The sequence below is a fragment of the Dietzia timorensis genome, assembly GCF_001659785.1.
In the GTDB taxonomy this organism is placed as follows: domain Bacteria; phylum Actinomycetota; class Actinomycetes; order Mycobacteriales; family Mycobacteriaceae; genus Dietzia; species Dietzia timorensis.
The window spans coordinates 979348-1035663 of record NZ_CP015961.1 but is presented as its reverse complement, the minus strand read 5'-3'; the positions used below and the strand labels follow the sequence as shown (position 1 = coordinate 1035663).

The window sequence follows — 56316 nt, the reverse complement described above, 5'->3', positions numbered from 1 at the left end:
GACTGAGAACAACATCACGCAGTATGCAGAGGACGGGAAAACGGAAAATGCTGAAGTAGCATGGGTGCCTGTGGCCATGGTGGCCGCGCGTGCAATTGTCGCTGCTGCTCGCGCTGTCCCGGGGGCGTACCGTGCACTTTCGAGTGCAGTTCGAGCGGGGTACGGGACCTTCAATTCTTGGTGCATCAATAACCCTGCCATTTGTGCGATCCCGGGCGGGTTGGGAACGGCGGCTCTATACGATGCGCTGACGAGCCTGGTTTAACGAGGAGCGGCGAGTGAACATCAGTTCAGAGGTGAACGCGAAACCACAGAATAGTGTTTTCGGGGCGATAGCTATTCTCGGATTGCTTTTGACGTTCACGATTCTCGTTCCAGATGGTGGTAGCTCCATCCAAAAGGCGCTTCTGGCGGCTATTGCACTTGGTTTTGCCATTTCCTTGTATGTTGCCGTAATTAAGGACAGAAATATTATGTTCGGGATAATATGCGCAACGCTTCTAGCGGGGACCGGCGCGGTAGCTATTCTAAGCTGATATTGGCTACCACCATGAGGTGCCGCCCGCCAGCGTAGGCGGCACCTTCTTTGTCTCTGAAGCCGAGACCGCGATAACGGGTTTCTGTCTTTCTGACGAAAGGTCCATGGAGCAGTCCCGTGCCATTCTCATGGATCTGTTTTGAACTTTCGCAACCCAAAGCGGCACCTTTCCCAAATCCCACACTCAACACAGGCCCAAAGCCGTGAGAATTGAGGCTGGCCGCGCGCTGCCTACACGCGGCAATTTAGAAACCAGCGCCCGGGCGTAGCACTATTTACCTATGGCGAACGGCAAGATCCTTCTGTACTACTGCTTCACTCCCCTGGCGGATCCGCACGCGATCATGCTGTGGCAGCAGGCGTTGTGCGAGAAACTCGGCCTCCGCGGCCGCATCATCGTCTCGCCCGACGGGATCAACGGCACGGTCGGCGGAGAGCTCGCCGACTGCAAGGCCTATCGCAAGGCCACCCGCGCGTACCTGCCGTTTCGCGATATGCCGTTCAAGTGGTCCGAGGGGTCGGCCGCGGATTTCCCGCGCCTGTCGGTCAAGGTCCGCGACGAGGTCGTCTCCTTCGGCGTCCCGGAGGAACTCGAAGTCGACTCGGGCGGGGTCGTCGGCGGTGGCACGCACCTATCGCCCGAGGAGGTCAACGCGCTCGCCGAGTCCCGCGACGACGTGGTGTTCTTCGATGGCCGCAACGCCTACGAGGCCAAAATCGGGAAGTTCAAGAATGCGATCGTGCCCGACGTCACGACGACCCACGATTTCATCTCCGAGCTCGAATCGGGCAAGTACGACGAGCTCAAGGACAAGCCGATCGTCACCTATTGCACCGGCGGCATCCGCTGCGAGGTGCTGTCCTCGCTCATGACCTCCCGCGGCTTTTCCGAGGTGTATCAGATCGACGGCGGCATCGCCCGCTACGGCGAGAAGTACGCCAACCGCGGCCTGTGGGAGGGCTCGATGTACGTCTTCGACCGGCGGATGCACATGGAGTTCGGGCCGAAGAACGATCCGGACTACCGCCAGCTCGGCGAGTGCGAGGACTGCGGCGCCCCCACCAACGAGTTCGTCAACCGCGACCGCGGCGGCGAGCGCGTCCTCGTGCTTCTGTGCGACGACTGCGCGGCCGCGTCCACGGACCCCACCGCCAAGAATTCCGATGACGTCGGACGCCGCGATTCCCAGGCCGCGGGGTAGCCACCGTGCCTTCACCATTTCCCGCCCATGACGCCCCCGGCGAGTCCGCCGGTCCGGTGCGCGTGCTGTTCCATTCGCCGCGTATCCCGCCGAACACGGGCAACGCCATCCGCATGGCGGCCGGCACCGGCTGCGAGCTGCACCTCGCCGGCCCGCTCGGCTTCGACCTGTCCGAGCCTCATCTGCGCCGGGCGGGCCTCGACTACCATGACCTCGCCCACGTCGTCGTCCACGACGACATCGAGGCCGCGTTCGCCCGCCTCCTCCCGGCGCGCGTGTTCGCGTTCACCGCGCACGCCACCACCCACCACACCGACGTCGCCTTCGAGCCCTCCGACGTGCTGCTCTTCGGCCCCGAGCCCACCGGCCTCGACGAGGCGGTGCTCGCCGATTCGCGCATCACCGCGCAGCTGCGCATCCCGATGCTCCCCGGACGCCGCTCGATGAACCTGTCGAACGCGGCGGCGGTCGCCGTGTACGAGGCATGGCGCCAGCAGGGATTCCGCGGCGGCTGCTGACCCATGTCCTACACGCGCCTCGACGCCCGCCACGGCCCGTGGTCGGCGCCCCTCCCCGCTCCGGGTCCGGTGTGGTTCGGGGCCGTCATGGGCACCACCATGTTCCCGATCCTGCTATTCGTCTATTTCGGCCCCGGCTTGCAGACCGAACACTCCGCCGTCGCGCACGCGCTCGCCGTTCCTTCGCTGGTCTTCTGGATCGCGACGTTGCTGTTGTGTGGCTTCCTGACGGCGCACTTTCTTGTCCGCTCGGCCCAGGAACGCACCGTGTGGCGACGATCGTGGGGCGCCGGCGCCGAGGTTCTCGTGTGGGGCCAGGTCGCCATGGGCCTCCTCTCGCTCGGGGTGTGTTCGAGCCTGCTCGTGGCGGCATTTTTCCCGTCCGGTCTCGTCCCGGCCCGGCTGATCATTTGGGTGTGCCTGCTCGTCGGGGCCGGCCTCGCGCTCGTCGTTCCGGTCGTCTTTGCCCACCGCGTGCGCGCCGGCCGCGCCGGCACTCCCACCTTCGGCTGGGGCGGCGCCGTCATGCCGCTGGTCATCGCCTCGAACTCGAGCGCCTGGCTCGGTGTCCTGCACGGCCATGCGGTCGTGTCCTTCGCCCTCGCCATGCTCAGCGCCGCGTTCTTCCTGTGCGGCGTCGTGTCCGCCGCGGTGATTTTCGTGGTGGGCTACGCCCATCATTGGTGGCGCACGCCGCTCCCCCTGGCGGCGGTGCCGACCGCCGCCGTCCCGCTCGGTCTCGTCGGGCAGTGCGCGACCGCCTCGCAGATGCAGGCACACAACGTCGAGGGCTTCGCCTCCGTCGAGGCCGGGCGGTGGATGTGGGCGGCCGCCTCGGTCCAGGGCGTCGTCCTGCTTCCGCTCGGGGCTCTCGCTTTCGCGTGGGCGCTGGTCAAGATGTTTTCCGGGTTTCGCCGCGCGATGCCGTTCACGCCCGCGTGGTGGGCGCCGGTGTATCCGCTGACCTCGGTGGCTCCGGGCCTGCTCATCCTCGGCCGGCTTTGGGATATGCCCGCGCTGGGCGCCGCCGCGTGGGTGTTCGGCGCGTTGTTCGTCGTGTCCTGGATCCTCGCTGCCGGAGGCACCGTAGTCGCGCTCTTCGTCCACCGCGAGTCCTGGCTCGGTATGTTCCGGATGGCCAACCTCGGCCCGTACCTGGCCGAGCGCTGGACTGCCCTGCGGCACCCGGCACGCACGCCCGACGACCGGGACCGGGGTCCTGGCGATCGCGAGACCGGAGTCGCCGAGAGGGAGGTTCGGCTCGGCGACCTGTGACTCCCTGGGCATTCGTCTCGGTCCGCCGGCGTGCTACCGCTACTGGAAATCGCGGCTGCGGCCGATGGCCATGCCCAGGTGTAGCCGTTCGATCTTGTCGGCCACCACGTTGACGGCGCCGGAGGCGTTCTCGACGATGCCGCGGACCACGACCGACGGCGCCGAGGACACGATCGGCCGGTACCGGGACCACAGTCCTCGCGAGCACACGACATTTGCCATCCCCGTTTCGTCCTCGAGAGACAGGAACGTGACGCCCTCGGCCGAGGCCGGCCGCTGGCGGTGGGTGATCGCCCCGGCGACGCGGATCCTGGTGCCGTCGGGCACCGCGGCGAGTCCGGAAACCTGCAGCACTCCGGCGTCATCCAGAAAGGTGCGCGCGAACTCCGTGGGATAGCAGTCGGGAGTGATCCCGGTGATCGCGAGATCCGCGGTGGCGAGTTCCACGAGGCTCATCCCGGGCAACGACGGCGCCTCGACCTGGCTGAGCCCGGGCAGCATGCCCTCCTTATGGCGCGCCGCGGTCGCCGCCGACCACAGCGCGGCGCGGCGGCTGGAGCGCGCATCGGCGACGGCGACGAGCGCGTCGAGCGCCCCCGCGGTGGCCAGGGACTCCATGTGTTTGACCGACAGGTCCGCGCGGGCGGACAGGTCGGCGGCATCGCGGAACGGGCCGTGCCGGTCGCGGGCATCGGCGATGCGCTCGGCGACATCTTTGCCGAGCCCCCGCACCGACGCGAGACCGAGGCGGACCTCGGTGCCCCCGGCCTCGCAGTCGGCCAGCGCCTGCGAGCGGTTGACGCAGGGTCGGTGCACCGTGACCCCGTGCCGACGGGCGTCGGCGACGAGGGACTGCGGGGAGTAGAAGCCCATCGGTTGGGCGCGGAGCAGGGCGGCGCAGAAGATCGCCGGGTGGTAGCGCTTGAACCACGCGGAGTAGTACACGATCGAGGCGAAGGACTGGGAGTGCGATTCGGGGAAGCCATAGGCGGCGAACGCGACGATCTTCTCCCACACCTTCTGCCCGACCTCGATCGATTCGGGCGTGCCGGGCGGGCCGTCGCCGATGCCGTGGAGCTCGCGCATTCCGTCGAAGAAGCGGCGGCGTAGGCGTTCCATTTTCTCCGGCGAGCGTTTGGATCCCATCGCACGGCGAAGCTGGTCGGCCTCGGCACCGGTGAATCCGGCGAGGTCGGTCGCGATCTGCATGAGCTGCTCCTGGAACAGCGGGATGCCGAGCGTACGCCCGAGCGACTTCTCAAGCGCCGGGTGGTCGTAGGTCACCTTCTCCCGCCCGTTCCTTCTACGGATGTAGGGGTGCACGGATCCGCCCTGGATGGGGCCCGGGCGGATAAGCGCCACCTCGACGACGAGGTCGTAGAACGTGCGCGGTCGCAGGCGCGGCAGTGTGGACATCTGCGCGCGCGACTCGACCTGGAACACCCCGACGGTGTCGGCGCGGCACAGCATCTCGTAGATCTCCGGGTCGGAGAGGTCGAGGTCGGCGAGGTCGACGTCGAGGTCCTTGTGCGCGAGGGCGAGATCCATCGCCTCGTGGATGGCGGTGAGCATGCCGAGCCCCAGGAGATCGAATTTGACCAGGCCGACGGCTGCGCAGTCGTCCTTGTCCCACTGCAGCACGCTGCGATTTTCCATGCGCGCCCATTCGGTGGGCACGACCTCGGCGACGGGCCGGTCGCACATCACCATGCCGCCGGAGTGGATGCCTAGGTGCCTGGGCAACCCGACGAATTGCCGCGCGAGGTGCAGCACATCCTCTGGCACGGTGCCCTCGGATTTCTCCCGGCTCTCGGCGCCTAGCCCGGACCACCTGTCCACCCCCTTGGACCACGCGTCCTGCTGGCCCGGCGAGTAACCGAGCGCCTTCGCCGCATCGCGGACCGCCGAACGCCCGCGGTAGGTGATGACGTTGGCGACCTGCGCGGCATGCCGGCGCCCGTATGCGTTGTAGACGTGCTGGATGACTTCCTCACGCCGCCCTGACTCGATGTCGATATCGATATCGGGCGGCCCGTCGCGTTCGGGCGAGAGGAACCGCTCGAACAGTAGGCCCGCACCGACGGGGTCGATCGCCGTGATCCCGAGCGCGAAGCACACCGCCGAGTTCGCCGCGGACCCGCGCCCCTGGCACAGGATCGCCTCCGCTCGGCAGAACTCGACGATGTCGTGCACGACCAGGAAGTAGCCGGGGAACCCGAGCTGGCAGATCACCTCCAGTTCCTTCTCGATCTGCGCGAACCCCTCGCGTTCGTGCTTCTTGCCGAGGAACCTACGCTTTCCGCCCCTGCGCGCGAGCTCGCAGAGCCAGCTCGCCTCGTCGTGGCCTTCGGGCACATCGAAGGGCGGTAGGTTCGGGGCCACGAGTCGCAGGTCGAATGCGGCTTCCTTCGCGATCTTCTGGGTGTTGGTAACGGCGTCCGGCCACCTCCGGAAAAGCTGCTCCATCTCCTGCGCAGAACGCAGGAAGTGTCCCCCGGCCGGTGCCAGCCGGGCCGCGTGATCGTCGAGCGAATCGCGGGCGGCGAGCGCGGCCATCGCAGAGGAGAGCCGGGCATCTGCGGGGGTGGCGCAGTGCGCCGCGGTCGTCGCGACGATCGGCATGCCTTCTTCTTCTGCGAGCCGGGCGAGCGCGTCGCAGCGTTCGGTGTCCTCGGGTTCGCCGTGCAGGGTCAGTTCGACCGCGATGTTGCCGTGCCCGAAGAGCGCGGCGAGCCGGCGCAGTTCGGTGCGCGCCGCCTCGGTTCCGCCTCCGGCGAGCGCCCGCCGTACTGCGCCCTTTCGGCATCCGGTGAGGATCTGCCATTGCCCCTCGGATGCCTCGGCAAGTGCGTCGATGTCGTAGGAGAGGACCCCCTTCTCCCCTCCCCGCATATGTGCCTCCGCGATGCTCGCAGACAGGCGCCGATAGCCTTCGTTGCCGCGGGCGAGGACAAGGAGGTGTTCGTCGCCGGGGAGGGTGAGTTCGGAGCCGAAGACGGTCGCGATGCCGTGTTCTGCGGCTGCCTCGGCGAAGCGCACGACTCCGTAGAAGCCGTTGTGGTCGGTGAGCGCGATGTGGCTGAGCCCGAGGTCGACGGCCGCGGCCACCATCGCCTCCGGCGAAGAGGCCCCGTCGAGGAAGCTGTACGCGCTGTGGGCATGGAGTTCGGCGTAGGTACTGTTCGGCGGTGCTTCGTCGGGAGTGTGGCGAACCGGCGGGAGAAACGTTCCGGTCCGCTTGACCCGCTTCCCCGATTCGGTGGGCTCCGGCCGTTTCGGAGCGCTTCGCCCGGACAGGATGCGCTCGACCTCGGACCATTCGGCCGGGCCGTGGAACCAGCCCATTACCGCAGCCCCCGGGCTTCGGCCGACTGCCGGGGTCGGTCAGCCGACGCGCGGGTTGGGTTCCTCGACGAACAGCACGTCCCACGTTCCGGCCTTCTTCGGTGCGGCGCCGCAGCTCGCGGGCCGTTCGGGCAGCGCCCGTCGCTGCATTTCGACATGCCAGTGTCTGCCGTCGGAATGCCGCACATCGGCGCGGGCGCGCTCGGGATCAGCAGGGTCGGTGCTCCCGACGACGAACAGCGCATCGAGATCGACGTCGCCGGTCGCGCTACGTACGGCGATATCGGCGACCTGCTCGACCGGCGATAACGCGCTCTGGCCGCGCAGACCGGTGAGCGAGATGCGCCCTTCTCGTGCCGCCCTGACCGCGGCGACGTAACTGTCGACGTCGTCGGAGCCGTAGGTGAGCCCGCCGGGCATGGTGATGAGTACCGGGGCGAAACGGTGCCCTCCGGTGTGCGAGCACTCCCACACCCCTGCGGCCGGGTCGATGTCCGCGAGCTCGGCTCCGAGGCGTCTTTCGAGAGCGTCCGCGACAGGGCGTCCGCGCACTGCGCAGCATTGATCGCGTTTGCCGTGCGTGCAGATGAGCGCCAGCGGACCGTCGACCCGGCGGAGCGTGGCGCCTGGTTCCCCGCCGCCGACCGGAGTGCCGTCGTGCAGATCGATGGCGAGCAGGTCCGCAGGTCCTGACACCTCGAGCGTGAGCATGTCGCGTTGTCCCGGGGCGGTGTCGACGAGGTACGCGCGCCTGGCGCCATCGTGTTGTCCCGCTCGGCCGGGATGCCTGATGAGTAGCAGACGAGCGTTCGCCCGATCGAGGTGCTCCTGCAGCGCGGCGGTGAGTTCGGCACCGAAGACGTTGCCGTCCAGAATGTCCCTGCTCCACGCGCCGGGATGCTCGAGAAGGACCCATCTGCGCTGATGAGAGGCCGTGCCCGCGAGCGGTTCGTCGGCGGACTGTTCCGAGCAGCGCGCTCCGAACGGGCGGGGCGGGATGTGGTGTTCTCCAGGCTGTGAATGCACGTCCTTATCGTGTCCTGAGCCCGGTGCAGACGCACGTTTCCCCTTCGATAGGGTGTAAACGCCTGAGTTGCGAATGTGAACGCAATTAATCGATGGTACTGAAATGATCTTGTGAGCTTTTTGTTATACCGAGTGATTATGGTTGAACTATGAAATTTAAGAGTCAGTACGTGTCGCTGTTGGCGGGCACCGCGTGTGTCGCGCTCGCACTGTCGGCGTGTGGCACCGACGAGTCCTCCGAGGAAGCGCTGAACGTGAGCGGCACCTCGGGCAGCTCGACGTCGGTCACCACATCCGCCCCTACTGATCAGATGGGGCTCGCGCAGGGCCTCAAGGAAGACGAGAGCGACAGCTCGGGCGCGGCACAGACCAGCCAGAACTCGAGTTCGGGACAGTCCTCTTCCGCCGATTCCCGCGCGGACGCCGCCCCGAATTCCGCACTGGTTCTCACCGAGATCCGTATGGGCGAGCACGACGGCAAGGACCGCGTGGTCTACGAGTTCACCGGAGAGGGCGCTCCTGGCTACGCCATTTCTTACGTCTCTGCGCCCGCCCAGCAGGGCAGCGGCGACGCCATCGAGATGCCGGGATCGAACTACCTGCAGGTGATGCTCACCGGCCAGATCATTCCCACGATGGTCGAGGGTGTCGATGAGGTGGAGAAGGGATTGGTCACCCCGCAGGGCGACTCCGGCGTCCGGGGCGTGTACTTCGCCGGCCAGTTCGAAGGCCAGGGCCAGACGGTGATCGGCCTGGATTCCCAGCGCAGCTACACGGCGTTCACCCTGGAGAACCCGCCCCGGCTGGTCGTAGACATAGATCGCTAGGCCCCTCACTCGTAGACCCCTTCCACGCTCCACATCGAAGCCCCGGCGGCCGCGGACAGCAATAACGCTGCCGCGCCGACCGGGGCTATCTGCATTCGCACGCGTAGTTCCCCGCCGTGCCACCAGCCGCCGTCGTCCGGCCAGGGCGCCGACCAGCCCCGGATCCCGAGCCCCAGCGTTCCCAGGCGGACGCGCACGGGTTCCCCTGTGAGAAGCCCCCGCTCCCCCGCGACGATCGCGCGATCCTGCCGGTCGAGAAGTTCGACCCCCTCGCCCAACGGGACGAGCCGCCGTTCGCCGCCCTCCGCGACGAGGAACCTGTAGGACTTCGGCGGAGACACCACCGAGGGCGCCGGGCCCGTGATCTGGCCGGGCCAGGTGATGTCGACCCTCACGGGAGCGAAGTCCTCCCCGTAGGGGACCGTCTCCACCTGGCGGGCCGGTTCGCGGCCGCCTGCCGCAGCGGCCACCCGAACCGATTCCGTGCCCAGCAGGCCCTGGACACGCTGGAGCGCGCGGCGCGCTCTCGCGCCGGCGAGACCGGCCGAGCCCCACAGCCCTTCCTGTAGTTTTCCCGCGGCGACGACCTCCAAAGGTTCGAGCACGAGGGAGACGATCGCCGCCTCGGAGCGCTGCTCCACGCCGTCGTCATCGCGGGCGGCCCCACTTCCGGCGCCGGTGATCCATCCGTCGAGCTGCCAGCGCACGCGGTCCGCCGTCGCCTCTGCCGAGAGCGGCTCCGCGCAGCGCCATACTCGGCGAACCTCTCGCCCGTCCTCGAGGCGGGCGACCACGGCGAGTCGGATGCACGCGACTCCCGCCGCGGCGAGCTGGTCGTGCATCCGTACGGCGAGACGCCGCCCGACGAAGGCTGCCTGGTCGATGCGCTCGAGCGGAGGATCGCACGTTTCGGTGACCTCCAGCCCCGGCGGCGGAGACGTGACCGAAGGCAGCCGCCAGCGCTCGCCGCGGCAGATCCGATGGGCGGCGGTACCGAAAGAGCCGAAGCGGGTGGCGACGTCGCGCGGAGCGATCTCGGCGAATGCGCCCAGGGTGCGTACGCCGAGCCGGCGCAGCAGGTCGAGCAGCTCATCGAGCTCGGGTCCCGCGAGGAGTGCCTGCTCGGCGGCGAGCAGGCCAAGCGGCAAAGGGGCCAGGTAACCCGCATCCGCCCCGGGCTCCAGGCAGGCGCCCTCGCGTGCGGCCAGGATCGCCGTGGGCATCTCGTCGGCGATACCGACCAGGCACTCCACGTCGACCTCCGCCACCGCGGCAACCAGCACCTCGACGAGTTCGTCGACGCCGCCGTAGTAGCGCAGCGCCCCCGGCGCGGACAGGACGACGAGCCCGGGGCGCAGGAGTTCCGTGCCCGCGACGACGCCGTCCAGCGCACGGGCGACCGGTTCGAATTCCGCGGTGTCCCGGCCTGGATCGACCTCACGGACGATGAGTTCGGGGCAACGAAACTGCGCGTCCCTACGCCGCACGCCCCGCCTGACCCCCGCGGCGCGGGCCGGGGCATTGCACGCCATGACGGCGCCGCCACGCAGCACCGCCAGCGGCTGCTCCACTCCGATGGACTCGGCGCGCGCCGCCGCGATGGCAGGCCAGTCCGGACACCACACCGCGACCACGCGGATGTTCTCGTGGTGCCGGCCCACAGCGCTCACCCCACCCTCCTCTCGGCGGCGGGCGCGGCGACGTCCACTCCGTCGCGCAGCGGGAGGCCGCGCATGGGCGCCGCCGATTCGGCCGAGCCCGCCACGCTGCGCGAGGGGCACCCGTGCAGCGTGAGCTCGCCGCGTGCGCCGGCGCCTCCGAGCAATTTTCCCCGCGCGAGAACCGGGGCGCAGGCAGAGAAGATGCGCCCGTATCCGCGGTCGAGCCCCGCGCAACGGGAAGGGGTGGCCTCCAGGTGCAGCTCCGCCCCCGGCCAGTCCCTGGCCCCGGCGACCAGGACCGTGCCAGCCGAGCGGGCACGCCCGGCGAGAACCCGTGCCCGCGCGGGCGGAATACGTCCGCAGGCCGGGTCCAGGACCACCATGTCCATCCCATCGAGCAGCACGGAGGTCACCACCCCGGGGTCGGCACCGGCGGAGGGGACGAGAGCCACCTGGGAGAGGTCCCCTCCCTCCGCGGCCACTGCGGCGAGGCCGAGCGCGGGGTAGCCGACGATCGCGCAGCGCTTCCCCGCCGCCGTCGCTGCGGCGACGAGCGCCACGACCAACGAGTGACCTCCGGCCAGCGCGACGACCTGCCCCGGGGCGACGGCGCCGGACGGCACGACCGAACGCAGATCCCTGGGCAGCGGGACCACGTCGGCGGGTACGCCGCGATCGAACGTTCCCGCGCCCTCCGCGGGAGCGGACGCCGGCAACGCGGGCGCGGTGGGATTCTGCACGGCGGCAGAGTCGGCGCCTGCACCTATGCCGGCGTCCGCCGGGAACTGCGACACGGTCGCGGCGACAGCGCCGCGGGACGGCATCCGCGACGTGGCCGCCCCGGAGCCGCCGGAGACCGCCGCCACCTTCTTGCGTAGCTCCGCAACGGTGAGTGCACGCGGGTTACCGGCGCCGGAATCGTCCCTGTCGGGAGTGTCTTCCGCGCTGCCGGATTCCACGGACATGCGGTCCACAGTGGCCGTGCTGACCATTTGAGGCTCCACCTCCCCATAGCGCGACATAGGCGAACATCTGCGAAATAATCGAAAATATTTTCGCTACAGGAAGTAGTGAACACTACGGCTCGGACATTTTTCAATAGCGCAGTTCAAGGCGCAATAAAGCCGCTGGTAACGCCGTTACAGCCTTTGTAGCCAACCCCTATTCGAATGGATTCGAACGGCTTGCGTATCGAATATCATGCAGGCGGCGAGGCGCCGTGGCGCTCGGCGAGATCGCGGGCCACGGCCTCCATGACCTCGCGGGCGGGCGCCGGTTCAAGGACCTCGATGTTCTCGCCGAACTGGAGAAGGTGGCGTACGGCGTCATACTCGCGATAACGCACGGTGACGAGGGACCAGCCGGGCCCGGCGGAGTCGGGGACGCCGACGAAGTCCAGGCGGCCGCCGAGGATGCGGGTCGCCATGTCGATGCGGGAGGTGCGCACCCGCGCGGTGACGACCACGTCGCCCGAGGCCTCCGTTCGCCTGCGCAGCGCGTCCCATTCGGAGGCCAGGGTCGCGCCCGCGCGGCGGCGCGCAGGCGCGTCGCCGACCGAGTAGCGCAGCATTCGGCGCAGGTTGAATAGGCGCGGTTCGCCGCCGCTATCGGCGACGAGGTACCACTGCCCCGCCTTCGCGACGAGACCGCAGGGGTCCACGGTCCGGCGGCGCGCGCGGGACTGGCCGCTGCTGCGGTAGGTGATTGCGAGGCGACGACCGGCGAGGAGGTCCACGGCCAGCGCCGCCACGTCGACGGACTCTGGCTCTACTTTTGTCTCGGAGTCCGGCGCGAACCACGGGGCGTTGTCGACGAGGACGACCGCGGCCAGCGAACGATCCGGGCCCGGACCAGTGGCGCGACGGGCGTCGACCTTCGAGGTCGCGCGGCCGAACGCTGCGGCGAGGCCGATCCGGGCGCGCTGGGTCTCGTCGAGCCCCGCGACACCGAGGGCGTCGAGTTCGGCGGGGTCGAGGTGGGAGAGGTTGAGACGGGCCGAACGCAGGAGGATGACGCCGCCGTTCCTGCCCTGCTGGGTGAACACGGGCACGCCTGCCGCCGACAGCGCCTCGACGTCGCGCAGCACGGTGCGGGTGGAGACCTCGAGGCGCGCTGCGATCTCGCCGGTGGTCATGTGCGGGCGCACCTGGAGCAGCAAGAGCAGGGAAAGTAGCCGCGAGGACTTCATGGGGAAAGTATTCCAAAAAACACGACAGGTTTTGTCATGTATTGGAAGCAAAGTCGGCAGTGTCCGAGAGACGGACGCAGGTACGACACCAATTCGAAAGAAGGAGGCCCGACATGGGCGCACCGAATCTCTTCCTCATCTACGTACGCGACGCCGCCGCGTCCGCACGCTTCTACGGGGATCTTTTCGACATGAAACCGGCGTTCACGAGCCCGTTCTTCATCTCATTCGATATCGCAGGCGGGGTCTCATTCGCCGTGTGGAGCGGCGAGGATGCAGATGCCGACGCTCGCGCCGCGGATGCAGGCGACGCGCCGAGGCACGAGATCGGGCTCACACTGCCCGGCGGAGCCGCCGAGATCGATGCGCGCTTCGAGCAGTGGCGCGCGAAGGGCCTACAGGTGGTGAGCGAACCCCACGACGCGGTGTTCGGGCGGACGTTCGTCGTCGCCGACCCGGACGGGCACCTCATCCGCGTCTCCCCCGTGGACTAGGAGGCGCCGCTAGTCCAGCCGCCGCGAGGCCGCCCACCGCGACAGCGCGTGGCGGTTGGACTGCTGGGTCTTGCGCAGCACGTTGGAGGCATGGGTCTCGACGGTCTTCACCGAGATGAACAACTCCTCGGCGATTTCCTTGTACGTGTAGCCACGGGCAAGCAGGCGCAGGACCTCTTTCTCGCGCGGGGTGAGCGACTCGACCTCGGGGTCGATCTGCGCCGGCTCCACCGCGCCGGGCCGGGCCGCGGGCTCGGCGGCGTCGGGCGACGGGGCGGGCGGCTGCCCGGCGAATGCGTCGAGCACGAAACCGGCCAGACGCGGGGAGAACACCGCGTCCCCGTCTGCGACGCGAAGAACGGCCTCGGCGAGCTCGGGACCGGAAATGGTCTTGGTCACATAGCCGCGCGCTCCCCCGCGGATCACCGAGATCACGTCCTCGGCAGCGTCGGAGACCGACAGCGCGAGGAACTTCGGCGAGGAATCACCCAGCTTCTCGACGACCTGGCGGAGCACCGCGGGCCCGCCGCCATCGGGCATGTGCACGTCGAGAAGGACGACGTCGGGCCGCGTCCGGGTAATCGCCTCGACCGCCTCGGCCACAGTTCCCGCCCCGCCCGCAACGCGCAGGCCGGCCTCATCGGCAAGTTCGGCGGTGACTCCGGCACGGAACACCGCGTGGTCGTCGACTAGGAAAACAGTGCATTCACCGGCGGCGTCTGGCGCGGACAACGGTTACTCCTCGAAGGGGTGGGCGCGCCGTACCAGCGGGAAGGAGCGCGCAGGCGGGCTGTTCTAGCCGACCTTCTCCTCCGACTTCGTGCACGGCATGCGGATGGCGATCTCGGTACCGGTTGCCATAGTACTGCGTACGCGCACCGAGCCCCCGCGACTTTCGACGCGCTGACGAATGGACATCGCCAGACCCTTGCGATCGCCGGGCACCGCGTCCGGATCGAAGCCGATGCCACGGTCCCGTACGAAGATCTCCAGCACTCCGCCGTCATCGGAGTCGACTTCGCAGAACACATCGGCGCGGTCGACCTGGGCGTGTTTGGCCACGTTGACCAGCGCTTCCCGGGCCGCGGCGAGGGCCGCGTTCTCCTTGTCGGCGAGCGGCGCATCGCCACCGACAACCACCTGCGACACCGCGATCTCGTAGTTGTCCTCGATCTCCTCGCAGATCCGCTCGACGCCGGCCGCCACCGACGACGGATCGTTTCGGCTCTTCTCACCGGCCTCGAACAGCCACTGCCGCAACTCCCGCTCCTGACGCCGGGCGAGCCTGGTCACCTGGGCGGGATCGTCTGCACGTTTCTGGATCAGCGCGAGCGTCTGCAGCACGGAATCGTGCAGGTGGGAGGCCATGTTCGCACGCTCGCGTTCGCGGGCTTTCTCGGCGCGCTCGGTCTCGACCGTGCGGATCATCCGCATCCACAGCGGCACCGTGAGCAGCGCGATTCCACCGAGCGTGACTACCACGGCGAGAACCGCCGAGCCCATCTCGGCAATCGAGACCTCGCGCAGCAGAATCACCGCGAGGCCGAGGAACACCAGCGCGCCGCCACCGCCGAGACGGAACAGCGCGAAGCGGTCCGACAGCAGCCCCGACAAGACGGAAGTAGAGCCGGACTCCGACTCATCGGCCGCATCCCCGGCGGAGTCGAGCGCCTGCCACACCACGGCCGCACCGGCCGCGACCACGACCAGCGGTATCGCGACCATGAACAGCGCGGACACCAGCATCGACCCTGCGAACAGCGAGGCGACGATACCCGCGAAAATCAACCAGTGCCCGGTGCGACGCTCGGAATCGAGCTCCTCCTTCGAAAGCTGCGGCGGGAGCGGGCGCGAGGGCAGGAACATCCACAGGCCCGCGTACAGAAGCCCACCGAAGAAGCCGAGCATCGCCAGCACGACGAACGCCACGCGCACCTGTGTGGGCGACAGACGGAGATACTCGGCGATCCCGGCGGTGACGCCACCGAGGATCCCGCGGCGCGGATTGCGGTAGAGCTTGTGCGGCCCCGGGTATCCGCGCCGTGCCACCGCATTGTCCGGCGCCGGAGCCGGCTGCTGCGGCTGGGCGTCGACGCGGTCGCGGGGTTCGGGCGCGCGGGACACAGATGACATGTCTCCATCCAAGCAAACTTCGTCCCGCAGAAGCATCGGGGACAACCCTGGAATCCGCCGGCCCCGTGCCCCGCTGGGTGGGTTCCCCCTCCGGGCCCCGGGGTAAAAGTTCAGGGTCTTCCCCAATAGCGCGCCGGAGTCCGGGCGACCACGATAGAAGACATGAACGACACACGCACCCAGGAACCGACTCCCGGCATGGCACGGGATTTCGGCGCCCAGCTCAAGGAACTGTGGGCGACGCGCCCGGTTCGCCCCGCAGGGGACAAGAAGCTCGCCGGGGTCGCCACCGCCGTCGGCCACCGCTTCGACGTCGACCCCGTGCTCGTCCGAGTCGTCTTCGTCGTCGCGGCCCTCATGGGTGGCGCCGGCGTCGCCGTGTACCTGTTGTGCGCGCTGCTGTTCAAGTATCAGGACGACGCGCTGCGGGTCCACGAGACCATGTTCCACCGCAAGGACGAGGGGAAGTCCCTGTTCCTTCCCATCATTCTCACGATCGCGGCGATCCTCGTCGGCCCGTGGGCGATCGGCGGTTCCGATGTCGACGTGCTCGCCTGGGTCATCATCTTCGTGATGTTCGCCGGCCTATATGGCCTCTACCGACACCGGCCCCAGCCGCCCGAGTACATGCTGTGGGCGTACACGAGGGTTCCGCGCGATGGCCTCCACCCGGCCTCGCCGGCGTACATGATGACCAAGCCGCAGATGACCCAGTGGGAGCGCCAGGGACGCCCCGGACGCCCCGCCGATTACGGTCGCAGCGGCGCCACCACGGAGGCAGACGAAGGCTTCTCCGCGTATGACGGCGAAGGCACTCCGCCGTCATGGGATCCGCTTGGAGCGGCCCGCTTCGCCTGGGACCTCCCCGATCCACCGGCCCCGGAGAACGGCGATGGCGCCGGCGGCGACAAGGAAAGATCCTGCGGCCCGGGATTGACCTGGCTTTTCATCACCTTCGCCGGATTCGCGGGGCTCGGCGCGTTCGTTCTCGGCAGGTTCCTCGGGTTCCCCTCGGTGACGCAGTCGCTCGCCATCGCGCTCGCCATCGTCGCGCTGGGGATGATGATCGGGGCGTTCCGCAAACGCGGGCTCGGCCTGCTACCGATCGCGATGCTGCTCGGCGCGGCCATGGCCGTGACCTCGTTCAACGGCCAATACATCGGGCCGACGAACTTCAACCCGGAGGCCGAGGATTCCTTCATCGGCACGACCGAGAACGTCGCGGCCACCGATGCCCTGCTGGACGAGGGGATCAACGCGCTCGGGTCCAGCGTCATCCTCGACCTGTCGGATGTTGCCGATGAAAGCGCCAGCACGGAAGTCAACGCGATCGGCTCGACCATCGTCTTCGAACGGCCGGCGAACCACACTCTGCACATCGACTGCGAGGCCGCGGCCATGTCCGACTGCGAGACCCGCACCTACCCGGCCACCGAGCCACCCGCCGAGGGCGAGGCCCCGACCATCACCGTCACCGCCAATCTGCTCGCCGCCGCAATGGAGGTCCAGTAATCATGAACGACGATCGCCGCACGAACCAGCAACCGTCCTTCGGCGGACCCGACTTCGGCGCGCCGGCGCACCAGATATACGAGGTCGAACAAGACCCCATCGTTCCCCCTGGGATCCCGGCCCACGCCGGGGCCGGCGGCCCCGACTTCCGCGGCCCGATCGCCACCGGACAGATGTCGATCCCGACGTTCGCACCGGTCGCGCCTGCCTCTATGGTCCAATCGCCGCAGCGCCGCCGAGGATCGGTGATGTACTTTCTCCTCGGTCTGCTCATCTTCGCGCTCGCCGTCGTAACCGTGGTGATCGGCCAATCCGCGGCGGGGATGTTGCTCGCCGCGGCCCCATTCATCGTCATCGGGTCCATCGTCGTGTTGTTCACGATGAGACGCTGACTCGGAATGTAACGTTTCGGCAACTACAGGCAATGACCCTGTGAGGGAACAAAATATCTGCTAACGCCCTCTCAATAAAAGACTCAGAAGTTCACGGCTCGAACGCACGTTGACACGAAAGGCGAATCATGACCATCACCAGCGCCGTCTCTCCGGGCGGACTCCTACAGGCGGAGCTCGCGGCCCGTGGCTGGACGGTCGACGAATTCGCCTCGAAGCTCGGCGTCTCCCCTGCCCACACCTCCGAACTCCTCCACGACCGCCGCCCCTTATCCGAAGACGATTCCGTCCGGATCGGCGAAGCCATGGGTTCGAGTCCGCACCTGTGGCTCAAACTCCAGAGCCGCTACCAGAGCTGGCAACAGATGGTCGGACAGGCGAGCTAGTCTGCTACTGCGGCTCTTCGATCGGAACGTCGCTTGCGCAACATTTAACACGTGTTGTTAGATCTACTCATGGCGCCCTCGACCAAGACGTTCGACCCGTTCGATCCAGCGTTCCTGCGCGATCCCTATCCCGCGTATTCGGTACTGCGTGATTCCGACCCGGTGCATTTCCACCCCGCGGACCCCGATCACGACCGCCCCGAATTCTGGGCGCTGAGCCGCTACGCGGACATCGTCGCCGCGGTCCGCGAGCCGGAGTCGTTCTCCTCCGCACACGGGCTCACGTTCTACGCCGATGAGATCGCCGCGCTCGGCCTGGCACCGACGCTGGTGATGATGGACCCGCCGGAGCATTCACTCAAACGTAGGCTCGTGGCCTCGGGGTTCTCTCCGCGCCGGGTCGCGCAGACCGAGGACACGATCCGCTCCTTCGCCCGCGAGCGGCTCGCCGAGCTCGCCGAACGCGCCCGGTCGGGCGAGACCGTGGATATCCACTCGCTCTACTCGGCCACGATTCCCACCTTCGTCCTCGGGTTCCTGCTCGGCATCCCCGCCGCCGATCGCCCTCGCCTCGACCCATGGGTGTCGGCGCTCACGACGATCCAGGACAACGGTTTCGCCTTCGGCGGGCTCGGCACATCGGCGGTGTCTGCTGTGGCGGAGATGTTCGAGTACTTTGGCGAGCTCATCGCCTCGCGCCGCGAGGATATCGATGCCGGGCGTGAGGTGCCAGACGATCTCATCACCGGCCTCCTTCGCGCGGAGTATGACGGTGAGCAACTGAGCGACTGGGACGTACTGGGGTTCTGCTTCGTCATCGTCGCCGGCGGAAACGACACCACGGGCAACCTCATCTCGCACACGATCGCCCAGCTCACCGAGCACCCGGAGCAGCGCGCCGAGGTCGCGGCGAACCCCGGGCTCATTACCGGCGCGCTGATGGAATGCCTCCGCCGCGAATCCTCGGTGCAGGCACTCGCGCGCACGACGACCCGCGAGCTGAGCATCTCCGGCGTCAGGATTCCCGAGGGGTCGAAGGTGATGATGTATTACGGCTCGGGCAACCGAGACGAGCGCGAATTCGGCCCCGACGCCGCCGAACTGAACATCCACCGCGAATTCACCAGTCACCTCGCATTTTCGCAAGGGCCGCATTTTTGCATCGGTTCGCATTTCGCCAAGCTGCAGGCGCGCGTAGCGCTGGAAGAGTTGTATGCCGCCTTTCCTGCCATTTCCGCTGACGTCGGAGGGGCGAGGCGCATAGAGTCTCCTTTTACGCGGGGTTTCCGCAATCTCCCCGCGTACGACTTCGCCGCGACGGCCTCGTCGACCGCTGCCGGCTAGTCGATTTCGCCGGCAGCGTGTTGGAGGTTTCCATGTCGAAGGCGCGGTCCCTGTTCTCGGTACTGGTGGTGTCCGCGATGGCGCTCGGTGCCGCCCCGCTCGCTACGACTCCGCTCGCCGCGGCGCAGTCCGCGCTGCCGCTACCGCCGGCGCCAACCACGGACCAACGACTAGAGGCAGTCCTCCCTTCGCCGAGCGGGGACGCCTTCTTCGACGCGCCGGCCGTGGACGCCGACGGCCTCGCCGCGGCGACGCCGGGCGAGGAGCTGGCCCGCCGGGACGTTACCGCCATGGCCGCCCCCATCGCAGGCGCGCCGATATCCCGTGCGACACAGTTCCAGTTCCGCACGACGTCCGCCGACGGCTCTCCTACCTTCGGCACGGCGACGCTCCTCGAGGCGCCGGGCACCGAGGGCGCTAGCGGCCACGGCATCGATGGCGAACCTCTACTTGTGTATAACGCGGCGATCGACTCGCTCGGCCGCAAGTGCACGCCCGGCTTCGCCTACGCCAACGGCGACATCGCCGCCGGGGTGTCCCCCATTCGGCGGATAATCGATGCGTTCCCGCCGGTGGTCGCCGACGCTCTGCGCTCGGGAACCTCGGTGCTCGTGCCCGACCACCAGGGGCCATCGATGGCCTACGCCGACCCGTTCACCGCCGGTCACACGATTCTCGATTCGCTCCGCACCGGTCCGATGCCGGCCGCGGGCCGCCTGGTGTTCACCGGATACTCCGGCGGAGCCATCGCCTCGCTCGGCGCCGGCAAGCTCGCCACCGAGTACGCGCCGGAGGTCGCCGAGCGCCTCGAAGGCGTGGCCGTCGGCGGCGTGCCGGCGGATTTCGAGACGCTGATGACGAGCATGAACAGCAACCTCGCCGTCGGGCTGCTCGGCGCCGCCACCCTCGGAGTGGCCCGCGCCCATCCGGAGATGCTCGACCTACTCACCGACGAGGGCGTGCAGATCGCTTCGGCAGTGAAGGACAGCTGCATGGACGAGGTCTCCCTCGCGGGCGCAACACTCGCGGACATCGACCGGATCGCCGCCCCGGGCGCCCTCGAATCGCCCACCGCCGAGAAGATCTACGATCTCGCGCGGATGAGCGACCGAGCAATCCCCGCGCCGCTGTACATCTACCACGGCCGCGACGAGTTCTGGGTTCCCCTCGGACCCGTCCGCGCGCTCGCGGCTAAGCAGCGCGACCTCGGGGTCCCGGTAACGATGCGCGAGGTTCCAGGCGAGCATTTCGTCGCCACGTTCACCGGGTACCCCGAGGCGAAGGACTGGATCCACTCCGCGCTGCGCGGCTGATCGCCCGCATCCGCCGCTGCTCGGGCGCGGCCGGAACTTCTCCTCCCCTGCGCGCATCGAACGGACTGTAACCTCGCACAGCTAGCTCTCGATTCGCCGCAGAGGAGAAAGCGATCTTTCCGCCGAACCCGAAAGCGATTCCCGGTCCCGTCCGCTACCACCGGCTCGCCAGGACCTCGCCCCGATACACCAATTGGCGCCCGTTCTGGGAACTCGTCATCGCCGCAGTCCTGTACGTCACCCTCCAATACTTCGTAGTGATCGCCGCGATTATCGGGGCTGGCCTGGCCTCGCCTTATAGCGACGAGGCGGAGGACTTCGAAGAATTCCTCGCCGCAGGCGTCCTTCCTGAATCCCCGCTGGAATGGGGCTTCACGATGACAGCCCTCGCCGTCTGTTTTCCGGCGGCACTCCTGGCGGTAAACATCGCCGGACGAAGAAGGCTCGGAAGCCTGTTCTCTGTCGCCGGAAGGTTCCGCTGGCCTCTCATGTTTCGCGCGATGGCGTATTCCCTATTGGCAATCGGTCTCGCCTACGCCCTGTCCAATGTCTTCTTCGACGATGTGACGATCATGATGGACGGCGCAGCTCTGGCGATCCTCGCGCTCACTCTCGTTCTCGTTCCATTTCAGGCAGCGGCCGAAGAATTGCTGTTCCGCGGCGTGGCCGCGCAGGCCATCGGCTCGTGGCTGCGCCACCCCGCGTTCGCCTTTATCCTTCCCACGCCGATCTTCGTCGCGCTCCACGTGTACGACTATCTCGGGCTCGTCGATGTCGCCGTCTTCGCCTCATGCGCGGGCTTCCTCGCCTGGGCAACGGGCGGGCTCGAGGTGCCCATCGGATTTCATATCGCCAACAACTGGGTGGCGATCGGGACGGCCGCTTTCCTCGGACAGAATCCGGCGGAGCCACTCATCACCCTCCCGACAACGATTTTCAGCGTAAGCACCACACTGCTCATCACCGCCCTTATGTATTTCGACAAGCAGCTGACGTTCCAGACGACCGGCACCGCGGAAGCGATCGAGAGGCTCCCCGGGCAGCAGTGGCCGCCGGAGGCTATGCCGCCATCCGGCCCTCCGCGTACGCCTGGAACTCCACCGCCGCCGCAGCCGAATTCGTGGCCACAGGGATGAGCTTCACGCCTACGCCGTCATAGGAAAAGGGTTATCTTGAGGACATGAGCAATCCCTCGGGCTCAGCGCCCGCTTCCCGTCCCGTCGGCTTTCCGCACGACAACGCCTCGGTGGCGCAGCGGCTCGGAGGCGAGGCTTTCAGCGTCGAGGCGCGCGGGTTCACGTTCGACGGCTACCGGGCCATGCCCTCGGCGTCTGCGAACGGCATCCCAACGGTCGTGCTCGTGCACGGATGGCCGCAGTTCGCGAGTTGCTGGGAAGAGTTCGCGCGCACGCTGCTCGACCAGGGTTTCGAGGTGGTCGCCTTCGACCAGCGCGGATACAGCCCCGGAGCCCGGCCCGGCGAGGTGGAGGATTACACGCTCGAGCAACTCACGGGCGATATCGACGAGGTCACCCGCGCGCTGGGCATCGATAAGTTCCATCTTGTCGGTCACGACTGGGGCGGGATCATCGGGTGGATCTACGCCGCGGCACATCCCGAGCGCCTGCGTTCGTACACCTCGCTCGCGTCGCCGCACCCCGTCGGGCAGCTGCAAGCGACGGCCGAGGACCCGGGGCAGTACAAGAAGATGAGCTACATTCGCGGAATACAGGCAGACCCGGATGCCTCACGCGATGCTCTCTTCGCCGACGATGCCGCACTGCTGCGCGCGTTATACGGCGGCGCGGTCGACGGAGAGACGGTGGCGGCATACGTGGAGCGTTTCCGTGAGCCGGGGATCATGGATGCCGTGCTGAAGTATTACCAGGCGCTCGGCAAAGGGCAGCTGCCGCCGAACCTCACGGTCACGGTGCCGACCCTTTACATTTGGGGAGACCAGGACATCGCATTCTCGCGCAGTTCGGCGGACAAGTCGGCAGAGTTCGTCAGCGGCGAGTACAAGTTCGTCGACCTCGCCGGCGCCTCCCACTGGCTTCCGGAGGAGCGCGCCGACGAGATCGCTCCCGAGATCTGCGCTTGGATCGCGGTGCACGAGGGCTAGTTTTCGCGTGCCCGTCGTGCGGTCGGGCCCGGGAACAACGAAGCGCGCCAGCATGAAATCTACCGGCGCGCTTCCAGCGATTATCGCGGGGTTCTAACTCCCCTGCTTGATCCACTCCTCGAGGTGCGGGGCTTCGTCGCCGACCTTCGTCCCGTCACCGTGGCCGGTGTGGACGAGCGTCTCGGCGGGCAGCGAGAGGATCCGGTCCTTGATCGACGTGATGATCGTCGGGAAGTCCGAATACGAGCGCCCCGTCGCGCCCGGGCCGCCGTTGAACAGCGTGTCTCCCGAGAACAACACGCCGGCCTCTGGCACGTGAAACACGCACGAACCCGGTGAGTGTCCGGGGGTGTTCATCACCTTCAGATCGGTGCCGGCGACCTGGAAGGTGTCACCGTCGGAGAGGTCCTCATGCGCGAGGCCGCCGTGCGTCTCCTCCCACAACATCTGGTCACCGGGGTGCACGAACAACCGAGCGTCAAGCTTCTCGGACAGCTCCGGCGCGACGGTGATGTGGTCGTTGTGCGCGTGCGAGCACAGGATGCCGAGCACCTTTCGGTCCCCGACAGCGTCGAGGATCGGCGCGGCATCGTGCGCGGCGTCGATGACGAACACCTCGTCGTCGTTGCCGAGAATCCAGATGTTGTTGTCGACCTCCCACTCTCCGCCGTCAAGGGCGAAAATGCCGGAAGTGACGACCTTCTCGATACGCAGGCCGTTCGCGAGGCCCTGCGACGTAACCTCGTGCGTCATGCTTGCTCCTTAGGTGGTGGAAGAGGTGTGGTTTAGATTTCGACGACCGAGCGCAGCACCTTGCCGGCCTTCATCGACTCGAAGGCCTGCTCGACCGCGTCGAGCGAGATCCGCTCGGTGACGAACTTGTCGAGCGGCAACCGCCCCTCGAGGTGCAGGTCGACAAGCATCGGGAAGTCGCGCTCGGGCAGGCAATCGCCGTACCACGAGGACTTGAGCGCGCCGCCGCGGGAGAAGAAGTCAAGCAGCGGCATCTCGAGCGTCATGTCCGGAGTCGGCACGCCAACGAGCACGACACGCCCGGCCAGATCACGCGCGTAGAACGCCTGCTTATAGGTGGCGGGAATGCCCACGGCGTCGACAACGACATCCGCGCCGAACCCGCCGGTCAGCCCCTGGATGCCCTCCACCGGGTCGGCGTCCTTCGAATTGATGACGTCGGTCGCGCCGAAATCCTTGGCCCATTCGAGCTTGGTCGGATCGATATCAACCGCGATGATCTTGCTCGCCCCGGCGAGCTTGGCCCCGGCGATCGCCGCGATCCCGACGCCGCCGCAGCCGATCACGGCCACGGACTCGCCCCGCTTGATCTCGCCGGTGTTCATCGCGGCGCCCATTCCGGCCATCACGCCGCAGCCGAGGAGGCCGGCAACTGCCGGATCTTCCTTCTCGTCGACCTTGGTGCACTGACCCTCGTGGACCAGCGTTTTCTCGGCGAACGCGCCGATCCCGAGCGCGGGCGAGAGCTCCGTGCCATCTTCTAGCGTCATCGACTTCGAGGCGTTGTGGGTGTCGAAGCAGTACTTGGGCTCTCCGCGCTTGCACGCGCGGCATTCGCCGCACACCGCGCGCCAGTTGAGCACGACGAAGTCGCCCTCGGCGACGTGGGTAACGCGCTCGCCGACGGTCTCGACGATCCCCGCGGCCTCGTGCCCCAGCAGGAACGGGTACTCGTCGTTGATGCCGCCCTCGCGGTAGGCGAGGTCCGTGTGGCAGACTCCGCACGCCTGGATGCGCACGACCACATCGTTCGGCCCGGGATCCGGGATGACGATATCGACGAGCTCAACCGGCTCGTCCTTGACGCGCGAAATGACTCCCTTGACGGTGTTCGACATTGCTTCGTCCCCTTTCGCTCGTATCCGGTCGCGCCGATCTTCTCGAGCGCCGGTCTCTGCTGCCAGCTTAGGGAAGTTTCTCGGCGCCGTGGGGTGCGGGCGGGCGCGAAATTCGCGTTGTACCAGGCGCTTTAATGACAACGTTTTTCATTAGCACGGTAGTGCATGTCTTCCGTGCGACCGTCCAACTACGGAATCATCGTCGCCACATCGGGGCGCTCACCGACCAAAGTTTTATCGAAGGTCGCGAGCCGTGAACCGGTCTCCTCTGCCAATGACGCCAGGTAGGCATCTGCCATCTGGCGATGTCCGACCACGTGGTCCAGGTCGACATCGCAATAGGAGATCGAATCTCGGCAGAACGAAATGCGCGGCTCGCCATAGAACGCTTGGAGCAATTCGCGAGCGTCGTTGCCTCGAACTCCACTCCGAACTAGAAAGCGACACAGCGCACCCTCGACCACGGGACACAGCAGAATTTCTGCAGCTCCCAGCGACCAGCGAGCCGCGCGCTCGTGGTGTTCGTGCTCGACGATTGCTAAGGCAATGAGCGCATTCGCATCGAGCAGATACCTTTCGCTCATTCGTCGTCGAGCTCTCGAGCGACCTCTTCGGAAGTTAGACGGTAGCCGAGATTCACAGTCGGAAGCCCACTGACTGGGTCGCGGTTGATCCGCATGGGTTCGCCGGCGGCTGCCAACCCTTTGACCGCAAGATCTGCGACCACGGAGGACAGCGATTCCCCTCGGGCCTGTGCTAGCTCCTTGGCCCGTCGGTGCACCGCGTCGGGCAGATCAATTGTCGTACGCATGCCCCAATGGTACATCAGGCTTGCATCAGTCGTGATGCACAGATTTCACGCGAGGGTCGCCGCGGGTATCGTGAACCTCGAAATGACCACCACACCCCGGAGGCCGCGGTAGTGAACCGGCCCGCGAACATCGAGCTCACCGAGGAGTTCACGGCCGCCCTCGACCTGCTCGCCGCCGGGCACTCCATGTTTCTCACCGGCAAGGCGGGCACCGGCAAGTCGACGCTCATCCGGCACTTTATGGCGACCACCGAACGCGAGACCCTCGTCGTCGCGCCGACCGGTATCGCCGCGCTCAACGTCGGTGGATACACAATCCACCAGCTGTTCCGGTTCCACACGACGACCACACTGTCCGACGTCATGGGCGGAGACTATTACCCGACGCGGTTCGCGGCCGCCCTGCGCAGCGTGGGCACACTCATCGTCGACGAGGCGTCGATGGTGCGCGCGGACCTGTTCGACATGATGAACGCGGCGCTCACGCGCTTCGGCCCCAAGCCGGGCGAGCCGTTCGGAGGGGTGCAGATCGTGCTCGTGGGCGACCTCTTCCAGCTCGCGCCCGTGGTTACTACACATGAAGAGTGGTATTTCCGCGATACCTACGACACCCCGTATTTCTTCTCCTCCCGCTCCTACACCCCCGAGCGTTTCCCGCTCGTGCAGCTGACGAAGGTCTTCCGCCAGATCGGCGACCCAGAGCTCACGCGGATCCTCAACACCGTCCGCGAAGGCCAGCTCTTGGGCGACGCCCGCGCACACCTCAACACCCGCACGGCGCCGGATTTCGAGCCGCCCGTCGGCGAGTTCTGGCTCACGCTGTGTACCACGAACAAGCTCGCCGATTCGCGCAACCGGCGCATGCTCGACCAGCTCCCCGGCGACGAGCTCCACTCGCACGCGATGGTCTCCGGCGAGGTCGAGCGCCAGGCGATGCCCGTCGACACCGAGCTCGCGCTCAAGCCCGGCGCGCAGGTCATGCTTCTCAGCAACGATCCGTCCCGCCGCTGGGTCAACGGCTCCATCGGCCAAGTTCGCTCCATCTATCTCGATGACGACGGAGAGCTCGCCGCGCAGGTCGCGCTGCACACCGGGCGGGTCGTCGACGTGGGGCAGCACACGTGGGAGGTCACCGAGCCGGTCGCCGAGGCCGGCCACATCTCGCACCGGGTCGTCGGCACGGTGCGACAGCTCCCGATGCGCCTGTCGTGGGCCATCACCATCCACAAATCGCAGGGGCAGACGGTCGACCACCTGGTCGTGGACCTCAGCGGCGGCACGTTCGCCTACGGGCAGCTCTACGTCGCGCTGAGCCGGTGTACCTCGATGGACGGGCTCGTGTTGCGGCGCGATGTGCTCGCCAAGGACCTCAAGGTCGACCAGCGGGTGCGCCGCTTCCTCCGGCAGCACGCCCGCCGCTCCTCTACTTCTGTCGCGCCGGCGTTCCTCTCGGCGCTCATGGTCGGCGAGGCGGGCGACCGCTACCGCCCGCGCCCGGTGGAGATCGCCGTCGCCACCGAGGACGGCACCGAGTTCTCCACGCTCATCAACCCGCAACGCGACCTCGGCTCGGCGCGCACGGACTACGACATCTCGGTCGCCGACATCCAGCTCGCCCCGACGCTCCCCGAGGCCTGGCCGGGCATCGCCCGTGCGCTCGCCGGGCGCGCGGTCGTCGCCGCCCGCTGCGACGAGACGCTCGAGTACCTCGACTTCGAGCTCAAGCGCCTCGGGGTGCTCGTCGTCGTGCCCATGGGCATCGAGTTCCGTTCGCTGCCATTCGCTGTCGAGAATCCCCAAGCGATGACGTCGCACGACGCGCTTTCCCGGGCCCGCGCGATGCGCGACTCCGCCGTCACCCGCGGGTGGTCCGTGCCGGGCGATGCGGACTTCTTCGAGGCCGAGCCCGCAATGGAGTCCGGCTACACGCTCGGCCGAGATCGGGCGTTTCGCCTGGTGGGTACGCAACCGCCGGAGCTGGGGCATGATGCGGCGCTCGCCGCTCATGTGCGCCGGGCGGCCGAGCGGTCGATGCCGAGCCCGCCGCTCCTCGCGGAACTCGACGGGCTGGGGACCGAGCTCAGCGAGGATGTGCTGCCGCCGGAGTGGGAGGATCCGGAGGCGACAGACCTCGACGGGATCTTCTTCCCCGGCGCGCGCGTGTGCTTTACCGGGACCGTGCTGCACGATGGCCGGGAGTTGTCGCGGGAATCGATGGAGCGGCGGGCGCGCGGGGCCGGGCTCGCGCCGGTCGCAAACGTGACGAAGACGAAGTGCGACGCGCTCGTCGTCGCCGAGCTCGGCACCCAGAGCAACAAGTCGAAGGCGGCACTCAAGTGGGGAAAGCCCGTCGTCGCCGCGGCCGATTTCCTCGACTGGCTCCGTTGAAAGGTTGCGTGAAAAACATGTATTTAAATCGTCGGAAAATGGAAGCCTACGCCGATGAGAAGCTATCTGCTGCGGGCTACAGCATAATCGACGTAAATTCCCAAAACGACTCGACTAGATGGGTGAGATCCTTCGATCAGTTGCCCTGGTGTGTTGGTGAGGTCATTTTATCGATTGATACAGGAAAGAGAGTAGGTGCGCGTATGGGAGGCTGGCTAGGCCTACGCCCTGAAGTTGCGCTCCTTAAGTCCGCACTTCCGGAACAAACAATCTCCGAGATGGATGAACTTTTCGGCAAGGGCGTGGGTAGTCGGCGAAATATTGATTGCATGTATCTTTTCGGCGAGAGGGTAAAACGCGGTAACAAAATTGACTTCGAGTTGACGACTGAGGAGTTTGACGAACATTTTGTTCGACGTGTTCCGGAAATTGCGCGCGCGGTTGATGTGATTGCTGGATCGCGTGAGGGCCTGAGGGCGTGCGCATTGGATGCCGGCCTTTCGCCGCATCCTCCTGGGCGTATCCAATTGTTTCAGTTTCGCGCAGCGGCGTTGTTGATGGCGGCGTGGTATGGGCGGGATGTGTTTAATGAGCTCGTAAGTGAGTATCGCGCTGCGAAGGATGCAGGCCAGTGGATGAAACGTGCAGAGTCCGATGACTTTGTCGATCGCTTCGTGGAAATTGTCTATTCCGTACCGGAGGAGTCGTGGGCAGCGATGCGGGTCGGCGGGCTCTAGTCGCGACTAAGTGTTGTCCGGTGCGAGGTGTTGCGCGCTCTTGGCATGCGGAATCCGAGAGACACCCTCGGAAACAATCGCTATCTCGGCTCCTTGAACATGCAGCTACTAGACGCGCCGTAAATACCGACGAACTATCTGTTCCTACCGAAACTAAGTTGCACGGCGTTTCACTCCCGCACCACGAACCGTGCGCATTCATCTCGCAATTTTGTAGACAGTGACTACAGAATCTCGCAACAAATTGGTTCGCCCTCCAAGAGCCAAACACCCAGGCGCTCCCAACCCCGGCCAACCGAAGCACGATCGGAACAATCCGGCGCTCGATCCCGTGTCACCCTGGCAGTACGCCAACGCACAAGGAGCAAACCACCATGAGCGCCACCGACGCCACCAACGAACAACTCCAGGCCACCGCCCACATCGACGCCGCACCGGACGCGGTGTTCGCCTTCCTCTGCGACCCCGCGAACCACCAGCACACCGAGCCCACCGACTGGGTGCGCGACGCCATCACCACCGAGCCGATCACCGCCAAGGGTCAGATGTTCGGCGTCCACATGTACCTCGAGCAGGTCGGCGGCCCCTACGACATGCACAACGTCGTCACCCAGTTCGAGCCGGGCCGCACCATCGCGTGGCTCCCCGGCACGCTTGGCGAGGACGGCAATCACCAGCCCGGCGGTTGGTGGTGGCGCTACGACATCGAGCCCGCCCCCGAGGGAAACGGCTCCCGCGTCACGCTCACCTACAACTGGAACGACACTCCCAATGAGTTCCGCGAGGAGGTCGGCGGCATGCCGCCCTTCCCGCCCGAGTACCTCGACAATTCCCTGGCAGAACTCGGCAACTCGCTCGCCACCTAGCCCAGATACCGTTCCACCCACCGGCCTCTCGCCGACGCGCGCGCCGCAACACACCTACTGTGGTGCGCATCACAACGCGCCCGCGCCACAGCGTGCCCCGGCACAACACGCCACCGGCACGCCACGCCGCGGCACGACGAGAGGGCACCAATGGGCTACTTCCCCGACGACACCTCGGCACTCTTCATCGACGGAGAGCTGCGCCCCACCGACGGCGGCACCTACCCGGTCGTCAATCCCGCCACCGGCGAACAGATCGGCCACGCGGCCAACGGCACCCCAGGCGATGCCGACGCCGCTATCGCCGCCGCCCGCCGCGCCTACGACACCACCGACTGGACCCGCGACGCGGCCTTCCGCGCCCACTGCCTGCGCCAACTCCACGCACGTCTGACGTCGGACCTCGAAGAAATCCGAGCCGTCACGATCGCCGAGGTCGGCACCTCGCACACGATGACCACGGGTCCACAGATGGAAGATCCCATCAATGGCCTGCTCTATTGGGCCGACCTGGCGGAGAAGTTCGACTATTCCGAGAACAAGGGCAGCCACGAGCTCATGGGAATTACCTCGCGACACGAGGTGCGCCGCGAGGGCGCCGGGGTCGTTGCGGCGATCACGCCGTGGAATTTCCCGCACCAGATCAACTTCGCGAAGATCGGCGCGGCGCTCGCCGCCGGGTGCACGGTGGTCCTCAAGCCCGCGCCGGATACGCCGTGGACGGGCGCACTACTCGGCGTCGCCGCGGCGGACACGGACCTCCCCGCGGGAGTGTTCAACGTCGTCACGAGCGAAAGCAACGATCCCGGCCAGCGCCTCGTCGACTCCCCCGACGTCGACGTCGTCTCCTTCACCGGTTCGAGCGCAACCGGCCGGCACATCATGGCCTCGGCCGCGCCGACTCTCAAGAAGGTGTTCCTCGAGCTCGGCGGCAAGTCCGCGGCGATCGTGCTCGACGACGCCGATCTCGCCACCGCGTGCATGATGACCGCGATCACCTGCACCCTCCACGCGGGCCAGGGCTGCGTGTTCACCACCCGCCTCATCGTCCCGCGCGAGCAGCTGGGCGAGGCCATCGAGACCACCAAGGGCGTGATGGCCGGCATCGTCCCCGGCGACCCGAACGATCCGGGCACGATGTGCGGGCCGATCATCTCCCCGCGCCAGCTCGAGCGCGTCTCGGGCTACGTCGAGCTCGCCAAGAAGGAGGGCGGCACGATCGAAATCGGCGGCGAAGTCTTCGACTCCCCGACCGGCGGCGGCAATTGGTACACGCCGACCCTCATTTCCGGGCTCGACCCGCATTCGCGCGTCGCGCAGGAGGAGATCTTCGGTCCTGTGCTCGTCATCCTTCCCCACGATGGAGACGATGACGCCGTACGGCTGGCGAACGACAATCCGTACGGGCTCTCCGGTGCCGTGTGGGGTACCGACCCGGACCGCATCGAGCGCGCCGTCCGCGGCATGCGCACCGGCACCCTGTCCGTCAATGGCGGGCAGTATTTCGGCCAGGACATGCCGTTCGGCGGCGTCAAACAGTCGGGCATCGGGCGCGAGATGGGGGAGGCAGGCTTCGAGGAGTTCCTCGAGTACAAGTCCATCGGCTACGGGGTGTAGGGAACTTCTGAAGTCTCGTCACCGCACCCGCACGGCTGGCCGAACGTCCGTGTGCGAGAAGTCGTTTCCCTTATAGAGAAGGGGCGAGGCGGTCGCCTTGGCGGCACCGTATACCAGGCAGTCGCCGAAATTCAATTTCGCAGGCGATCCTGAGCCTCGACCATAAATGCGATGCGCGTGCCTGGCCCATCGCAGGTGGTCGGTATCAACGTCGAGCACGACGATCTTCGCGTCGTCGAGAAAGTCATCGATAAGAGAATCGGTGGGGTCGGACAAGACAATGGTCAGTTCGAGAATCGACGCCGCAGATACATTTCGCTGCCGAGCACCTGAAACAACATCGAGGAGAACTCCTGCATCGTTCTCGCCTCTGAGTATCGACACCATCGCTGAAGTGTCGATGATCATTTCGGCAGACCGTCCTCGTCGTACAAATCCTCGTCCGAATACCAGGCAAGATTTAGTTCTCTTGCTCGTTGTTGCAGCGCTTCGATTTTCTTGATGTCGATAGGAACGGGTGTCTCGTCCAGCTCTTTCTCAAGCGCATCCCGAACGACCGCCGTAGCCGTGGTGCCGCGTCGACGCGCGAGCTCTGTAGCGAGCTCGTGGACGCGCGGATCTTTGATATTGAGAGTGGCCATGCCCCAAATTCTACCCCGAAAGGTAGAAAGCGTAAGCCCCTACTTTCCGCTTGGCGCCTCGGCCGCATCCCACGCCTGGGCGAATTCGCGGGCCGCGCGTCTTGGATCGTCGGCGGCGCATATCGCCGACACGGTCGCCACTCCTGCGGCGCCCGCTTCGCGCAGCGCGAGGGTGTCGCGGGCCTGCACTCCCCCGATTGCCACGCACGGCAGTGTCGTAGCCGCGGCGACCTGCGCGAATCCCACGTACCCCAGCGGCGCGGGATGATCCGCCTTGGTGCTGGTTTCCCGGATCGCCCCGACGCCCAGATAGTCGACGGTCCCCGGACCAAGCGCGTGGACCTCGTCGAGGTGGGCATGCGTGTCCGCCGATAATCCGATGACGGCGTCCGGTCCGATTGCCTTGCGGACCGCCGCGACCGGCAGGTCTTCTTGTCCGAGGTGAACTCCGTCGACGGCGGCGCCCACCGCCTTCGCGGCGCTGTACACGTCCACTCGGTCGTTGACGAGCAACGTCGCCTTCCCGTCGGTGAGCTCCGCCGCCCGGCAGACGAGCTCGAACAGCTCCCGCCCGCCAGCAGTCTTATCCCGGATCTGCACCGTGGTCGCCCCTCCGGCCACAGCCGACTCGATGACGGACAGCACGCCGCGCGCCCCGCACAGCACCGGGTCGGTCACGAGATAGGTGCGTAGGTAACCGGGATCGACGCGGGAGGTCATGCCACGGCCATTCGGGCGCGAACGGTGTCCGCATCGATGCGTGCCAGCTCGTCCACGAACGCCGCGGCGAAACTTCCCGGGCCGGACGATTTCTCGGCCGCCAGCTCCGCGGCGATGGTGTAGACGGAGGTAGCCGCGATGGCCGCGACCAAAGCATCAGACTCGAGCGAGGCGAATGCCGCCATCACCGCGCCCAGGGCGCACCCGGCTCCGGTGACCTTCGTGAGCAGCGGGTGCCCGTTGCTCACCCTCATCACCTGCCGGCCGTCGGTTATCACGTCGGTCGGCCCCGAAACGGCGACGACCGCGCCGTGCTCGCGTGCCAACGAGAGCGCCGCGTCCAGTGCGCCCTCGGGAGAGTCCGTGGACTCGACGCCTCGCCCGCCTTCCCCGAACCCGGCGAGAGAAAGGATCTCCGAGGCGTTGCCGCGCACGATCGTCGGCCGCAGCGCGACAAGCTCGCGGGCGAGGGTCGTGCGCACCGGAAGCGCCCCCACCGCGACCGGGTCCAGCACCCAGGGGGTGTCGGACGCCCGCGCGGCCTGCGCGGTCGCCGGCATGGCCGCTCTCGCCTCCTCGTGCGGGGTCCCGAGGTTGATGAGCACGCCGGACGCGATGCGCGCGAACTCCTCCGCCTCGGTGGGGATGTCGACCATCGCCGGGGAGGCGCCGATCGCCAAGAGCACGTTCGCGGTGAAGTTCGTCGCCACTGCGTTGGTGATGTTCTGCACGAGCGGCGATCGTTCACGCAACACCTCGAGCAGTTCGGCGCTGCGGTCAGTCACGTCCGCTGGATCGTCGGACCTCATCGGCAAAGTCCTCCCGTTCGATGTTCCCAGGACCGGAGCTGGGCGATTCCCACCGTCGTTCTGTTCTATCGTCGCCGTGCGGTGTTGCGGCGAGCACGCTTCGGGATTCCGCCGGCCCACAGCGCAGCCGCTATCAGCGGCGGTTGGAAAAACAGCCGCGCCAATCGCTTGCCGTCGGTGTCGAGCCCAAAGCCGTCGGTTCCTTCGGCGTATTGCGCGATGTTCCCGGGGAAGATCAATACGTAGAACACCGCCAGTGCGATACCGGCCTGACGGCGACGTTGCGGAAATCCCAGGAGCGCAGCGCCGAGCCCTACCTCGGCAACTCCGGAGGCAAGGACGGTGAAGTCCTCGCCGAGCGGGAACCAGTCCGGCACCTGAGCCTGGAACTCCTGCCGTGCAAACGTCAGGTGCGCGATGCCGGCAAACGACATGAATCCGCCGAGCGCGTAGCGGGCGATGTTCTGCGAGCGTGGAATTACGCGACTTTCCGTGTGCGTCTTCATGTCCCGAGCCTACGCCGCTTCTACACCCACGTACTCGACTTCACTCTCAGCCCCTGCGCATCGATCAGCTCGATCCGGGCGTCCTCCTCGGCCATTCTCCGCAAAGCCCACTTGCTTCATATACCCCCTGGGGTATATTGGCAGTCGACACCCACTCGAGGAGGGTCATTTGTGGTTATCGCGATTGTCGGCGGACTGATCGTCGGACTTCTGGTCGGAAGCCTGGGAGGCGGCGGCGCCATTTTGGCGGTTCCGCTACTGACCTTCGGGCTCGGCCTACCTCCACACGAGGCGACCGTGGCCTCCCTCGTCGTCGTCGGAACCGGCGCGCTGGCCGGAATCGCCCAGCGGGGAACAAGCTCGAGCACAGGCACAGGCACAGGCACAAGTATCCGCTTTACGCTGGGCATTGCCTTCGGCCTCGCCGGCCTACCGGGCGCTTTCCTCGGTAGCCGAGTCGCCGGCATGGTCGACGAAGACGTGTTGATGAGCCTCTTTGCGGTGATCCTCGCCGTCGTTGCGTTCACGATGTTTCGCGGCACTCGATCGGAGAACGCCGCCGAGACCGGCGATCGCAGGGCGCCGAAGTGGCGCACACGAGCGGTCACCCTCGCCACCGCGACGGCCACGGGCTTCCTCACCGGCATGTTCGGGGTGGGTGGCGGTTTTCTCGTCGTCCCCGCCCTGACGATCGCACTCGGAGTGCCGATCACCAGCGCGGTGGGCACGTCGTTGGTCATCGTCGCCATCAACGGCGCGATCTCGCTCGGCCTCCACGCCGAGACCGCGACCTCGCTCCCCTGGCCGGCCATTGCCGCGATGTCCGCCGCCACGGTGGCCGGCGCGTTTGCCGGCACCGCGGTGTCGCGCCGCGTCGAGCCACGCACGCTGAAGCTCGCCTTTGCCGGCATTCTCCTCGTCGTCGCGCTGGCGACCGCGGCGCAGAGCCTCCCCAGAGTCCTCGGTTAGCGGAAAAATCGGGAGCGCCACGCGGGCCCCGACCGACGCCTACGCGAGGCTGAGGAACATCTTTTCCAGCGCCTTGACGTCGACTTCCGGATCCTCCGACGTCAGACATTGCTGCAATCCGGTGGAGATGATGGCAAAGCCCGCCCGATCGAGTGCCTTCGACACCGCGGCGAGCTGGTTGACGACCTGCTGGCAATCGCCTCCTTCCTCGACCATCCGCACGACGCCGGCGAGCTGCCCCTGCGCGCGCTTGAGCCGATTGGCGACTGCCTTCAATTCCGTGGCTTCGAGTTCCATTCGACTTTTCCTTTCACCTCGATGATCCACCCAGAATACCCCGGGGGGATATGCGGGACACCTATTCGCCGGTTCGCACCCGGGGCGAACTCATCCTTGCAATATACCCCAGGGGGTATTATTCTCAACGTTGTCACCACACGAATTGGAGTGATTATGCTTTTCGAACGCGTCTATGAGGACGGACTCGCACACGCGAGCTTCATGATCGCCTGCCAGAAGAAGAACACGGCGCTCGTCGTCGACCCGCGTCGCGACGTCTCGGTCTACCTCGACCTGGCCGCCAAGCACGGCTTGACGATCGAGGCCGTCACCGAAACCCACATCCACGCCGACTACCTTTCCGGGAGCCGCGAGCTCGCCGCGACCACGGGCGCCACCCTGTACGTCTCGGGCGAAGGCGGCGAGGACTGGCAGTACGGGTTCGAGGCCGAGCGGCTGCACACGGGAGACACGATCACCCTCGGCAACATCACCGTCGAGGCGGTGCATACGCCCGGCCACACCCCGGAGCACCTCACCTTTCTCATCACCGACGGCGCCGTGGCGGACGAGCCCGGCTACATGCTCACCGGCGATTTCGTGTTCGTCGGCGATGTCGGGCGCCCCGACCTCCTCGATGAGGCCGCCGGCGGCGAGGACACGCGCTTCACCGGCGCGAAGGACCTCTTCCGCAGCTTGAAGAACACCTTCCTCACCATGCCCGACTACGTGCAGGTGTTCCCGGCACACGGGGCGGGAAGCCCGTGCGGCAAATCGTTGGGCGCCGTCCCATCGACGACCGTCGGCTACGAGCGCGCGACCGCCTGGTGGGCGCCGTTCGTGGAAAACGATGATGAGCAGGGCTTCATCGACTCGCTTCTCGAAGGACAGCCGGACGCGCCGACGTACTTCTCCAGGATGAAGCGCCTCAACAAGGAGGGGCCTGCGCTGCTCGGCCAGCGCCACCGCCCCGACGAATTGGAGTCGGAAGCCGTGGACGGTCTCGTACGCGACGAGGAAGCCATCGTCGTCGATCCGCGAGATCAGCACGCCGTGCATTCGGGCACCTACCCGGGCTCGCTCAACATTCCCGCGGGAGCAAACGCGTCCAAGTTCGCCGCGTGGACCATCGATCCCGACAGCGAACACCGCCGGCTGATCATCGCCACCGATGACGCCGAGCTCGCTCGCGATTGCTCGGACGCCTTCGTGCGCGTCGGCGTCGACAACGAGGTCGACTACTTCTCCCCCGCGGACGCCGATCTCACCCAAGTGCCGAAGCTGGTCGCCGTCGACGACCTGTCCGACACCGACTACGCCGCGCTCGTCGACGTCCGCGAGCAGACGGAATTCGACGCCGGAACCATCGACGGTGCGCTCCACCTCCCGGGAGGAAAGGCCCACTGGACGCTGGACGCGCTGCCGAGCGATGGACCGCTGGTCACGTTCTGCCAGTCCGGGGCGAGGAACAGCGTCGTGTCCTCGATGCTGCGCCGCCAGGGCTTCGACATTGTCGAGCTCGAGGGCAGCTACGCCGCCTGGGAGGCAGCGCGCAGCTGAGCGGACCCCGGCCGCAACGTCGGTCGGCGCCCGCCTCCCCGGCGCCGGCCGGCGATCTCGAAACCACCACGAATACGACTACACAGAGGACAAACCATGTGCAGAGCAGTCACCTGTAAGAAATGCGGAAAAACCACCTGGGCCGGTTGCGGCAATCACGTCGACCAGGTGATGGGTCCGATCCCGAAATCCGAGCGGTGCCCGGGACACGAGAGCGAACCGAAAACGGGATTCATGCAGCGGCTACTCGGACGCTGAGCGAGCCACCGGCAGCATTCTAGACCCCATAGCCTCCGTCGACGTCGAGCTTCTGCCCGGAGATGAAGCCGGCGCGCGGGGAGGCGAGGAAGGCCACGGCCTCGGCGACGTCCTCGGCGCTGCCGAAGCGCCGCAGCGGGATGTTCGACTTCGTCACCTCGAGGGCGCGGGAGTCGAGCTCGCCTGAGTCGATGAGCCGGGCGGCCATGCCGTCGGTGAGCATCCCCGGGCCGACGCAGTTGACGCGCACCCCGTAGCGCCCCTCCTCCGCGGCGAGCGCCCAGGCGATCTGCTCGACCGCGCCCTTGGGGATGGCGGAGAGGCCGTCGCGGACCGGGTACCGGCTCGTTGCGGCGGTGGTCACCGCCACCACGGCGCCGCGCGCGGCGCGAAGGTGAGGCAGCGCCGCGGACGCTGCGGCGAAGAACCCGGCGGCATCGTCGTCGAGCTGGGCGGCGACGTCCGCCGTCATAACCGAAGACATGTGCACCATGGGCACGTGCGGGCCGGCGCAGTGCGCGAACACAGCGATGCCGCCGCAGCGCTTACCGATATCGTCGAGCACTGCGGCGGCTTCTTCGCGTTCGGCAGCGGAGAAGTCCAGACGCACGCGCTCTACGCAAATAGCGCGCCCCGCCTCGCCAGCGAGATCGAGGCACTCGGCGGCGAGATTGTCCGGCGATGCGCTGCGATACCCCAGCACCAGCGTCGAATTCTGCGGCGCGTCCTGGGACAGGCGCCGGGCCACCGCCTGGCCGATACCGCCCGAGGCTCCGGTGACGACGATTGCTGGTGCAGACATGCGAGTAAGGGTAGTGGCGGTACCCGCGCTGCACGGCCGAATCGGCCACCATCGCGCCGGCGGGGGTGACCGAGTTGGACGATGCCGCGTTCTACTCGGTCACCCGCGCGCGCTCGAGCCGGTCGAGCAGATCGGCCTTGGCTTCGGAGAGATAGCGCTCGAGTTCGTCTGCCGCCCCATCGAAGTCCTCGGCGAGGAAAAGTTCGTACACCTTCTGGTTGCGCTCGACATAGGGGTGCTGGAAATCGAGCACGTCGTTGGTGGCGGCGAAGGCGAGGCGGAGCTCGGTCTTGAGCCCGGCCATGAATTGGATGAGCCGCGGACTCTCCGAGAGCCCGGCGATGGCGGCGTGAAAATTGAGGTCCGCGAACCCCAGTCCCCACTTGTCCTTCTCGCGGATCGCCGTTCGCCCCGCCTCGATAGCCTCCCGCATCTCGTGCACCGCGACGCGACGCGCGCGGCCAGAGGACTCCCCCGCGCGGCGAAGGGCATTGACCTCGATGAGCAGGCGGACCGCGTAGACATCGGTGACGTCGGAGGCGGTGAGGCGGCGCACGAAGACACCCCGGTTTGTTACGTGCTCAATAAGTCTTTCGGTTTCGAGGAGGCGGAAAACCTCGCGAATCGTGTTGCGCGAGACGCCCATGGACTCGGTGAGCGCGGATTCGACGAGCCGCGAGCCGGGAGCGATATCGCCCCGGACTATGGCCTCACGCAGCGCGGATACGGCCGCGTCCATGGTCGACGGCGGCCGCAGCGAGGCAAACGCGCGGCCGACGACGACGGCAGTGTCCTCGGTCTGCCGTTCCATCGCCACCTCCTTCCACCGGATTGCATCAAGATTCTTAAGTCCACCAAGGTGAATTAGGTCTTGCGCAATTGTGGGACAATCCTACACACTGTGTGTTAGCTCACACGCTACCTTTGACACCGACACCCCGCCTCATCACGCGGGTCCACCCACGAGGAGAGCTCATGGCCAGCTCCGATACTCCGGCGAACGTCGGAAGACGCGACGACAACTCCGATGGCGCAGCGGCGAAAAAACCCGCATCCACATCCGCGAGCGGCACCGTGCTCGGTGCGATGTTCCTCATGGCGACCTCCGCCGTGGGCCCCGGGTTCATCACCCAAACCACCAGCTTCACCGTCCAGATCGGCGCCGCGTTCGCCTTCGCGATCCTCGTGTCGATCCTGGTCGACTTCGCGGTGCAGATGAACGTGTGGCGAGTGCTCGGTGTCGCCGGGATGCGCGCCAACGAACTCGCCAACACCGTCCTACCCGGCCTCGGCTGGGTGCTCGCCGGGCTCGTTTTCTTCGGCGGCGCTGTATTCAACATCGGAAATATCTCGGGCACGGGCCTGGGCACCGATGCGATGCTCGGTCTCGAACCGCGGACCGGCGCGGTTATTTCGTGCGTTGTCGCGATCGCGATCTTCCTCATCAAACGCGCCGGCGCCGCCCTCGACCGCATCGTCGTCGTGCTCGGCTTCGTCATGATCGGGCTGACGATCTACGTTGCGGTAACCTCCTCCCCTCCCGTGGGCGAGGCGATGACCCAGGCCGTCCTTCCCGACACCATCGACGTCGTCATCATCACCACGCTCATCGGCGGCACAGTGGGCGGCTACATCACCTACGCTGGCGCACACAGGCTTGTTGACGCCGGGCAGACCGGACCCGAGCACGCGAGCTCCATCGCCCGTAGCTCGGTCATGGGCATCATCGTCACCGGAATCATGCGCGCCGTGCTGTTTCTCGCGATCCTCGGTGTCGTTCACGCGGGCGCTGCGCTCGGAGAGGACAACGCGGCTGCCGATGCCTTCCAGTTCGCGGCCGGCGAGGTCGGTTTGCGGATGTTCGGCATCATCTTCTGGGCGGCGGCGCTGACCTCGGTGATCGGGGCGTCCTACACCACGGTGTCCTTCATCACCACGCAGAAGACCACGCCCCGCACGCGCAACTACCTCACCGTCGGGTTCATCGTCGCCTGCCTCGCGTTGTTCCTTCTCCTCGGCAAGGCACCGACCACTCTGCTGATCTTCGCCGGCGCCCTGAACGGAATCATCCTGCCCATCGGGTTCACGGTCATCGTCTACGTCGCCTGGCGCCGACGCGACCTGCTTCACGGGTACCAGTACCCGACGTGGCTGCTTATCGTGGGTGTGCTGGCCTGGCTGCTCACGCTATGGCTGGGCGTGGAATCGATCGGCGGTCTCCAGGACCTGTGGAACGCATAGCACCGAGCAATTCGAGGAGCTTTGACATGAGTGACCACCACATCGACCTCAACGCCGATCTCGGCGAGTCCTTCGGCCAGTGGACGATGGGCGACGACGCGGCGATGCTCGACATCGTCTCCAGCGCGAACGTCGCCTGCGCCTTCCACGCCGGCGACCCGCTGGTCTTGCTCCGCACGCTCGAGCAGGCCTTCTCCCGCGGGGTCACGGTCGGGGCGCACGTCGCCTACCGGGACCTCGCCGGGTTCGGTCGCCGCTACATCGATTACGCCCCTGAGGAGCTGCGCGCGGACGTGCTCTACCAACTCGCCGCGATCGACGGGATGGCGCGCACCGTGGGAGGCGAGATCTCCTACGTCAAACCCCATGGTGCGCTGTACAACAACGCGTTCACAGACGATGTCCAGGCCCGCGCGATCGCCGAGGCGGTGGCGTCGTTCGACTCGGGCCTCGTGATGCTCGGACTGCCCGGCTCGCAGCTGCTCGCACAAGCCGAACAGTCCGGGCTCGGTACTGCGGTCGAGGCGTTCGCCGACCGCGCCTACAATTCCGACGGCACGCTCGCCAGCCGCCGCGAGCCCGGCTCGGTGCTCAGCGATCCGGCCGAGGTCTCGCAGCGGATGGTGCGGCTCGTCACCGACGGCGCGCTGCCCGACCGCACGGGCGGCGAGGTCCGCATCGATGCCGCGTCGATCTGCACGCACGGCGATTCCCCGGGCGCAGTGGAGATGGCGCGGGCGGTCCGCGCCGAGCTCGAGGCCGCCGGCGTCACCATCGCCTCGTTCGCCGGGAAGCGCGGCGCGTGATGGCCATCATCGAACTCCCCGCCGACCCGGGCGCGCTTACCCCGGCCCAGGCCCGCGCCTTCTTCCGCGGAGGCCCATCGGTCCCGACCTCGGGGTGGTGCACCGGTTTCGCGCAGGCGAATCTCATCGCGCTGCCCCGGGAGCAGGCCTTCGATTTCCTCCTGTTCGCCCAGCGCAATCCGAAGCCCTGCCCGGTGCTCGAGGTGCTCGAGCCGGGGCAGTTCCGCGCCGGGATTCTCGGCGGAGGCACGCACGGCGCGAGCGATCCGCTCGCCGACGTGCGCACCGACGCCCCTGGCTACCGCATCTGGCGCGACGGCTCTCTCGTCGCCGAAACCCCGGACGCGAGCGAGTTCTGGAGCGAGGACATGGTCGCGTTCCTCATCGGCTGCTCGTTCACCTTCGAGCACCCACTGCTCGCCGCGGGCGTGCCCGTGCGGCACATCGATGCCGGCCGCAACGTGCCGATGTATCGCACGAACCGCGCGTGCCGGCCCGCGGGCGAATTCCGCGGTGAGCTCGTCGTATCGATGCGCGCGATCCCCGCCGAACAGGTCGCCGATGCCGTCCGCATCTCTTCGCGCTTCCCCTCGGTGCACGGCGCGCCGGTGCATATCGGCGAGCCCGCCGCGCTCGGTATCGCCGATCTCGCGCAGCCCGATTTCGGCGACCCGCCCGTTATCGATGACGGCGACGTTCCCGTGTTCTGGGCGTGCGGGGTCACCCCGCAGGCCATGGTTATGGCGTCGGCCCCGCCGCTGGCCATCACCCATTCGCCGGGCATGATGCTCATCACCGATGCCCCCGACTCCGATTACCAGGTGCCCTAGATGTCTTCCGCTCCCCGCGAACTCCGCGCCGACCGCCCGTTCCGCGTGCTCCCCTACGGTCCGCACGCCTCGCTCCTCGAACTCGGTTCCCTGACAGAAGTAGAGGACCTGTTCGCTCACCTGTCCGAGGCCCGCGCGGCGGGCGAACTCGGTGGGGTTGTCGAGCTCGTCCCCGCCGGGCGCACCGTGATGATCGAGGCCGAGGACCCGTCCGCGCGCGCCGCGGCCGTTGCGACCTGCGAGCAGTGGGTGCCGGGCACCGCCGACGTTCGCGCAGGCGAGCTGCACGAGATTCCCGTCGACTACTCGGGCCCCGATCTCGATGACGTCGCCCGCCAGATCGGCGGCAGCACCTCCGACGTCATACGCCTCCATTCCGAGCCGACGTATCGCGTGGCGTTCATGGGGTTCAGCCCGGGCTTCGGCTACCTGACCGGGCTTCCCTCCAAGCTCCAGTTGCCGCGCCGCGATGACCCGCGCGATGCCGTCCCGCCGCGCTCGGTAGCGGTGGCCGGCGAGTTCTCCGCGGTGTATCCACGCACGTCGCCGGGCGGTTGGAACCTCATCGGGCACGCGACCGTGCCGCTGTGGGACGACGACTGGCCGCGTCCGAACAGGCTCGCCCCGGGCGACGAGGTTCGCTTCGTGCCGCAGCAGGAAGGGAAGGCGTAGGTATGACGTCGCACGCACTCATCCGCAAGGCAGGGCCGCTGTCGACTCTCCAGGACCTCGGCCGCGCCGGCCATATGGGCACGGGCATCCCGGTCTCGGGAGCGATGGATCGGCGCAGCCACGGGCTCGCGAACAGGCTCGTGGGCAACGGCGAGCACCGCGCGACGATCGAGGCCACGCTCGGCGGGCTCGAGGTGGAGTTCGACGAGGACGTGCGCCTCGCGGTCACCGGCGCCGAGCTCGACGTGTTCGTCGGCGAGCGGCTTGAGGGCATCAATGCCGCCCTCCGCGTTCCGGCTGGCACGCCGGTGCGCCTCGGCATGCCGCGGGCGGGCTTGCGCTCCTACCTCGCGGTTGCGGGCGGGTTCGATGCGCCCGCGCTGTTCGCTTCCCGCTCTACGGATGTATTGTCCGGACTCGGTCCCGATCCGCTGGCCGATGGCACCTCGATCCCGGTGGGCGTGCCGGACCCCGCGGAGTCGCCGACCGCGTGGATCGACCACGCCGCCGTCGCCCCCATCGCGAAGGTGGTCGAGGCCCGCATTTTGCCCGGCCCGCGGCTCGACTGGTTCACCGACGACGCGCTCAAGCTGCTACGCACATCTGCCTACTCCGTCGGCGCGCGCTCGAATCGGATCGGCGTGCGCCTCGAGGGGCCGGAGCTCGAACGCAGCATCACCGACGAGCTGACGTCGGAGGGCATCATCTGCGGGGCGATCCAGGTTCCGGCGAGCGGGCAACCGCTGGTCTTCATGGCCGATCACCCCACGACCGGAGGGTATCCCGTGATCGCCGTGGTCCACCCCGACGACCTGCCGCTGCTCGCGCAGGCCGCGCCCGGCACCCAGGTGCGCTTCCGGTTGGACTGAGTGCGCGGGCGTCGCGTTGAGGCGCGCCCGGGTGTCGCTTTTTGCATACCTAGGGCGCGCCCGGAGGCCGATGTCTTCCCGCGCGGAGCCGGATTGACTAACTGGCATGACAGCTTCCGCGCCCACCCATCCCTCTTCCCACGACACTCGCCTACCCCGGCTCGGTTTGCCTCTCCGGGCCATCCTCGTGCTCGCCGCGCTCGCCGTACCGCGGGTGATCCTCCACGACCTCGGCGTGATCGACGAAGGTACGGTCGTCAACACACTGTTCGTGTTCGTGCCGCCGCTGGTCTGGATCGGAGTTGCCGTATTCGCGCGGATTCGAAAGCCGTTCCTCACGCTCACCGTCGTCGGCATCGTCTACGGGATCGGGCTCATGGCCGGCCATCAGCTCTTGTGGACCTCGTCGTTCCCCGACGGCACTCCGCAGCTCGGCGGGAACCTCTCCGAGCTCTCGCCCGTGGTTAACGACGCGATCGTCCGAGCCTTCGCGGCGGTGTCGAGCATCGTCACCGGCACGCTCGTCGGCGCCGTGTGCGGACTGCTCGCAGCCGGGATCACCTGGATTCTCGGTGCTCGTCGCGCAATGTCGCGCTAACGGGCTCCCATTGCCGACCTACCCCGGCTCAATCACCGTGCGCAGGTCGTCGACGGCAAGCTTTCCCGCCTTGACGTCGGCGATTGCCTGCTTTGCCTTGCCCACCGAATCCCACGTGTTCCACAGCAGCACGCCGATCGGCGAGGCGTCGCGTAGGTACCACACCACCGCGGCGCTGCCGTCGTCGTCCCACGTTTCGATGGTCTCGGCGTGCCCGTCGAGGCTGCCGACCGCCTCATAGCCGTCATCGAACAGGTCGGACCAGAACATCGGCGTGTAGTCGTAGTTCTCGGACGCCCCGGCCATGTTCTTGCCGGCCGTCTCCCCCGAGTGCTCGGCGTGGTCGACGTGCTCGACGCGTCGACGCCCGAACAGCGGATCCTCAAACACCACGAGATCACCGGCCGCGTACACGTCCGGCGCCGAGGTGCGTAGTTCGGAATCGACCACCACCCCGCCGTCAACGGTGAGTCCCGCAGCCTCGGCGAGATCAATGTTCGGGTGGACGCCGAAGCCGACGACGACAAGGTCGCCGTCCACCGCCTCTCCCGACGCACTGACGACGGAAACCTGCTCGTTTCCCGCGACGATCTCGCCGATCTCGAACGCGGGGCGCAGCTCGACGCCGCCCGACCGGAACGATTCCTCCACACGCTCGACAATCGACGAGGAGAACATCTGGCTGAGTAGCTTTGCCTCGCGGTAGACCATCGTGGTGCGCGCTCCGTTCGCCACGAGCGCCGCCGCGATCTCGGAGCCAATATATCCGCCACCTGCGACGATCGCGCGCACGCCATCATGGGCGAGGCTCCGGAGTCGGCGATAGTCATCGGTGCTTCGCAGGTAGACCACGCGCGGATCGTCGAGCTCGGCGGGCTTGTTCGGGCTCGCTCCCGTGGCGAGCAGGAGCTTGCCGAAGGACACGACCTTTTCCTCGCCGCCGGCCGCGATAGTGACGGTGTGTGCGTCGGGATCGAGAGCGGTCGCGGTCGCGTCGAGCGCCAGCTCGACTCCGTCGACTTCCCCTGTACCGAGCAGTGAGCCGGCAGGGTCCGCCTCTGCGCCCGATTTCTGCCACAGGTCTTTCGACAGGTCCGGGCGGTAGACGGGGCCGTCCGGATCGGCCGACACGACGAGGATTCCCCCGCCGCCGGACTCCGCGGAGATCGCCCGCGCAGCCTTATCTGCGGCGACCCCACCGCCGACGATTACATACTCATACGAGTCTGAAAGTTGCTGAGCCATAACGAATCTCCCTCCAGCGACCGGCCCCGGCCGGTTCCCGAGGAACTTCGGTCGCCCCTGCAGCCGAGCCTACGCCGGAGCGCGAAGAAACGCTGGCCGCGGACTCCCAGGCGGAGGGACTACAGCGCCTCGCGCGTACGCACCGTCGACGCATCGATCTCCGCGAGCGAACGCACACCGGCGAGCGCCATCGTCAGGTCGAACTCGGCGATGATGTTGCGCAGCACCGCCTCCACCCCCCGCCTGCCATCGATCGCGAGCCCGTAGATGCTCGGCCGCCCAATCGTTACCGCGTCCGCGCCGCACGCGATCGCCTTGAACACATCCGCCCCGCCACGCACGCCCGAATCGAACAGCAACGTGTCGGTACGGGACACGGCGCCGCGAATCTCGCGCAGCGCGTCGAGCGCGCCGATCGTCCCGTCGACCTGCCGCCCGCCGTGGTTGGACACCATCACCGCGTCGGCTCCCACGGCGAACGCCCGCTTCGCATCGGCGGGGGTCAGGATTCCCTTGATGACGACGGGCAGCGACGTCATCCCGCGAAGCTGTTCCACGTGCTCCCAGGACAGGGCGGGATTCGAGTACACGTCAAGAAACGTCTGCACCGCTGCGCGCGGCACGGGCGAGCGGAGGTTGTCGAGGAAATCGCCAGGGTGGTTTCTACAAATGTCGAGCAGCGTACGCACCGCGGCGGGCGTCGGCGGCGGATCGGCCTGCGCGTCGGAATTTTCGGGCGGCGCCGCCAGCCGCTCGGCGACGAGCTCTTCGAACCGCGGGTCGGTGGTGTATTGCGCGATGCCGATCCCGCGCGCGAACGGCAGGCTACCGAGGTCGAGGTCGCGCGGGCGCCACCCGAGCAGCGTCGTGTCGACGGTGAGCACGATCGCCCCCGCACCCGCCGACTCCGCGCGCCGCACGAAACTGCGCACGAGCTCTGTGTCCTTACTCCAATAGAGCTGGAACCAGCGCGGCCCCGCGCCCATCGCCGCCGCGACCTCTTCCATCGGGTCCGAGCCCTGGCTCGACAGTATGTACGGCACGCCGACCTTCGCCGCCGCCTCTCCGATTGCCACATCGGAATGACGCCGGACGAGCCCAGCCGCCCCGACCGGCGCGACCAGCACGGGAGCCTCCAGGTGTTGCCCGAGCACCGTGGTCGACATATCGCGCGCGGTCGTCTCCCGCAGCATGCGCGGAAGGATTTCGACCCGGTCGAGGGACGTGCGGTTCGCGTTCGCAGAGTTCTCCGCGCCGGCGCTGCCCACGACGTAGGCACGCGCCTTCGCTCCCATCGCCTTGCACGCCGCCTCCTCCAGCGCGCGCGGCGAGGTCGGGACCTTGGGCTTTAGCCCCGCGACCCCGCGGGAGAAGATGGCCGACTGGGCTGCCCGTCCTGCGCCGAGGAAACTCATGGCCCAAGATTAACCCGCCAGCTTGCGCCGTCGGGCGAGTTTCTTCGGGCCGCTCGTCCGCAGCGAAAAGGTTTTCGTGCAAAACTTTCTCTCAAGTTCGGGGAACCAGAGACATGGGACGGAACGTCGTTGTGGACATGAGGATAAGAGTCGGCGCATCCTGCGCTTTTCTTGCGGTGCTCGGTGGCACGCTGTCCGCCTGCTCGTTGGGGGATGACGGCGCGGCTCCGCTCCCCGAAGGCTCCGCTGCGGCGGACACCGCCGCATCGGCGCCCGCTGCCGTGGATCCGTGGACCCTTCCCATCGAGGACCGCCCCGAACTGTTCAACCCGTGCACCGAGATCTCCCTCGAGGACCTCGCCGCGGCGGGCCTCGAAAACCCGACGCCCTGGCCAGAAGCGGATGATTCTTCTGAGGATCCTCCCTTTCGCCAGTGCGGTTGGAAGTCTGCCAATTTCACACTCAGTATCGGTTCGCTCTGGACGCCGATGGACCAACTCTCAGACGGATTCTCCGAAGAAATTACGTCCGTAAGTGACATCGGCTCATATGTTCTTGGGACGTTGGAACGGCCTTCTCGGAATCGACAAATGGCCTGTGGCGTTGCGGCTGAAACCAATCGTGGACTGATAACCCTGGACGCAATTCGAGTAACGACCGAATCTAACGCAGTCCGAAACGATCAGGACACTTGCGAAAGCGTGACGGACGTCTTCATTGCTTTGTCTGCATCAATTCCGGAGCCCAGATCATGAGTGATCAGTTTTACCTTGACCCGGCCGCGGCGGAAAGACTTAGCGCTTCTTGTCGGCAGTTTTCAGAAGCGATCCTGCAAACTACAAATTCATCCGCGACGAAAAGTCGGTCATTTACGAGCCCTGACTTTAGGTCAGCCGCAGAAATAAATGGGGTCTACTCAAACTGCGGAAGCCAGGCTCTTCCGCAGTTGCTTGACGATTTCCATTCTCAGGCGACGGCGATGGGGGCACTCTTTCAGATCGCAGGTGGAAATCTATCTGCACAGGATGAGGAAGCAGCCGCTGCGCTCAAGAACGCGGCCAGCGCGCCGCCGTCGATCAATGGTCCGTCAATGGCGATCGCCGGCCTCAGTTCCATCAGTGCCTTCGACGCGGAGAGCTCGCGAACCGACAAGTTCAGCTGGGTGGCCGGCGAGGACGCTTCCGGGATGTCGCTGGACGAGATGAAGTCGGGTGCCGAGAGCCTGTCCCCCGGTGACCTTCGCTCGACAGCTGAACAGTTCTCCACTGCCTCGCAGACATTGAGTTCCGCAGCAGACCAGCTCCTCGCAAGCGTGAACAGCGAACTCGGATCGTCCTGGCAGGGCGAGTTCGCGAACACTGCGATATCGAACGTAGCGCAATTCCACAGCTCGGCGACCGAACTGGCCGGTCAATTGACGACTGTCGCAGACCGGGCGAATTCCCTGGCCGAAGGCTACGAGTTCACTCGCGACCGCGTCGGCGGAATCACGCCCGATACCGGCGCAGGCCGCGACAGCGAGGCTGCGGCTTCGCGCGAGTCCGCCCGGCTGGACGCGCAACGCGTGATCCATTCCGACTACAACCCGCGTCTTGAAGGCGCAAACCTCTCTGGGCTCACCTTTACCCCGGCACACCGCGTCGGCAGTGCCGGCGGGGTCGGCACCGAAGGCGTATCGCCGGTGGCGTTGTGGAACCGCGAGATCGTCGGGCCCGAAGGCGGGGTAGGCGGCGCATCTCGGACCGGCGTGGATGCGGCCACCCAGGCAGCGTCCAGCTCCGCAGGCGGCGCCAGCGCGCCGGCACCCGCGGGAGGTGGCGGCTCGCCGTCTTCCGCCGGTTCACCGGTGGTGGGGACATCGGCCGCGTCGGGGCATGCGGCGTCCGGCGTCATGCCGGCGGGCGTAGGCGCGGCATCCGGCGGAGCGACACGCCCCGTGAGCGCGACTGCCACAAGCCCGAGCCGATCCGGCGCCGCCGCGCCTACCCCTGCGGCGAGTGGCACGAGCACCACAGTTGGGCGGGATTCGAGTTCCTCCCCGGGCGCGAGAACGGTGTCCGGGACTTCCTCCTCGGCGCCGATCGGCGCGCGCGGAATGCCAAATGGTTCGAGCTCGACCGGTGCGGGCGCGGTCGGGAGCGGCACTTCGGCGAGTGCGAGACCGCTTAGCGCAACTGCCGGCGGAGGTTCTGCCCGCTCGGGTCTGCCGTTCTCTACGGGCGGAAACACCTCGAGCGGAGCCGGCACATCGGGCGGTCCCGGCGCGGCCGGCGGTGCGCCGCGCGCGGGCACAGGGCCGAGCGCAGGAACCGGGCTCACCGCGGGTTCGGGCTCGCCTGTCGCTTCCCCCGGTTCCGCCGGATCGACGGCCGGCTCGCGCATGGGCGGACCGATGATGGGCGCGATGCCCATGGGCGCAGGCGCGCGGTCCGGCGACAAGTCGCACTCCCCGCCCGACTACCTCGTCCACCCGTCCCATTCGAGCGAGCTCATCGGCGACCTCCCCGCCGCCGTGCAACCCGTCCTCCGCGGCAACCGAAGCTCCGCGGAATGAGTCGCGCCCGAACGGCGTTGAACCGCACAGACCTACAACCCACGCGCGACGAGGAGATCCTGATGAACACCGGACCCGACGCCAATTCCTGCGCGGTACCGACCGCAGGGCAGGGCGCGCTCGCCGGATCCTGCATCCGCGAGATCACCCCCGAGCTGCGCGCGCTGTCGGGTTCGGCGCGCTGGGCCACCGCCATGGTCGCCCGGCGCCCCTTCTTCGGAGACGCGGACCTGCTGCGCTCCTCGGAACATGTCCTCGCCTCGCTCACCGATGACGAACTGGTCGAGGCGGCCGGCAATCTCGACATCGGCGCGACGACGGTGGCCGAAATACGCGAAGAGCTCGCGAAGAAAACCACTCAGGGTCTCCGCGAGCTCCACGCCCAGGGCGCCATCTAATAGGCGCCGCCGGCAGCTACTCCCACTCGATCGTCCCCGGTGGCTTGCTCGTCACATCGAGAACCACGCGGTTGACGTCGGGCACCTCGTTCGTGATCCGGTTCGAAATCTTCGCCAGCGTCTCATACGGCATCCGCGTCCAGTCCGCCGTCATGGCGTCCTCCGACGACACCGGCCGCAGCACGATCGGATGGCCGTAGGTCCGGCCATCGCCCTGCACGCCGACGGAACGAACATCGGCCAACAGCACAACGGGGCACTGCCACACCTGGTCGTCGAGGCCCGCCGCCGTCATCTCCTCGCGCGCAATCGCGTCCGCCGCGCGCAGTGTGTCCAGGCGCTCGCGCGACACGGCGCCGACAATGCGAATCGCAAGTCCCGGCCCCGGGAACGGGTGCCGGCCGACGATAGACTCGGGCAGGCCAAGCTCGCGCCCGACCGCACGAACCTCGTCCTTGAACAGCAGCCGAAGCGGCTCGACGAGGGAAAACTCGAGATCCTCCGGCAGCCCGCCGACGTTGTGGTGGCTCTTGATGTTCGCCGTGCCGGCTCCGCCACCGGACTCGACCACGTCCGGGTACAGCGTGCCCTGCACGAGAAAATCGACGCTCGCGCCACTCTCGGATTCCGCGCCCAACACCTCGGACACCGCGCCCTCGAAGGAACGGATGAACTCGCGGCCGATGATCTTGCGCTTCTCCTCCGGATCGGTGACCCCGTCGAGGAAGCCGAGGTAGGTGTCCGAATCGTCGCGGGTGACCAGACGGGCGCCCGTCGAGGCGACGAATTCCTTCTCCACCTGCTCGCGCTCGCCCGCGCGCAGCAGGCCGTGATCGACGAAGACGCACGTGAGCCGGTCGCCGATCGCGCGCTGCACGAGCGCCGCCGCGACAGCCGAATCGACGCCGCCGGAGAGCCCGCAGATCGCGCGTCCCTCACCGACCTGCTCACGCACCGCGTCGATGAGCTGGTCCGCAATATTCGCCGCCGTCCAACTCGGCTCGAGCCCTGCGACCTCGGTGAGGAAGCGGGTGAGTACCTCCTGGCCGTGCGGCGAGTGCAGCACCTCCGGGTGGTACTGGACGCCGGCCATCTTGCCTGCGGTGTTCTCGAACGCGGCGACCGGGGCGCCGGCGGTCGTCGCCGTCACCTCGAAGCCCTCCGGAGCGGCGTGTACCGAGTCGCCGTGGCTCATCCACACCGGATGCGAGCCGGGTAGGCCGGCGTGCAGCGCACCGCCGGAGACCTCCATATCGGTGCGGCCGTACTCGCGCGAACCGGTCTTCGCTACTTCGCCGCCGAGCGCCTGGGCCATTACCTGGAAGCCGTAGCAGATGCCGAACATCGGCAACCCGAGATCGAACACGCCCGGGTCGATGCTCGGCGCGCCGTCGGCGTACACCGAAGCGGGGCCGCCGGACAGCACGATCGCCACCGGGTTCTTCGCCTCGATCTCCGCGGCGGTCGCGGTGTGCGGCACCACCTCGGAGTAGATGCGGGCCTCGCGCACACGGCGCGCGATGAGCTGCGCGTACTGCGCGCCGAAATCCACGACGAGCACGGGTCGCGGGGCGGAGAGGGACACTGCTGAGTTCTGCGGCTCTGTCACGGAAACCAGTGTAGACGGGCGGCGCTGCGCCGCTAACCGACGGCGACGATCGGCAGCCGCAGCGCACCCGGTGCCGACTCCGGCACGACCGGCGCGGTCGGCGCCACCGGAGTGATCCGCCGGTAGCCCTCGCCCTGCTCGGGGCGCGTATCCGCCTCTCCCTTATTGGGCCACAGCGACATCGCGCGCTCGGCCTGCGCCGTAATGGAAAGCGAGGGGTTGACGCCGAGGTTCGCCGAAATCGAGGCGCCGTCGACCACGTGGAGCGTCGGATAGTTCCACACGCGGTGGAAGGGATCGAGGACGCCCTTGTCCGGTTGATCAGAGATCGCGCATCCGCCGAGGAAGTGCGCCGTCAGGGGGATATTGGCGATCTCGCTCCACGTGCCACCGGCGATGCCGTTGATCTCGTCGGCAATATGACGGGTGGCCTCGTTGCCCGCCGGGATCCATGTCGGGTTCGGCGCCCCGTGCCCCTGCCGGGAGGTGACGAACTTGAAGGGGCCGAACCTGTGGACGTATGTCGTCAGCGAGTTGTCGAGGTTCTGCATCACCAACGCGATAATCGTGCGCTCGGACCAGTGCCGCAGGTTGAGCAGCTTGAGCGGCAGCAACGGGTTCTTCATGACCCCGGCGAGCAACTGGCCGATTCGAGAACGATCGCCGTCGGTGAGCAGGGTCTGGAGCGCGCCGATCGCGTTCGATCCCTTGCCATAGCGCACCGGCTCGATGTGGGTGTCCGGACGCGGATAGAACGAGGACGTAATCGCGATGCCCGACGAATAATCGGCCTCGGGGTCGACCTCGTCCGCCATCGCGCCGAGGATCGACTCGGAGTTCGTGCGCGTCAGCTCTCCGAGCGCCGGGGACAGGTTCGGGAGCCGCCCATCGGCCTTCGCGAAGTGCAGGAGGTGCTGGGTTCCCCAGGTGCCGGCGGCGAGCACAACCTGCCCGGCGACAACGGTGCGCGCCTTCTTGCCCCATTTCGTCCACCTGCCGGTGCGCTCGAGCTGCACCTCCCACGTTCCGTCCGAGCGGGGCCGCAGACCGGTCACGGTCGTGCGATCCCAGATCCTCGCGCCCGCCTTCTCGGCGAGCCCGAGATAATTCTTGAGCAGCGTGTTCTTCGCACCGACGCGGCAGCCGACCATGCAGTTACCGCACTCGGTGCACACCGTCCGATTCGGCCCCACGCCGCCGAAGTACGGATCCTCGACGGTCTCCCCGATGTCGCCCTTGCCGCCGGTCTTCTTCCCGAAGTACACGCCCACCGGCGTCTTGCGGAAGGTGTCCGAGGCGCCCATCTTCGCGGCGACGCGCTGCATCACCGAATCCGACGGGGTGTCCAGCGGGTTTGTCACCACGCCGAGCATGCGGCGGGCCTGATCGTAGAACGGCGAGAGCTCGTCATCCCAGTCGGTGATGTGGGCCCACTGCTTGTCCTTGAAGAACGTCTCACCCGGCTTGTAGAGGGTGTTCGCGTAATTGAGTGAGCCTCCACCGACGCCCGCTCCGGCGAGGATCATCACGTCCTTGAGCAGATGCATACGCTGCACGCCGAACAGACCGAGTTTCGGCGCCCACACGTACTTGTGCAGCCGCCACGAGGTCTTGGCCATCTGGTCGTCCTCGAAGCGTCGCCCCGCCTCGACGACGGCGACCTTATAGCCCTTCTCGGTGAGCCGCAGCGCGGACACCGAGCCTCCGAATCCGGAGCCGACGACGAGCACGTCGACGTCGACGGGTCCGGCGGTTTTACGGGCAGAGGCGGCGGAATTCGGGACGGCCGACATGTAAGTCCTCCTGGGCAGGGGCTGACCAAACACCCGTCAGCCACTCCGGGGAGTGGCTTGGGTTACACAGAACCCTACTCCGTGGTCAGATCCCCGCGGTAGCCGGCCTTACATTCGGGGGCGATTTGTCTAATTTCGGTGGTCGCTAGTCCGGCCGGACCGCGAGGTCGACCTTTTGGAATCCCTTGACGTCGGTGTAGCCGGATTTACCCATCGCCCGGCGCAGGCCGCCGAGAAGGTTCCGGGTACCGAAGGGTTCCGCGGTCGGCCCGAGGAGGACTTCCTCCATCGGCACGGTCGAGTCGAACACCGGCTGCACGTCCCCGCGTGGCACCGACGGGTGCGCGGCCGTGGACTGCCAGAAGGTCCCCTTGCCCGGCGCCTCGTCGGACTGCGCGAGCAGCAGGCCCAGCGAGACCGCGTCGGCGCCGCAGGCGATCGCACGGGTGATGTCGCCGGAGGCGGCGATGTCGCCGTCTGCGATCACGTGGACGTAGCGCCCGCCGGTCTCGTCGAGATAGTCGCGGCGCGCGGCCGCAGCGTCGGCGATCGCGGTCGCCATCGCCACGTTCATGCCGAGTACCTCACCGGTGGTCGATACTCCGGGAACGTGCCCGAAACCGACAATGACGCCGGCGGCACCGGTTCGCATGAGGTGCAGCGCCGTACGGTAGTCGACGACACCGCCGGCGATGACCGGGATATCGAGCTGGTAGATGAAGTCCTTGAGGTTGAGCGGCTCCGGCGTCGTTCCGTCCTCGCCCGGCTCGCCGATTACATGCTCTGCGGAGATGATCGTGCCCTGCACGACGAGCATCTCCACGCCGGCCTTGATGAGCACCGGCGCGAGCTCCTCGGCATGCTGCGGGGACACCCGCACGGCGACGGTGTGACCGGACTCGCGCATCGTCGCTACGACGTTCTCCAGAAGGTCGTGGCGCAGCGGAGCTTGGTGCAGCTGCTGCAGGTACCGCACGGCCTTATTCGGCTTGGACAGGTCGGTCGGGTCCCAGTCGGCAGCGAGCTCGCGCAACTTCGCGATTTCCGCGGCCGGGTCCTCGTGGCGCGCCCACAGTCCTTCGCCATTGAGCACCGACAGTCCCCCGAGCCGCGAGAACTCGGCCGCCGATTCCGGGGACACCACGGCGTCACTCGGATGGGTCATCAGCGGCATCTCGAACGAGTACGCATCGATCTGCCAGGTGGTCGACACATGCTTCGCGGAGCGGGTCCTGCGGGACGGGACGATGTCCACGTCGTGCAGGTTGTAGGTGCGGCGGGCCTCGCGGCCCATCCCGATTTCAACGACGTCGCGCATGGAGATTTCCTTTTAGTCGGGACTAGCGAGCCCGGTAGTTGGGCGCCTCGGTGGTGATCTGGATCGCGTGCGGATGGGACTCGCGGAGACCTGCGGGCGAGATCTGCACGAACTGCGCCCGCTGCAGGTCGGCGACGGTGCGAGCGCCCGTGTATCCCATCGCGGCGCGCAGGCCGCCGACGAGCTGGTGGACGACCTGGGAGACCTCACCGCGGAACGGCACGCGCCCCTCGATGCCCTCGGGGACGAGCTTCTCCTCCGACAGCACGTTGTCCTGGAAGTAGCGGTCCTTGGAGTAGGACTTGTCGCCTGCGCGGCCCTTCATCGCGCCCATCGAGCCCATGCCACGGTAGGTCTTGTACTGCTTGCCGTCGACGAGGATGAGGTCGCCCGGGGCCTCCCGGGTGCCGGCGAGGAGCGAACCGAACATCGCCACCGAGGCGCCGGCAGCGATCGCCTTGGCGAAATCGCCGGAGTACTGCATACCGCCGTCGGCGATGACCGGCACGCCTGCCTTCTTCGCGGCGGCCGCTGCCTCCATGATCGCGGTGATCTGGGGTGCACCAACTCCGGCGACGACGCGCGTGGTGCAGATCGAACCCGGGCCGATGCCCACCTTGATGGCATCGGCGCCCGCGTCGATCATGGCTTGCGCCGCCGCGCGCGTGGCGAGGTTGCCGCCGATGATCTGCACACCGGGGAAGTTTGCCTTGATGTCGGAGACCATCTGCAGGGCGTTGTTGTTGTGCGCGTGCGCGGTGTCCACAACGAGCGCGTCCACCCCGGCGTCAGCAAGCGAAGCCGCGCGCTGGAACGAGTCGGCGCCCGTGCCGACCGCGGCCGAGACCATGAGCCGACCGTCGGCGTCCTTCGTGGCATCGGGGTACTCATCGGTCTTGGCGAAGTCCTTGACCGTGATGAGCCCGGTGAGCTTGCCATCGCCGTCGACGATCGGCAGCTTCTCGATCTTGTGGCGGCGCAGGAGCCCGAGCGCGGCGTCGGCGGTGACGCCCTTCTGCGCGGTGACCAGCGGCGCGGTGGTCATCACGTCCTCGACGCGGCGCGACATGTCGACCTCGAACCGCATGTCGCGATTGGTGATGATCCCGACGAGGCGGCCCTGTTCATCGGCCACGGGAAGACCGGAAATCCGGAAACGGGCGCACTTCTCGTCCACCTCGGCGAGGGTGTCTGACGGCGAGGCGGTGACGGGATCGGTCACCATGCCGGCTTCGGAGCGCTTGACGATTTCCACCTGCGTCGCCTGGTCGGAGGCGGAGAGGTTGCGGTGCAGGACACCGAGGCCGCCCTGGCGCGCCATCGCGATGGCCATGCGCGATTCGGTGACGGTGTCCATCGCGGAGGAAAGGATCGGAATACGAAGGGAGATCTCCCGCGTGAGCTGCGTGGACGTGTCGACGTCGGAGGGCACCACATTCGACTCGGCGGGGACGAGGAGCACGTCATCGAACGTCAGACCCATCATCGCGATCTTGTCGGGGTCGTCCCCGCCCGTTCGAATTGCTCCGCTTGCCTGATCCACTGCCATGAGTTTTCGACCCTTTCTCGCCGCTGATCCCGATTCACTGAGCTTAAACGTCGGCGGGGCCTGATTGCATCCCGAGGCCGGCGCGGTCGTGCCCGATCTCACCCGGAGCGGCAGGCATGCCGGGAGCAAATCGCTCACAGCGTCACGGGCGGCTTGCGACGGGATACCTATTATTGGACATAGCGGGTAATTTGGACCGCGTGAGTTCAAGCAATCATCCACCGATGCCGCCCGGCATGCCGCCGGACCCGTTCGACGACGACTTCATGGCCGAGGTCACCTCCGAGTCGGGCATGTTCGAGGATGACGACGAGGCGTTCGAGCCGCTCAGCGACCAGGAGCGCGCGCTCCTGGAGCAGGATCTCGCCGATCTCCGCGAGTTCGAGACCGCGCTCGCGCCGCGCGGCGTCAAGGGCATCGTTATCGACTGCGTCGACTGCCAGGAGATGCACTACTTCGACTGGACGATTCTGCGCGAGCGCATGGAGCAGATGCTCGGAGACGGCAGCATCCCCACGCACGAGCCCGCGATGGATCCCAACCCGGACTTCTATGTCACGTGGGACTACTGCCTCGGCTTCCTCGACGGTCTCGAGGCGCCGCGGCGTGTGCGCCGAGGGCTGTTCTAGACAGTCGGCCCGCGCGCAGCTACGTGCGACGAGAACCGGATAATACGAGAATGAGCCAGCGAAGTCGCTGGCTCATTCTCGTGTGACGACGTCGTCTGCGCCGCCCTCTGCCGAATCGCTATCTCGGCGTTGACGTCTTCGGCGATTCGAGCATGTCCATGTTGCGCCCAGAACCGCCGGAGTTTCCCCCGGAATTACCGCTCTGCGTAGTTTCCTGCGTCGGCGAGGGGTTGCTCTGGTTCGACTGGGTTGGCACCGCCTGCCGCAACTGCTGCATATCGGTCGGATCGAGCGGGCTCACCGGATCGATACTGCGGTCCGGAGCCGGGGTCGCCGGCGGTGGCGGCACCGGATCCTGATTGTTCGGTGGCGGGACGGGTGCGCCCGTCGGCTCCGGAGCCTGCTGCTGCGCGCTGTTGGGCACCGAGGTCTCCGTGGTGGGCACGGGGGCCTGTTCTTCGTTCGGCTGGATCTGCCCCGAGTTCGGATCCGGCGACTCCGGAGCGGGAAGCGCGCCGCGCTCCCCCGCCTGGCCGCGGTCGAGCTGGCGCTGGATCTGGTCGCGGATCCGGATCAGGTTGACCCGATCCGCCGCCGACTCGACGCCGTCGAGGCGCTCGGACACCGACTGCAGTAGCCGGTCGGCCTCGGCCGTGTCTCCCCGCGACAGGGCATCGTTC

55 protein-coding genes (1 of these 55 only partly in view) are annotated in these 56316 nt (G+C 67.2%); 29 read left to right on the top strand and 26 right to left on the bottom strand.

Annotation, left to right across the window (positions count from 1 at the left end):
• The first annotated feature begins 278 nt into the window (after positions 1 to 278).
• From BJL86_RS17065 to BJL86_RS04770, 4 genes are all read left to right on the top strand, one after another.
• Positions 279 to 536, top strand: coding sequence for a hypothetical protein (locus BJL86_RS17065; RefSeq protein ID WP_067477991.1), 258 nt, complete (start codon positions 279 to 281; stop codon positions 534 to 536).
• Positions 537 to 819: 283 nt separating this feature from the next.
• Positions 820 to 1740 (top strand): oxygen-dependent tRNA uridine(34) hydroxylase TrhO, encoded by a 921-nt coding sequence (gene trhO / locus BJL86_RS04780; RefSeq protein WP_075844852.1) that lies wholly within the window; start codon positions 820 to 822, stop codon positions 1738 to 1740.
• A gap of 5 nt (positions 1741 to 1745) precedes the next feature.
• Positions 1746 to 2258: a tRNA (cytidine(34)-2'-O)-methyltransferase gene (locus BJL86_RS04775; protein WP_257787297.1), complete on the top strand. Its 513-nt coding sequence runs from the start codon at positions 1746 to 1748 to the stop codon at positions 2256 to 2258.
• A gap of 3 nt (positions 2259 to 2261) precedes the next feature.
• On the top strand, positions 2262 to 3533 hold the full coding sequence (locus BJL86_RS04770) for an SLAC1 family transporter (protein ID WP_067477993.1): 1272 nt from the start codon (positions 2262 to 2264) through the stop codon (positions 3531 to 3533).
• Positions 3534 to 3572: 39 nt separating this feature from the next.
• Here the strand turns inward: BJL86_RS04770 and BJL86_RS04765 are convergent, their stop codons facing one another.
• Together BJL86_RS04765 and BJL86_RS04760 are read right to left on the bottom strand one after the other, a co-directional pair.
• A complete protein-coding gene (locus BJL86_RS04765) occupies positions 3573 to 6878 on the bottom strand; it encodes an error-prone DNA polymerase (RefSeq protein ID WP_075844851.1) in 3306 nt (1101 codons plus the stop codon).
• Between the two features lie 39 nt (positions 6879 to 6917).
• Positions 6918 to 7904: a sucrase ferredoxin gene (locus BJL86_RS04760; protein WP_231887320.1), complete on the bottom strand. Its 987-nt coding sequence runs from the start codon at positions 7902 to 7904 to the stop codon at positions 6918 to 6920.
• A gap of 149 nt (positions 7905 to 8053) precedes the next feature.
• On the opposite strand from BJL86_RS04760, the gene BJL86_RS04755 reads away from it, so the two are divergent.
• Positions 8054 to 8731 (top strand): AMIN-like domain-containing (lipo)protein, encoded by a 678-nt coding sequence (locus tag BJL86_RS04755; RefSeq protein WP_067478154.1) that lies wholly within the window; start codon positions 8054 to 8056, stop codon positions 8729 to 8731.
• 5 nt (positions 8732 to 8736) lie between these two features.
• Here the strand turns inward: BJL86_RS04755 and BJL86_RS04750 are convergent, their stop codons facing one another.
• The 3 genes from BJL86_RS04750 to BJL86_RS04740 form a co-directional block, all read right to left on the bottom strand.
• Positions 8737 to 10401, bottom strand: coding sequence for a Y-family DNA polymerase (locus BJL86_RS04750; RefSeq protein ID WP_232229011.1), 1665 nt, complete (start codon positions 10399 to 10401; stop codon positions 8737 to 8739).
• The gene (locus BJL86_RS04745) at positions 10398 to 11384 is read right to left on the bottom strand and encodes a hypothetical protein (RefSeq protein ID WP_156896123.1); all 987 of its coding nucleotides are present in this window, start codon (positions 11382 to 11384) and stop codon (positions 10398 to 10400) included. The genes BJL86_RS04750 and BJL86_RS04745 overlap by 4 nt, the downstream gene beginning before the upstream one ends.
• A 206-nt stretch (positions 11385 to 11590) precedes the next feature.
• The gene (locus tag BJL86_RS04740; RefSeq protein ID WP_075844848.1) at positions 11591 to 12580 is read right to left on the bottom strand and encodes a helix-turn-helix transcriptional regulator; all 990 of its coding nucleotides are present in this window, start codon (positions 12578 to 12580) and stop codon (positions 11591 to 11593) included.
• A gap of 113 nt (positions 12581 to 12693) precedes the next feature.
• Here BJL86_RS04740 and BJL86_RS04735 point away from each other — a divergent pair, with 113 nt between their 5' ends.
• Positions 12694 to 13074 carry a VOC family protein gene (locus BJL86_RS04735; protein ID WP_075844847.1) on the top strand — a complete coding sequence of 127 codons (381 nt, stop codon included), beginning with the start codon at positions 12694 to 12696 and terminating at the stop codon, positions 13072 to 13074.
• Between the two features lie 9 nt (positions 13075 to 13083).
• On the opposite strand, the gene BJL86_RS04730 is transcribed toward BJL86_RS04735, so the two are convergent.
• Both BJL86_RS04730 and BJL86_RS04725 read right to left on the bottom strand, forming a co-directional pair.
• Complete coding sequence (locus tag BJL86_RS04730; protein ID WP_075844846.1) at positions 13084 to 13806, bottom strand: response regulator; 723 nt, start codon at positions 13804 to 13806, stop codon at positions 13084 to 13086.
• A gap of 63 nt (positions 13807 to 13869) precedes the next feature.
• The gene (locus tag BJL86_RS04725) at positions 13870 to 15207 is read right to left on the bottom strand and encodes a PspC domain-containing protein (RefSeq protein WP_082908584.1); all 1338 of its coding nucleotides are present in this window, start codon (positions 15205 to 15207) and stop codon (positions 13870 to 13872) included.
• A 162-nt stretch (positions 15208 to 15369) separates the two neighbouring features.
• Here BJL86_RS04725 and BJL86_RS04720 point away from each other — a divergent pair, with 162 nt between their 5' ends.
• From BJL86_RS04720 to BJL86_RS04690, 7 genes are all read left to right on the top strand, one after another.
• Positions 15370 to 16719 (top strand): PspC domain-containing protein, encoded by a 1350-nt coding sequence (locus tag BJL86_RS04720; protein ID WP_067475766.1) that lies wholly within the window; start codon positions 15370 to 15372, stop codon positions 16717 to 16719.
• A gap of 2 nt (positions 16720 to 16721) precedes the next feature.
• Positions 16722 to 17111: a hypothetical protein gene (locus BJL86_RS04715; RefSeq protein ID WP_067475763.1), complete on the top strand. Its 390-nt coding sequence runs from the start codon at positions 16722 to 16724 to the stop codon at positions 17109 to 17111.
• Positions 17112 to 17239: 128 nt separating this feature from the next.
• On the top strand, positions 17240 to 17497 hold the full coding sequence (locus tag BJL86_RS04710; protein WP_067475760.1) for a HigA family addiction module antitoxin: 258 nt from the start codon (positions 17240 to 17242) through the stop codon (positions 17495 to 17497).
• 69 nt (positions 17498 to 17566) lie between these two features.
• Positions 17567 to 18841, top strand: a complete 1275-nt coding sequence (locus BJL86_RS04705; RefSeq protein ID WP_067475757.1) for a cytochrome P450 — start codon at positions 17567 to 17569, stop codon at positions 18839 to 18841.
• A 32-nt stretch (positions 18842 to 18873) separates the two neighbouring features.
• Positions 18874 to 20154 (top strand): lipase family protein, encoded by a 1281-nt coding sequence (locus BJL86_RS04700; RefSeq protein WP_067475756.1) that lies wholly within the window; start codon positions 18874 to 18876, stop codon positions 20152 to 20154.
• Between the two features lie 257 nt (positions 20155 to 20411).
• Positions 20412 to 21290 carry a CPBP family intramembrane glutamic endopeptidase gene (locus BJL86_RS04695; RefSeq protein ID WP_067475754.1) on the top strand — a complete coding sequence of 293 codons (879 nt, stop codon included), beginning with the start codon at positions 20412 to 20414 and terminating at the stop codon, positions 21288 to 21290.
• 44 nt (positions 21291 to 21334) lie between these two features.
• Positions 21335 to 22276 carry an alpha/beta fold hydrolase gene (locus BJL86_RS04690; protein WP_082908583.1) on the top strand — a complete coding sequence of 314 codons (942 nt, stop codon included), beginning with the start codon at positions 21335 to 21337 and terminating at the stop codon, positions 22274 to 22276.
• A 93-nt stretch (positions 22277 to 22369) separates the two neighbouring features.
• Here the strand turns inward: BJL86_RS04690 and BJL86_RS04685 are convergent, their stop codons facing one another.
• The 4 genes from BJL86_RS04685 to BJL86_RS04670 all read right to left on the bottom strand — a co-directional run bounded on the left by BJL86_RS04685 (position 22370) and on the right by BJL86_RS04670 (position 24958).
• Positions 22370 to 23029: an MBL fold metallo-hydrolase gene (locus BJL86_RS04685; RefSeq protein WP_067475751.1), complete on the bottom strand. Its 660-nt coding sequence runs from the start codon at positions 23027 to 23029 to the stop codon at positions 22370 to 22372.
• Between the two features lie 32 nt (positions 23030 to 23061).
• On the bottom strand, positions 23062 to 24147 hold the full coding sequence (locus BJL86_RS04680) for an S-(hydroxymethyl)mycothiol dehydrogenase (protein ID WP_067475749.1): 1086 nt from the start codon (positions 24145 to 24147) through the stop codon (positions 23062 to 23064).
• Positions 24148 to 24335: 188 nt separating this feature from the next.
• Complete coding sequence (locus BJL86_RS04675) at positions 24336 to 24731, bottom strand: PIN domain-containing protein (RefSeq protein ID WP_067475746.1); 396 nt, start codon at positions 24729 to 24731, stop codon at positions 24336 to 24338.
• On the bottom strand, positions 24728 to 24958 hold the full coding sequence (locus BJL86_RS04670) for a hypothetical protein (protein WP_067475774.1): 231 nt from the start codon (positions 24956 to 24958) through the stop codon (positions 24728 to 24730). Before BJL86_RS04670 ends, BJL86_RS04675 begins: the two co-directional genes overlap by 4 nt.
• Before the next feature lie 111 nt (positions 24959 to 25069).
• Between BJL86_RS04670 and BJL86_RS04665 the strand changes: the two genes are divergently transcribed.
• The 4 genes from BJL86_RS04665 (at position 25070) to BJL86_RS04650 (ending at position 30566) form a co-directional block, all read left to right on the top strand.
• Positions 25070 to 27346, top strand: coding sequence for an AAA family ATPase (locus BJL86_RS04665; RefSeq protein ID WP_257787296.1), 2277 nt, complete (start codon positions 25070 to 25072; stop codon positions 27344 to 27346).
• A gap of 8 nt (positions 27347 to 27354) precedes the next feature.
• On the top strand, positions 27355 to 28083 hold the full coding sequence (locus BJL86_RS17060; RefSeq protein WP_156515356.1) for a hypothetical protein: 729 nt from the start codon (positions 27355 to 27357) through the stop codon (positions 28081 to 28083).
• Positions 28084 to 28457: 374 nt separating this feature from the next.
• Positions 28458 to 28949 (top strand): SRPBCC family protein, encoded by a 492-nt coding sequence (locus BJL86_RS04655; protein WP_067475740.1) that lies wholly within the window; start codon positions 28458 to 28460, stop codon positions 28947 to 28949.
• Positions 28950 to 29099: 150 nt separating this feature from the next.
• On the top strand, positions 29100 to 30566 hold the full coding sequence (locus BJL86_RS04650; protein ID WP_067475737.1) for an aldehyde dehydrogenase family protein: 1467 nt from the start codon (positions 29100 to 29102) through the stop codon (positions 30564 to 30566).
• 18 nt (positions 30567 to 30584) lie between these two features.
• On the opposite strand, the gene BJL86_RS04645 is transcribed toward BJL86_RS04650, so the two are convergent.
• The 5 genes from BJL86_RS04645 to BJL86_RS17055 all read right to left on the bottom strand — a co-directional run bounded on the left by BJL86_RS04645 (position 30585) and on the right by BJL86_RS17055 (position 33242).
• A complete protein-coding gene (locus BJL86_RS04645) occupies positions 30585 to 30974 on the bottom strand; it encodes a type II toxin-antitoxin system VapC family toxin (protein WP_067475735.1) in 390 nt (129 codons plus the stop codon).
• Positions 30971 to 31207 (bottom strand): type II toxin-antitoxin system VapB family antitoxin, encoded by a 237-nt coding sequence (locus BJL86_RS04640; RefSeq protein ID WP_067475733.1) that lies wholly within the window; start codon positions 31205 to 31207, stop codon positions 30971 to 30973. The genes BJL86_RS04645 and BJL86_RS04640 overlap by 4 nt, the downstream gene beginning before the upstream one ends.
• Before the next feature lie 39 nt (positions 31208 to 31246).
• The gene (thiE, locus tag BJL86_RS04635) at positions 31247 to 31927 is read right to left on the bottom strand and encodes a thiamine phosphate synthase (RefSeq protein ID WP_067475730.1); all 681 of its coding nucleotides are present in this window, start codon (positions 31925 to 31927) and stop codon (positions 31247 to 31249) included.
• Positions 31924 to 32712 carry a hydroxyethylthiazole kinase gene (gene thiM / locus BJL86_RS04630; RefSeq protein WP_414836072.1) on the bottom strand — a complete coding sequence of 263 codons (789 nt, stop codon included), beginning with the start codon at positions 32710 to 32712 and terminating at the stop codon, positions 31924 to 31926. The genes thiE and thiM overlap by 4 nt, the downstream gene beginning before the upstream one ends.
• Positions 32713 to 32801: 89 nt before the next feature.
• Entirely contained in the window at positions 32802 to 33242 is a 441-nt protein-coding gene (locus BJL86_RS17055; RefSeq protein ID WP_067475724.1) for a DoxX family protein, read from the bottom strand.
• A 171-nt stretch (positions 33243 to 33413) separates the two neighbouring features.
• Between BJL86_RS17055 and BJL86_RS16725 the strand changes: the two genes are divergently transcribed.
• Positions 33414 to 34211: a sulfite exporter TauE/SafE family protein gene (locus BJL86_RS16725; RefSeq protein ID WP_067475722.1), complete on the top strand. Its 798-nt coding sequence runs from the start codon at positions 33414 to 33416 to the stop codon at positions 34209 to 34211.
• Between the two features lie 39 nt (positions 34212 to 34250).
• Here BJL86_RS16725 and BJL86_RS04615 read toward each other — a convergent pair whose 3' ends face one another.
• Positions 34251 to 34508, bottom strand: a complete 258-nt coding sequence (locus tag BJL86_RS04615; RefSeq protein WP_067475719.1) for a metal-sensitive transcriptional regulator — start codon at positions 34506 to 34508, stop codon at positions 34251 to 34253.
• Positions 34509 to 34664: 156 nt separating this feature from the next.
• On the opposite strand from BJL86_RS04615, the gene BJL86_RS04610 reads away from it, so the two are divergent.
• Positions 34665 to 36050 carry an MBL fold metallo-hydrolase gene (locus BJL86_RS04610; protein WP_067475716.1) on the top strand — a complete coding sequence of 462 codons (1386 nt, stop codon included), beginning with the start codon at positions 34665 to 34667 and terminating at the stop codon, positions 36048 to 36050.
• Between the two features lie 277 nt (positions 36051 to 36327).
• Here BJL86_RS04610 and BJL86_RS04605 read toward each other — a convergent pair whose 3' ends face one another.
• Together BJL86_RS04605 and BJL86_RS04600 are read right to left on the bottom strand one after the other, a co-directional pair.
• Entirely contained in the window at positions 36328 to 37110 is a 783-nt protein-coding gene (locus BJL86_RS04605; RefSeq protein WP_067475713.1) for an SDR family NAD(P)-dependent oxidoreductase, read from the bottom strand.
• Between the two features lie 91 nt (positions 37111 to 37201).
• A complete protein-coding gene (locus BJL86_RS04600) occupies positions 37202 to 37921 on the bottom strand; it encodes a GntR family transcriptional regulator (protein ID WP_067475711.1) in 720 nt (239 codons plus the stop codon).
• Between the two features lie 164 nt (positions 37922 to 38085).
• Between BJL86_RS04600 and BJL86_RS04595 the strand changes: the two genes are divergently transcribed.
• The 6 genes from BJL86_RS04595 (at position 38086) to BJL86_RS04570 (ending at position 43126) form a co-directional block, all read left to right on the top strand.
• On the top strand, positions 38086 to 39351 hold the full coding sequence (locus BJL86_RS04595) for an NRAMP family divalent metal transporter (protein WP_067475708.1): 1266 nt from the start codon (positions 38086 to 38088) through the stop codon (positions 39349 to 39351).
• A gap of 26 nt (positions 39352 to 39377) precedes the next feature.
• Positions 39378 to 40157: a LamB/YcsF family protein gene (locus BJL86_RS04590; protein WP_067475706.1), complete on the top strand. Its 780-nt coding sequence runs from the start codon at positions 39378 to 39380 to the stop codon at positions 40155 to 40157.
• Positions 40157 to 40987 (top strand): putative hydro-lyase, encoded by an 831-nt coding sequence (locus BJL86_RS04585; RefSeq protein ID WP_067475705.1) that lies wholly within the window; start codon positions 40157 to 40159, stop codon positions 40985 to 40987. Before BJL86_RS04590 ends, BJL86_RS04585 begins: the two co-directional genes overlap by 1 nt.
• Positions 40988 to 41659, top strand: coding sequence for a 5-oxoprolinase subunit B family protein (locus tag BJL86_RS04580; RefSeq protein ID WP_067475704.1), 672 nt, complete (start codon positions 40988 to 40990; stop codon positions 41657 to 41659).
• Between the two features lie 2 nt (positions 41660 to 41661).
• Positions 41662 to 42528, top strand: a complete 867-nt coding sequence (locus tag BJL86_RS04575) for a 5-oxoprolinase subunit C family protein (RefSeq protein ID WP_067475703.1) — start codon at positions 41662 to 41664, stop codon at positions 42526 to 42528.
• Positions 42529 to 42634: 106 nt separating this feature from the next.
• A complete protein-coding gene (locus tag BJL86_RS04570; RefSeq protein ID WP_067475700.1) occupies positions 42635 to 43126 on the top strand; it encodes a hypothetical protein in 492 nt (163 codons plus the stop codon).
• Between the two features lie 18 nt (positions 43127 to 43144).
• Here BJL86_RS04570 and BJL86_RS04565 read toward each other — a convergent pair whose 3' ends face one another.
• Together BJL86_RS04565 and BJL86_RS04560 are read right to left on the bottom strand one after the other, a co-directional pair.
• Positions 43145 to 44371: an NAD(P)/FAD-dependent oxidoreductase gene (locus tag BJL86_RS04565; RefSeq protein WP_067475697.1), complete on the bottom strand. Its 1227-nt coding sequence runs from the start codon at positions 44369 to 44371 to the stop codon at positions 43145 to 43147.
• 119 nt (positions 44372 to 44490) lie between these two features.
• Complete coding sequence (locus BJL86_RS04560; protein ID WP_067475694.1) at positions 44491 to 45786, bottom strand: alpha-hydroxy-acid oxidizing protein; 1296 nt, start codon at positions 45784 to 45786, stop codon at positions 44491 to 44493.
• Positions 45787 to 45899: 113 nt separating this feature from the next.
• Between BJL86_RS04560 and BJL86_RS04555 the strand changes: the two genes are divergently transcribed.
• The 3 genes from BJL86_RS04555 to BJL86_RS04545 all read left to right on the top strand — a co-directional run bounded on the left by BJL86_RS04555 (position 45900) and on the right by BJL86_RS04545 (position 48738).
• Positions 45900 to 46541 (top strand): DUF3558 family protein, encoded by a 642-nt coding sequence (locus BJL86_RS04555; protein WP_067475691.1) that lies wholly within the window; start codon positions 45900 to 45902, stop codon positions 46539 to 46541.
• A 224-nt stretch (positions 46542 to 46765) separates the two neighbouring features.
• Positions 46766 to 48340 (top strand): WXG100 family type VII secretion target, encoded by a 1575-nt coding sequence (locus BJL86_RS04550; protein WP_075844843.1) that lies wholly within the window; start codon positions 46766 to 46768, stop codon positions 48338 to 48340.
• A 62-nt stretch (positions 48341 to 48402) separates the two neighbouring features.
• The gene (locus BJL86_RS04545) at positions 48403 to 48738 is read left to right on the top strand and encodes a hypothetical protein (protein ID WP_156515292.1); all 336 of its coding nucleotides are present in this window, start codon (positions 48403 to 48405) and stop codon (positions 48736 to 48738) included.
• 16 nt (positions 48739 to 48754) lie between these two features.
• Here BJL86_RS04545 and guaA read toward each other — a convergent pair whose 3' ends face one another.
• The 4 genes from guaA to guaB form a co-directional block, all read right to left on the bottom strand.
• Positions 48755 to 50347: a glutamine-hydrolyzing GMP synthase gene (gene guaA / locus BJL86_RS04540; protein WP_269447025.1), complete on the bottom strand. Its 1593-nt coding sequence runs from the start codon at positions 50345 to 50347 to the stop codon at positions 48755 to 48757.
• 32 nt (positions 50348 to 50379) lie between these two features.
• Positions 50380 to 52140 (bottom strand): GMC family oxidoreductase, encoded by a 1761-nt coding sequence (locus BJL86_RS04535; protein ID WP_067473998.1) that lies wholly within the window; start codon positions 52138 to 52140, stop codon positions 50380 to 50382.
• Positions 52141 to 52285: 145 nt separating this feature from the next.
• Positions 52286 to 53458: a GuaB3 family IMP dehydrogenase-related protein gene (locus tag BJL86_RS04530; RefSeq protein WP_067473995.1), complete on the bottom strand. Its 1173-nt coding sequence runs from the start codon at positions 53456 to 53458 to the stop codon at positions 52286 to 52288.
• Positions 53459 to 53480: 22 nt separating this feature from the next.
• The gene (guaB, locus tag BJL86_RS04525) at positions 53481 to 55007 is read right to left on the bottom strand and encodes an IMP dehydrogenase (protein WP_067473992.1); all 1527 of its coding nucleotides are present in this window, start codon (positions 55005 to 55007) and stop codon (positions 53481 to 53483) included.
• Positions 55008 to 55207: 200 nt separating this feature from the next.
• Here guaB and BJL86_RS04520 point away from each other — a divergent pair, with 200 nt between their 5' ends.
• Positions 55208 to 55636, top strand: a complete 429-nt coding sequence (locus BJL86_RS04520; protein ID WP_231887183.1) for a DUF5319 domain-containing protein — start codon at positions 55208 to 55210, stop codon at positions 55634 to 55636.
• A gap of 118 nt (positions 55637 to 55754) precedes the next feature.
• Here the strand turns inward: BJL86_RS04520 and BJL86_RS04515 are convergent, their stop codons facing one another.
• Positions 55755 to 56316, bottom strand: the 3' portion of a protein-coding gene (locus BJL86_RS04515) for a hypothetical protein (RefSeq protein ID WP_156515291.1). The gene runs 476 nt beyond the window's last position; the window shows 562 of its 1038 coding nt (coding positions 477–1038); the start codon falls outside the window, past its right edge; the stop codon is at positions 55755 to 55757.

Coding starts and splice junctions, on each gene's coding strand:
- trhO (WP_075844852.1), top strand. CDS start 820: ATGGCGAACGGCAAGATCCTTCTGTACTACTGCTTCACTCCCCTGGCG.
- BJL86_RS04770 (WP_067477993.1), top strand. CDS start 2,262: ATGTCCTACACGCGCCTCGACGCCCGCCACGGCCCGTGGTCGGCGCCC.
- BJL86_RS04765 (WP_075844851.1), bottom strand. CDS start 6,878: ATGGGCTGGTTCCACGGCCCGGCCGAATGGTCCGAGGTCGAGCGCATC.
- BJL86_RS04755 (WP_067478154.1), top strand. CDS start 8,054: ATGAAATTTAAGAGTCAGTACGTGTCGCTGTTGGCGGGCACCGCGTGT.
- BJL86_RS04745 (WP_156896123.1), bottom strand. CDS start 11,384: ATGGTCAGCACGGCCACTGTGGACCGCATGTCCGTGGAATCCGGCAGC.
- BJL86_RS04740 (WP_075844848.1), bottom strand. CDS start 12,580: ATGAAGTCCTCGCGGCTACTTTCCCTGCTCTTGCTGCTCCAGGTGCGC.
- BJL86_RS04735 (WP_075844847.1), top strand. CDS start 12,694: ATGGGCGCACCGAATCTCTTCCTCATCTACGTACGCGACGCCGCCGCG.
- BJL86_RS04725 (WP_082908584.1), bottom strand. CDS start 15,207: ATGTCATCTGTGTCCCGCGCGCCCGAACCCCGCGACCGCGTCGACGCC.
- BJL86_RS04720 (WP_067475766.1), top strand. CDS start 15,370: ATGAACGACACACGCACCCAGGAACCGACTCCCGGCATGGCACGGGAT.
- BJL86_RS04715 (WP_067475763.1), top strand. CDS start 16,722: ATGAACGACGATCGCCGCACGAACCAGCAACCGTCCTTCGGCGGACCC.
- BJL86_RS04710 (WP_067475760.1), top strand. CDS start 17,240: ATGACCATCACCAGCGCCGTCTCTCCGGGCGGACTCCTACAGGCGGAG.
- BJL86_RS04705 (WP_067475757.1), top strand. CDS start 17,567: ATGGCGCCCTCGACCAAGACGTTCGACCCGTTCGATCCAGCGTTCCTG.
- BJL86_RS04700 (WP_067475756.1), top strand. CDS start 18,874: ATGTCGAAGGCGCGGTCCCTGTTCTCGGTACTGGTGGTGTCCGCGATG.
- BJL86_RS04690 (WP_082908583.1), top strand. CDS start 21,335: ATGAGCAATCCCTCGGGCTCAGCGCCCGCTTCCCGTCCCGTCGGCTTT.
- BJL86_RS04685 (WP_067475751.1), bottom strand. CDS start 23,029: ATGACGCACGAGGTTACGTCGCAGGGCCTCGCGAACGGCCTGCGTATC.
- BJL86_RS04680 (WP_067475749.1), bottom strand. CDS start 24,147: ATGTCGAACACCGTCAAGGGAGTCATTTCGCGCGTCAAGGACGAGCCG.
- BJL86_RS04675 (WP_067475746.1), bottom strand. CDS start 24,731: ATGAGCGAAAGGTATCTGCTCGATGCGAATGCGCTCATTGCCTTAGCA.
- BJL86_RS04670 (WP_067475774.1), bottom strand. CDS start 24,958: ATGCGTACGACAATTGATCTGCCCGACGCGGTGCACCGACGGGCCAAG.
- BJL86_RS04655 (WP_067475740.1), top strand. CDS start 28,458: ATGAGCGCCACCGACGCCACCAACGAACAACTCCAGGCCACCGCCCAC.
- BJL86_RS04650 (WP_067475737.1), top strand. CDS start 29,100: ATGGGCTACTTCCCCGACGACACCTCGGCACTCTTCATCGACGGAGAG.
- BJL86_RS04645 (WP_067475735.1), bottom strand. CDS start 30,974: ATGATCATCGACACTTCAGCGATGGTGTCGATACTCAGAGGCGAGAAC.
- BJL86_RS04640 (WP_067475733.1), bottom strand. CDS start 31,207: ATGGCCACTCTCAATATCAAAGATCCGCGCGTCCACGAGCTCGCTACA.
- thiE (WP_067475730.1), bottom strand. CDS start 31,927: ATGACCTCCCGCGTCGATCCCGGTTACCTACGCACCTATCTCGTGACC.
- BJL86_RS17055 (WP_067475724.1), bottom strand. CDS start 33,242: ATGAAGACGCACACGGAAAGTCGCGTAATTCCACGCTCGCAGAACATC.
- BJL86_RS04615 (WP_067475719.1), bottom strand. CDS start 34,508: ATGGAACTCGAAGCCACGGAATTGAAGGCAGTCGCCAATCGGCTCAAG.
- BJL86_RS04610 (WP_067475716.1), top strand. CDS start 34,665: ATGCTTTTCGAACGCGTCTATGAGGACGGACTCGCACACGCGAGCTTC.
- BJL86_RS04605 (WP_067475713.1), bottom strand. CDS start 37,110: ATGTCTGCACCAGCAATCGTCGTCACCGGAGCCTCGGGCGGTATCGGC.
- BJL86_RS04600 (WP_067475711.1), bottom strand. CDS start 37,921: ATGGAACGGCAGACCGAGGACACTGCCGTCGTCGTCGGCCGCGCGTTT.
- BJL86_RS04595 (WP_067475708.1), top strand. CDS start 38,086: ATGGCCAGCTCCGATACTCCGGCGAACGTCGGAAGACGCGACGACAAC.
- BJL86_RS04590 (WP_067475706.1), top strand. CDS start 39,378: ATGAGTGACCACCACATCGACCTCAACGCCGATCTCGGCGAGTCCTTC.
- BJL86_RS04585 (WP_067475705.1), top strand. CDS start 40,157: ATGGCCATCATCGAACTCCCCGCCGACCCGGGCGCGCTTACCCCGGCC.
- BJL86_RS04580 (WP_067475704.1), top strand. CDS start 40,988: ATGTCTTCCGCTCCCCGCGAACTCCGCGCCGACCGCCCGTTCCGCGTG.
- BJL86_RS04575 (WP_067475703.1), top strand. CDS start 41,662: ATGACGTCGCACGCACTCATCCGCAAGGCAGGGCCGCTGTCGACTCTC.
- BJL86_RS04570 (WP_067475700.1), top strand. CDS start 42,635: ATGACAGCTTCCGCGCCCACCCATCCCTCTTCCCACGACACTCGCCTA.
- BJL86_RS04565 (WP_067475697.1), bottom strand. CDS start 44,371: ATGGCTCAGCAACTTTCAGACTCGTATGAGTATGTAATCGTCGGCGGT.
- BJL86_RS04560 (WP_067475694.1), bottom strand. CDS start 45,786: ATGAGTTTCCTCGGCGCAGGACGGGCAGCCCAGTCGGCCATCTTCTCC.
- BJL86_RS04555 (WP_067475691.1), top strand. CDS start 45,900: ATGGGACGGAACGTCGTTGTGGACATGAGGATAAGAGTCGGCGCATCC.
- BJL86_RS04550 (WP_075844843.1), top strand. CDS start 46,766: ATGGGGGCACTCTTTCAGATCGCAGGTGGAAATCTATCTGCACAGGAT.
- BJL86_RS04545 (WP_156515292.1), top strand. CDS start 48,403: ATGAACACCGGACCCGACGCCAATTCCTGCGCGGTACCGACCGCAGGG.
- BJL86_RS04535 (WP_067473998.1), bottom strand. CDS start 52,140: ATGTCGGCCGTCCCGAATTCCGCCGCCTCTGCCCGTAAAACCGCCGGA.
- BJL86_RS04530 (WP_067473995.1), bottom strand. CDS start 53,458: ATGCGCGACGTCGTTGAAATCGGGATGGGCCGCGAGGCCCGCCGCACC.
- guaB (WP_067473992.1), bottom strand. CDS start 55,007: ATGGCAGTGGATCAGGCAAGCGGAGCAATTCGAACGGGCGGGGACGAC.